The 57,671-nt window shown below is 72.5% G+C and carries 48 protein-coding genes (1 of these 48 cut by a window edge); 12 read left to right on the top strand and 36 right to left on the bottom strand.

Annotated features, from left to right (window positions below):
- On the bottom strand, positions 1-1,915 hold the 5' portion of the coding sequence (locus ACFWGN_RS11410) for a discoidin domain-containing protein (protein ID WP_377616938.1). Its footprint begins 758 nt before the window's first position; 1,915 of the gene's 2,673 nt are visible here — the first part of the coding sequence; it begins with the start codon at positions 1,913-1,915; the stop codon falls past the left edge of the window.
- Positions 1,916-2,225: 310 nt separating this feature from the next.
- Here ACFWGN_RS11410 and ACFWGN_RS11405 point away from each other — a divergent pair, with 310 nt between their 5' ends.
- Both ACFWGN_RS11405 and ACFWGN_RS11400 read left to right on the top strand, forming a co-directional pair.
- The gene (locus tag ACFWGN_RS11405) at positions 2,226-2,771 is read left to right on the top strand and encodes a YbhB/YbcL family Raf kinase inhibitor-like protein (protein WP_377616937.1); all 546 of its coding nucleotides are present in this window, start codon (positions 2,226-2,228) and stop codon (positions 2,769-2,771) included.
- Positions 2,768-3,361, top strand: a complete 594-nt coding sequence (locus ACFWGN_RS11400; protein WP_377616936.1) for a YbaK/EbsC family protein — start codon at positions 2,768-2,770, stop codon at positions 3,359-3,361. The genes ACFWGN_RS11405 and ACFWGN_RS11400 overlap by 4 nt, the downstream gene beginning before the upstream one ends.
- Before the next feature lie 44 nt (positions 3,362-3,405).
- Here ACFWGN_RS11400 and ACFWGN_RS11395 read toward each other — a convergent pair whose 3' ends face one another.
- The 6 genes from ACFWGN_RS11395 to ACFWGN_RS11370 all read right to left on the bottom strand — a co-directional run bounded on the left by ACFWGN_RS11395 (position 3,406) and on the right by ACFWGN_RS11370 (position 10,929).
- Entirely contained in the window at positions 3,406-4,356 is a 951-nt protein-coding gene (locus ACFWGN_RS11395) for a siderophore-interacting protein (protein ID WP_377617049.1), read from the bottom strand.
- Positions 4,357-4,473: 117 nt separating this feature from the next.
- Positions 4,474-6,636 carry an iron ABC transporter permease gene (locus tag ACFWGN_RS11390; RefSeq protein ID WP_377616935.1) on the bottom strand — a complete coding sequence of 721 codons (2,163 nt, stop codon included), beginning with the start codon at positions 6,634-6,636 and terminating at the stop codon, positions 4,474-4,476.
- The gene (locus tag ACFWGN_RS11385) at positions 6,633-7,622 is read right to left on the bottom strand and encodes an ABC transporter substrate-binding protein (RefSeq protein ID WP_377616934.1); all 990 of its coding nucleotides are present in this window, start codon (positions 7,620-7,622) and stop codon (positions 6,633-6,635) included. Before ACFWGN_RS11385 ends, ACFWGN_RS11390 begins: the two co-directional genes overlap by 4 nt.
- A 104-nt stretch (positions 7,623-7,726) precedes the next feature.
- On the bottom strand, positions 7,727-8,593 hold the full coding sequence (locus ACFWGN_RS11380) for an ABC transporter ATP-binding protein (protein ID WP_191804719.1): 867 nt from the start codon (positions 8,591-8,593) through the stop codon (positions 7,727-7,729).
- A gap of 87 nt (positions 8,594-8,680) precedes the next feature.
- The gene (locus ACFWGN_RS11375; protein WP_377616933.1) at positions 8,681-9,550 is read right to left on the bottom strand and encodes a universal stress protein; all 870 of its coding nucleotides are present in this window, start codon (positions 9,548-9,550) and stop codon (positions 8,681-8,683) included.
- Positions 9,551-9,651: 101 nt separating this feature from the next.
- Positions 9,652-10,929: an APC family permease gene (locus ACFWGN_RS11370; RefSeq protein WP_377616932.1), complete on the bottom strand. Its 1,278-nt coding sequence runs from the start codon at positions 10,927-10,929 to the stop codon at positions 9,652-9,654.
- Between the two features lie 329 nt (positions 10,930-11,258).
- On the opposite strand from ACFWGN_RS11370, the gene aspS reads away from it, so the two are divergent.
- Entirely contained in the window at positions 11,259-12,572 is a 1,314-nt protein-coding gene (gene aspS / locus ACFWGN_RS11365; RefSeq protein ID WP_377616931.1) for an aspartate--tRNA(Asn) ligase, read from the top strand.
- A 106-nt stretch (positions 12,573-12,678) separates the two neighbouring features.
- Here aspS and ACFWGN_RS11360 read toward each other — a convergent pair whose 3' ends face one another.
- The 8 genes from ACFWGN_RS11360 to ACFWGN_RS11325 all read right to left on the bottom strand — a co-directional run bounded on the left by ACFWGN_RS11360 (position 12,679) and on the right by ACFWGN_RS11325 (position 23,270).
- Positions 12,679-14,517, bottom strand: coding sequence for an ABC transporter ATP-binding protein (locus ACFWGN_RS11360; protein WP_377616930.1), 1,839 nt, complete (start codon positions 14,515-14,517; stop codon positions 12,679-12,681).
- Entirely contained in the window at positions 14,514-16,313 is a 1,800-nt protein-coding gene (locus ACFWGN_RS11355; RefSeq protein WP_377617047.1) for an ABC transporter ATP-binding protein, read from the bottom strand. Before ACFWGN_RS11355 ends, ACFWGN_RS11360 begins: the two co-directional genes overlap by 4 nt.
- A gap of 377 nt (positions 16,314-16,690) precedes the next feature.
- Complete coding sequence (locus ACFWGN_RS11350; protein ID WP_377617045.1) at positions 16,691-18,127, bottom strand: cation acetate symporter; 1,437 nt, start codon at positions 18,125-18,127, stop codon at positions 16,691-16,693.
- Between the two features lie 29 nt (positions 18,128-18,156).
- Positions 18,157-18,582 (bottom strand): heavy metal transporter, encoded by a 426-nt coding sequence (locus ACFWGN_RS11345; RefSeq protein ID WP_377616929.1) that lies wholly within the window; start codon positions 18,580-18,582, stop codon positions 18,157-18,159.
- On the bottom strand, positions 18,579-19,328 hold the full coding sequence (locus tag ACFWGN_RS11340) for a LytR/AlgR family response regulator transcription factor (RefSeq protein ID WP_377617043.1): 750 nt from the start codon (positions 19,326-19,328) through the stop codon (positions 18,579-18,581). Before ACFWGN_RS11340 ends, ACFWGN_RS11345 begins: the two co-directional genes overlap by 4 nt.
- An 83-nt stretch (positions 19,329-19,411) precedes the next feature.
- A complete protein-coding gene (locus ACFWGN_RS11335; RefSeq protein WP_377616928.1) occupies positions 19,412-20,620 on the bottom strand; it encodes a sensor histidine kinase in 1,209 nt (402 codons plus the stop codon).
- Between the two features lie 156 nt (positions 20,621-20,776).
- Positions 20,777-20,974 carry a YbdD/YjiX family protein gene (locus ACFWGN_RS11330; protein ID WP_377616927.1) on the bottom strand — a complete coding sequence of 66 codons (198 nt, stop codon included), beginning with the start codon at positions 20,972-20,974 and terminating at the stop codon, positions 20,777-20,779.
- 10 nt (positions 20,975-20,984) lie between these two features.
- The gene (locus tag ACFWGN_RS11325; RefSeq protein WP_377616926.1) at positions 20,985-23,270 is read right to left on the bottom strand and encodes a carbon starvation CstA family protein; all 2,286 of its coding nucleotides are present in this window, start codon (positions 23,268-23,270) and stop codon (positions 20,985-20,987) included.
- 227 nt (positions 23,271-23,497) lie between these two features.
- Between ACFWGN_RS11325 and ACFWGN_RS11320 the strand changes: the two genes are divergently transcribed.
- The gene (locus ACFWGN_RS11320; protein ID WP_377616925.1) at positions 23,498-25,102 is read left to right on the top strand and encodes an ABC-F family ATP-binding cassette domain-containing protein; all 1,605 of its coding nucleotides are present in this window, start codon (positions 23,498-23,500) and stop codon (positions 25,100-25,102) included.
- Between the two features lies 1 nt (position 25,103).
- Here the strand turns inward: ACFWGN_RS11320 and ACFWGN_RS11315 are convergent, their stop codons facing one another.
- Positions 25,104-26,000 carry a glycosyltransferase family 2 protein gene (locus ACFWGN_RS11315; RefSeq protein WP_377616924.1) on the bottom strand — a complete coding sequence of 299 codons (897 nt, stop codon included), beginning with the start codon at positions 25,998-26,000 and terminating at the stop codon, positions 25,104-25,106.
- A gap of 93 nt (positions 26,001-26,093) precedes the next feature.
- Here ACFWGN_RS11315 and ACFWGN_RS11310 point away from each other — a divergent pair, with 93 nt between their 5' ends.
- Positions 26,094-26,687 (top strand): DUF4240 domain-containing protein, encoded by a 594-nt coding sequence (locus tag ACFWGN_RS11310; RefSeq protein ID WP_377616923.1) that lies wholly within the window; start codon positions 26,094-26,096, stop codon positions 26,685-26,687.
- Between the two features lie 117 nt (positions 26,688-26,804).
- Here the strand turns inward: ACFWGN_RS11310 and ACFWGN_RS11305 are convergent, their stop codons facing one another.
- Positions 26,805-27,395, bottom strand: coding sequence for a hypothetical protein (locus ACFWGN_RS11305; protein ID WP_377616922.1), 591 nt, complete (start codon positions 27,393-27,395; stop codon positions 26,805-26,807).
- Between the two features lie 301 nt (positions 27,396-27,696).
- Here ACFWGN_RS11305 and ACFWGN_RS11300 point away from each other — a divergent pair, with 301 nt between their 5' ends.
- A complete protein-coding gene (locus ACFWGN_RS11300) occupies positions 27,697-28,623 on the top strand; it encodes a ketopantoate reductase family protein (RefSeq protein ID WP_377616921.1) in 927 nt (308 codons plus the stop codon).
- A 65-nt stretch (positions 28,624-28,688) separates the two neighbouring features.
- Here the strand turns inward: ACFWGN_RS11300 and ACFWGN_RS11295 are convergent, their stop codons facing one another.
- The 8 genes from ACFWGN_RS11295 to ACFWGN_RS11260 form a co-directional block, all read right to left on the bottom strand.
- On the bottom strand, positions 28,689-29,114 hold the full coding sequence (locus ACFWGN_RS11295; protein ID WP_377616920.1) for a hypothetical protein: 426 nt from the start codon (positions 29,112-29,114) through the stop codon (positions 28,689-28,691).
- A 6-nt stretch (positions 29,115-29,120) separates the two neighbouring features.
- Positions 29,121-29,375, bottom strand: coding sequence for a MoaD/ThiS family protein (locus ACFWGN_RS11290; RefSeq protein WP_377616919.1), 255 nt, complete (start codon positions 29,373-29,375; stop codon positions 29,121-29,123).
- A 41-nt stretch (positions 29,376-29,416) separates the two neighbouring features.
- On the bottom strand, positions 29,417-30,445 hold the full coding sequence (gene moaA / locus ACFWGN_RS11285; protein ID WP_377617041.1) for a GTP 3',8-cyclase MoaA: 1,029 nt from the start codon (positions 30,443-30,445) through the stop codon (positions 29,417-29,419).
- An 86-nt stretch (positions 30,446-30,531) separates the two neighbouring features.
- Positions 30,532-31,002 carry a molybdenum cofactor biosynthesis protein MoaE gene (locus ACFWGN_RS11280; protein WP_377616918.1) on the bottom strand — a complete coding sequence of 157 codons (471 nt, stop codon included), beginning with the start codon at positions 31,000-31,002 and terminating at the stop codon, positions 30,532-30,534.
- Positions 30,999-31,706 (bottom strand): respiratory nitrate reductase subunit gamma, encoded by a 708-nt coding sequence (gene narI, locus ACFWGN_RS11275; RefSeq protein WP_377616917.1) that lies wholly within the window; start codon positions 31,704-31,706, stop codon positions 30,999-31,001. The genes ACFWGN_RS11280 and narI overlap by 4 nt, the downstream gene beginning before the upstream one ends.
- A 3-nt stretch (positions 31,707-31,709) precedes the next feature.
- Entirely contained in the window at positions 31,710-32,468 is a 759-nt protein-coding gene (gene narJ, locus ACFWGN_RS11270; protein ID WP_377616916.1) for a nitrate reductase molybdenum cofactor assembly chaperone, read from the bottom strand.
- Positions 32,465-33,991 carry a nitrate reductase subunit beta gene (gene narH, locus ACFWGN_RS11265; protein WP_377616915.1) on the bottom strand — a complete coding sequence of 509 codons (1,527 nt, stop codon included), beginning with the start codon at positions 33,989-33,991 and terminating at the stop codon, positions 32,465-32,467. The genes narJ and narH overlap by 4 nt, the downstream gene beginning before the upstream one ends.
- A 1-nt stretch (position 33,992) precedes the next feature.
- Entirely contained in the window at positions 33,993-37,757 is a 3,765-nt protein-coding gene (locus ACFWGN_RS11260) for a nitrate reductase subunit alpha (protein ID WP_225220473.1), read from the bottom strand.
- Between the two features lie 185 nt (positions 37,758-37,942).
- Here ACFWGN_RS11260 and ACFWGN_RS11255 point away from each other — a divergent pair, with 185 nt between their 5' ends.
- On the top strand, positions 37,943-38,731 hold the full coding sequence (locus ACFWGN_RS11255; RefSeq protein WP_191804678.1) for a metalloregulator ArsR/SmtB family transcription factor: 789 nt from the start codon (positions 37,943-37,945) through the stop codon (positions 38,729-38,731).
- A 113-nt stretch (positions 38,732-38,844) separates the two neighbouring features.
- Here the strand turns inward: ACFWGN_RS11255 and ACFWGN_RS11250 are convergent, their stop codons facing one another.
- The 4 genes from ACFWGN_RS11250 to ACFWGN_RS11235 form a co-directional block, all read right to left on the bottom strand.
- Complete coding sequence (locus ACFWGN_RS11250) at positions 38,845-40,149, bottom strand: MFS transporter (protein WP_377616914.1); 1,305 nt, start codon at positions 40,147-40,149, stop codon at positions 38,845-38,847.
- 781 nt (positions 40,150-40,930) lie between these two features.
- Complete coding sequence (locus tag ACFWGN_RS11245) at positions 40,931-41,782, bottom strand: TrmH family RNA methyltransferase (RefSeq protein WP_377616913.1); 852 nt, start codon at positions 41,780-41,782, stop codon at positions 40,931-40,933.
- Between the two features lie 516 nt (positions 41,783-42,298).
- Complete coding sequence (locus ACFWGN_RS11240) at positions 42,299-43,528, bottom strand: glycosyltransferase family 2 protein (RefSeq protein ID WP_377616912.1); 1,230 nt, start codon at positions 43,526-43,528, stop codon at positions 42,299-42,301.
- Positions 43,529-43,534: 6 nt separating this feature from the next.
- Entirely contained in the window at positions 43,535-44,542 is a 1,008-nt protein-coding gene (locus tag ACFWGN_RS11235) for a phosphodiester glycosidase family protein (protein ID WP_377616911.1), read from the bottom strand.
- A 203-nt stretch (positions 44,543-44,745) separates the two neighbouring features.
- Between ACFWGN_RS11235 and ACFWGN_RS11230 the strand changes: the two genes are divergently transcribed.
- Positions 44,746-45,189, top strand: coding sequence for a hypothetical protein (locus tag ACFWGN_RS11230; protein WP_157257392.1), 444 nt, complete (start codon positions 44,746-44,748; stop codon positions 45,187-45,189).
- A 244-nt stretch (positions 45,190-45,433) separates the two neighbouring features.
- Here ACFWGN_RS11230 and ACFWGN_RS11225 read toward each other — a convergent pair whose 3' ends face one another.
- From ACFWGN_RS11225 to ACFWGN_RS11200, 6 genes are all read right to left on the bottom strand, one after another.
- A complete protein-coding gene (locus ACFWGN_RS11225; RefSeq protein WP_377617039.1) occupies positions 45,434-47,368 on the bottom strand; it encodes an ABC transporter ATP-binding protein in 1,935 nt (644 codons plus the stop codon).
- Between the two features lie 188 nt (positions 47,369-47,556).
- Positions 47,557-49,296: an ABC transporter ATP-binding protein gene (locus ACFWGN_RS11220; RefSeq protein ID WP_377616910.1), complete on the bottom strand. Its 1,740-nt coding sequence runs from the start codon at positions 49,294-49,296 to the stop codon at positions 47,557-47,559.
- 146 nt (positions 49,297-49,442) lie between these two features.
- Positions 49,443-50,216 (bottom strand): TetR/AcrR family transcriptional regulator, encoded by a 774-nt coding sequence (locus tag ACFWGN_RS11215; protein ID WP_377616909.1) that lies wholly within the window; start codon positions 50,214-50,216, stop codon positions 49,443-49,445.
- 129 nt (positions 50,217-50,345) lie between these two features.
- A complete protein-coding gene (locus ACFWGN_RS11210) occupies positions 50,346-51,578 on the bottom strand; it encodes an SPFH domain-containing protein (RefSeq protein ID WP_377616908.1) in 1,233 nt (410 codons plus the stop codon).
- A gap of 61 nt (positions 51,579-51,639) precedes the next feature.
- Positions 51,640-52,089 carry an NfeD family protein gene (locus ACFWGN_RS11205; RefSeq protein ID WP_056647117.1) on the bottom strand — a complete coding sequence of 150 codons (450 nt, stop codon included), beginning with the start codon at positions 52,087-52,089 and terminating at the stop codon, positions 51,640-51,642.
- Between the two features lie 156 nt (positions 52,090-52,245).
- Positions 52,246-53,031, bottom strand: coding sequence for an ABC transporter ATP-binding protein (locus tag ACFWGN_RS11200; RefSeq protein WP_191804664.1), 786 nt, complete (start codon positions 53,029-53,031; stop codon positions 52,246-52,248).
- A 27-nt stretch (positions 53,032-53,058) separates the two neighbouring features.
- On the opposite strand from ACFWGN_RS11200, the gene ACFWGN_RS11195 reads away from it, so the two are divergent.
- Positions 53,059-53,898, top strand: a complete 840-nt coding sequence (locus tag ACFWGN_RS11195) for a hypothetical protein (protein ID WP_377616907.1) — start codon at positions 53,059-53,061, stop codon at positions 53,896-53,898.
- On the opposite strand, the gene glgA is transcribed toward ACFWGN_RS11195, so the two are convergent.
- The gene (glgA, locus tag ACFWGN_RS11190; protein WP_377616906.1) at positions 53,862-55,082 is read right to left on the bottom strand and encodes a glycogen synthase; all 1,221 of its coding nucleotides are present in this window, start codon (positions 55,080-55,082) and stop codon (positions 53,862-53,864) included. The two genes, ACFWGN_RS11195 and glgA, sit on opposite strands and share 37 nt — an antisense overlap.
- A gap of 136 nt (positions 55,083-55,218) precedes the next feature.
- On the opposite strand from glgA, the gene ACFWGN_RS11185 reads away from it, so the two are divergent.
- The 3 genes from ACFWGN_RS11185 to ACFWGN_RS11175 are packed head-to-tail and all read left to right on the top strand — an operon-like array spanning position 55,219 to position 57,648.
- Entirely contained in the window at positions 55,219-56,457 is a 1,239-nt protein-coding gene (locus ACFWGN_RS11185; protein WP_056647129.1) for a glucose-1-phosphate adenylyltransferase, read from the top strand.
- A complete protein-coding gene (gene serB / locus ACFWGN_RS11180) occupies positions 56,450-57,127 on the top strand; it encodes a phosphoserine phosphatase SerB (RefSeq protein WP_377616905.1) in 678 nt (225 codons plus the stop codon). The genes ACFWGN_RS11185 and serB overlap by 8 nt, the downstream gene beginning before the upstream one ends.
- A 14-nt stretch (positions 57,128-57,141) precedes the next feature.
- Positions 57,142-57,648: an HAD domain-containing protein gene (locus ACFWGN_RS11175; protein WP_377616904.1), complete on the top strand. Its 507-nt coding sequence runs from the start codon at positions 57,142-57,144 to the stop codon at positions 57,646-57,648.
- Positions 57,649-57,671 lie beyond the last annotated feature (23 nt).

Here is a 57,671-nt window from a genome sequence, read left to right as displayed (position 1 = left end):
GGACGTACCGGGCCTCGTGGGCGCCGAACGTGGCGCGGTCGATCCCCGGCCCGGTCGTGTTGCGATGCCGGGACGCCCTCGTCCAGGTGGACCCGTCGGCCGAGACCTCGACCGTGTAGCTCGTGGCTGCTGCCGCGGTCCAGTCGACCTCCACGGCGCCGACCGTCTGCACCGACCCCAGGTCCACGGTGAGCGTGGCGGGCGCCGTCGACCGCGTGCTCCAGCGCGTCGTCGTCTGGCCGTCGGTGAGGTGCTCGGGACCGTTGCCCTCGTCAGCGGACGAGGCCGTCACGGTCGCGCCGTGGCTCAGCTCGCCCGCGAGCTGGCCGCCTCGCGTGAAGTCGACCACCTCGATGCCGGGGCCCAGGCCCAGGGTGCGCGTGAGCGCCGAGAACTGCGCGAACGTGAGCTCGGGCGTCGCGCCGTCCCAGGTCTTCTGCGCGATCGTCGGGAAGGACAGCTCGACCAGGCCGTGCACGTCCTGCTGCGTGTAGTCGGCGTGCACGAGGTCGTTCCAGACCGCGAACATGGCTCCCTCTGCGGCCCCCTCGGGCACGGTCTTGTTCCCGGTCCGGTTGGGCGCCCAGGACGAGTACAGCCACTGGTTGTTGAGCCCGTTGCCGTGGTAGTAGCTCGCGAACGGGACGACGTACAGCGTCGAGTCGTCGGTGTTGAGGAACCGGTAGCCGTCGGCGTACGCCGACTCGATCGAGTACCAGCCGCCGTTCCACGAGTTGATCGTCACGTCACGGTCGTAGCCGTTCGCGTTGCCGTGCATCTGGGTGAAGCTCCCCCAGGCGCGCGGGTGCTTGCCGAGGCTGCGGACGTGGGCAGCCATGGTGTTGAAGTAGTCCCGGAAGAGCGCGGGCGACGCGTAGTACTCGTCGACCCCCATGTGGACGTCGGGGCCCTCGAACCACGGCGCGAACTCGGTGAAGATCGACTTCATGACCGCCGTCGCCTCGGGCTTGCTCAGGTCCAGGTGGTCGGAGTTGCCGCCGTTCGTGCCGAGCTCGGGCTTCCAGCGGACGACCGAGCGCGCATGGGCGGGCCCCTCGATCTCCGGGATGATCGTCACGGCGTGGGCTGCGGCGGTGTCCTCGAAGGACTGCCAGTCCGCCCGGTCGTAGGCTCCGTCGGTCGACGCGAGACCCGCGAACGCGGGGTTGTCGGACTGGAGCCGGAAGCCGGCCTGAGCGTCGGCCCAGTTGCCGCCCGCGGGGCTGATCTCGTTGTCCATGAGGTGGATCTGGAACTCGTTGAGCTTGAACCAGCTCATCATCGAGATGTAGTCGCGGACGAACTCGGGCGTGAAGAAGCGCCGCCCCACGTCGAGCATGAAGCCGCGCGAGGCGTAGTCGGGCCAGTCGACCGACTCCCCGACGGGCACGCTTCCGCGGCCCGGGCTCTGGACCAGCACCTGCAGGAGGCTCCGGGTCCCGTAGAAGGCCCCCTGCTCGGTCGGTGCGGCCACGGTCACGCGTCCCGGGTCGACGTCGAGGACGTAGCCTTCCTCGTCGAAGCGCTCGCCGCCCGCGGCGTGGACGAGCGTCGGGTCGACGACCAGCACGATGTCGCCCTCGTCCGGTGCCGCGTCCACGGCGACGGGGACCGTGCGGGCCGTGAGGTCGGCGATGTCCGCCGCGACCTGCGCGCCCATCTCCTCGAGCGCGGCAGGGACGACGATCCGGGTCGAGGAGTCGAGATCGAACGACCCGCTGCCTCCCGTCCACTCCTTGAGCGTCGGGACGACCGCGGGCTTGGCGTTGGTGGCGTCGGCGGCCGCGGGAGCCGTCAGGGCGACGCTCCCGGCGGCCGTGCCGAGCGCGAGGGCGAGGGCGGTGGCCGAGGCGACCGCCCGTCGTCGGGCACCGGACGACCTGCGTCCGGACAGGGGCCCTCTGGTGGGGCTCACGGGTGGTGGGACTGCGTGCATGGCGACCTGCTCTCTGGTCGGCGATGCGCCCGGGGGTCTGCCGGGACCGGTGGCGATCGACGCTCGTGACATGGCATCTGTGGCACTCACTGCGTGGCCCGAGGATCGCCCGGGCAGTCACCAGATTTGCGGTGGTGACGGAGTTTGTCAATAGCGAGGCCTAAACAAGCACAATCCTGCAAAGTGTGGTTCGCTGGGCGGGCAAGGGGGGACAATTCACCGCGCGCTTCCGACGCCACCGACGACCCCGCACCTGGCCCCTCCCCCGCCCACCGGGCACGATGGGACGATGAACCTCGCCGACCGGCCCCTCGCTCCCGACCCCTACTCGCTCCTGCCCCAGGTCCCACGCTTCAGCGTCACGAGCGACGACGTCGCGCACGGCGAACCCATGGCACGCACGCACGCGGCCGGCGGCGCCAACCGGTCGCCCGAGCTGTCCTGGAACCACTTCCCCGCGGCCACACGCTCGTTCCTCGTGAGCTGCTTCGACATGGACGCGCCGACCCCGGCGGGCTACTGGCACTGGACCGTCGTCAACGTGCCCGCGTCCACCGTGACGCTCGCGCAGGGCGCAGGGTCGCCCGGAGGCGGTTACCTCCCGCCGGGAGCGGTGCAGACCCGGCACGACGGCGGTGGGCCGGGCTACCTGGGCGCCGCACCCCCGCCCGGCGACAGACCGCACCGGTACGTGTTCGCGGTGCACGCGCTCGACGTCGAGACGCTCGACGTCACCCCCTCGACGACCGCGACCGCGGTCGCCATGGCCGCCGTGTTCCACACGATCGGGCGAGCGACCATCACACCGACCTACCAGGTCCTGGTCGCCGCATGAGCCACGACAGGATCGACCGCCTCACCCTTCCGACCCTCGGCGACCTCGACTGGGTCCCCGCGACGACCCGGCCCGACCTGCTCGCACCGGCGGTCGCCGAGGCCCTCGCCCGGTGGACCGCTCAGGACCCCCGCGTCGCCGAGCAGGTCGCCGTCGTCGAGATCGACCCGGACCTCGCCGACACCGCGACGCTCAACGCGGCCCACGACCTGCCGCCCGCGGTCTCCGCGAACTGCGTCCTGGTCGCTGGGCGGCGCGGCGGCGACGAGCGGACCGCCGCGGCCGTCGTGCGGGCCACGACCCGGGCCGACGTGAACACGCGCGTGCGGTCGCTGCTCGACGTGCGCAAGGCCTCGTTCCTGCCCATGGACCGCGCGGTCGCCGAGTCCGGCATGGAGTACGGCGGGATCACCCCGATCGGGCTCCCCGAGGGATGGCGCGTGCTGCTCGACGCCGCCGTCGCCACGGACGGCGAGGCCGCGCTGATCGGGAGCGGGCTGCGCCGCTCCAAGCTGCTGCTGCCGGGGGCCCTGCTCGCGCGGCTGCCCGGGGTCGAGCTGGTCGAGGGGCTGGGCGTGCCGGTGGGGTGAGCAGCCCTCACGACCGTCAACCCTCGGCGCGGCCCTCACGACCGTCAACCCTCGGCGCGGCCCTCACGCCAGTAGCCCATGAACGCGACCGACCGACGGTCCACACCGCGCTCGGACACGAGGTAGCGCCGCAGCGTCTTGATGACCGAGGCCTCCCCGGCGAGCCACGCGTAGAGCTCGGCGCACGCGACCAGGGGTGCGCCGTCGTCGTCCACGGGAACATCCCAGAGGATGTCCGTGTCGACGTCGACGTCCTCGAGCTCGGCCACCTCGCCGGCCGTGCCGGGGCGCGCCGCGAGCCCGCGCGCGGCGCAGGTCAGCGAGTGGGTCGCACCGCACACGTTGCGCTCGAGCAGGCGGTCCGCGGCCTCGCGGACGGCGGGCACGAGCAGGTCGCCGTGCATCCGGCCCTCGCGGGCGAGCCAGGTGACGTTCACGCCGGCGGGCGCCGTGACGGGCAGGACGTCACCGGCGTGCGGGACCTCGAGGAAGACCTCGCCAACCTCGTCGGCCGGGAGGGACTCGAGGATCGAGGCGATGGCCGGGACCGCGGTCTCGTCCCCGGCGAGCAGCAGCGCGTGGCTACGGACCGGGCGCGAGAACTCGACGCCGCCGTGAGCACCGTGCCACAGCCCGTTGGGGCCCAGCAGGACGACCTCGGTACCGGGGCGCGCAGCGAGCGCCCACCGGGACGCGGGGCCCGCGTCGCCGTGCAGGACGAGGTCGACGTCCACCTCGGAGACCTCAGGACGCACCGCGCGCACGGTGTAGGTGCGCAGCGGGTTGCGGCGCTCCTCGGGCTGGGCGCGCCACGCGGCGTACCACTCGCCCGTGCGGTCGAGGTGCTCGTAGCCGCCGTCGGTCGCGGGCAGGACGAGCTTGATGCGCTGGTCCAGGCCGTTGTCGGCGAACTCGTGCAGGTCGTGGCCCGTGAAGGTCACGCGCAGGAAGCTGGGGGCCAGGCGCTCGACCCGTCGCACCTGCACGTCGAACATGCGGAACGGGGAGATCTCCTGCTCGGTCACGACACTGGTCTGGCTCACGTAGGCGAGCCTAACCAAACATCGGGCTCGGGTGAACCCCCGGACCCGTCCCTGTGGTCGGGATCACTCTCACGCCTCGCGGCCGCGGCTGCGCCACAGGAGCCACACGAAGTACGGCGCACCGATGAGCGCCGTCGTCAGGCCCGCGGGGATCTGGGCGGGTGCGATGACCGTGCGGCCCACGGTGTCGGCGACGCTCACGAGGACGGCCCCGAGCAGCATCGAGACCGGGATGACGCGACCGTTGCGGGACCCGACGAGGGCCCGCGCGGCGTGCGGGGCGACGAGACCCACGAAGCCCACGACGCCGACCGCGCACACCGCCGCGGCCGTCAGCACCGCGCTCGCGCCCAGGAGCAGCAGGCGCGTGCGGTCGAGGCGCAGACCCAGGACCCGCGGGGTGTCCTCGTCGAGCGCCAGGACGTCCATCTCGCGCCGGTGGAGCACCGCGACGGGCACGACCACGAGCAGCGCGAGCACGACGGGGACCACGTGCTCGAGCGTGCGCCCGTACGTGGACCCGGACAGCCAGGTGAGCGCGAGGTTGAGGTTCCACGGGGCCACGACGACGATCACGAGCGTGGTCAGGGCCGTGGCCCCCGCACTCATGCCGATGCCGATGAGCACGAGGCGGTCCGAGCTCAGCCCGCCCCGGTACGCCAGGCGGTAGACGATCGCGAACGTCCCGAGCGCGCCGACGACGGCCGCCACGGACATCCCCACGATGCCGACGCCGGGCACGAGCAGGACGACCGCGACGGCCCCCAGGCCCGCGCCCGCGGTCACGCCGAGCAGCCCCGGCTCGGCCAGCGGGTTGCGGCACACGGCCTGCACCACGGTTCCCGCCAGGCCCAGCGCGGCGCCCGCGAGGATCGCGGCGAGCGCGCGCGGGAAGCGCTGGTCGAGCACGAAGCTCACCTGCTTGCCCGCCCGGTCGGCGGCCCAGTTGAGGACGTCGCCCGTGAGCAGGAGCCGGTCGCCCAGCAGGAGCGCCGCGATCGTGGCCGCGACCAGGAGCGCGACCAGGACAGCCGTGACCACCAGCGCGCGGCGCGAGGTGCGCGGCCGGACGTGCGCGGCCCGGGTCCCCGCAGCAGGTCCCGAGTCCTTGAGGCGGCGCGCGAGCCACACGAGCGTCGCGGCGCCGAACACGGTCGTGATGACGCCCGTCGGGACGGCGACGCCGTAGGTGCCGGGCAGCACGAGGCGCAGCAGGACGTCGGCGCCCAGGATGACGATCACGCCCGCGATCCCCGAGAGCGGGATGAGCACACGGTGCCGGTTGAGGCCCGGCACCTTGCGCGCCACGAGGCGCACGATCACTGGAGCGCACAGTCCGACGAACCCGACCGGGCCCGCGACCGTGACGGCCGTCGCGGACAGCAGGACCGCGAGCAGGATGGTCACGACGCGCGTGGCGCGCACGTCGATCCCGAGCACGGTCGCGGTGTCGTCGCCCAGTGCCAAGAGGTCCAGCCGGTGGGCCACGAGGACCAGCCCGCCGAGTCCCACGGCGACGAGCGGGGCCGCGAGCGCGACCTGCGACGTGCCGGACTGGACGATCGAGCCGCTCCCCCACGCGAAGAGCCCCATGGTCTCCTGCTGGAACAGCACGAGCAGCACGGTCGTCAACGAGTGCAGGGCCAGGGTGATCGCGGAGCCCGCGAGGATCAGCCGGGTGGGCCCGGCCGCGCCGCCGCGCGCCAGGACGAGCACCAGGCCCGAGGCCGCGAGGCCACCGATCAGCGCCAGGGTCCCCGAGAGGTAGAACGGGAGCGTCACGCCGACCACGGCCGCGCCCACGACCGCGACGTAGGCGCCCGCGTTGACCGCGAGCGTGTCGGGCGAGGCCAGCGGGTTGCGCGCCACCGACTGGAGCGCGGCTCCGGCCGCGCCGAGCGAGACGCCCACGAGGAGGCCCGCGAGCAGGCGGGGCAGGCGCGAGGCGACCAGGACGGCGGCCACGGTCCGGTCCGCGTCGGCATCGCCGCCGGTCCCGCCCACGACGAGCCTCAGCAGGTCGCCGAGGCCGACGTCGGCCGTCCCCTGCGTGAGGTGGATCGCGGCCAGCACCAGGACGACGAGGATCGCGACGACGAACGCCGAGGCGACCGTCAGGCGGAACCGGACGCGCGAGCGCCCCAGGGGAACCGGCGGGGCCAGGAGCCCCGAGGAGTCGTCCGGGACCTCGCTCTGGGCCGTCGAGAGTCCCCCCGGGGCGCTCGTGCTCACTGGGTCAGTGCCGCGACGAGCGCGTCGACGTAGGCGTTGGCCGAGGCCGGGCCGCCGAACATCCAGATGCCGTCGGGGATGCGGTGCACGTCACCGGCGACGACGAACGGGAGCTGCTGCCAGATCGCGTTGTCCTTGAGCCCGTCCGCGAACGGGTCGGCCTCGGAGTCGCTCGCGGCGTAGACGAACTGGACGTCGCTCAGCGCCGTGAGGCCCTCGACGTCGGTCTGCGCGAGGCCGTAGTCGGGGTCGCCCTCGCCGGTCCAGGCGTTCTCGAGGCCCAGCTCGGCGCCGACCGCCCCCAGGAACGAACCGGGCGTGTACATGCGCACCGAGACGGTGCCGTTGTTGACCCAGCCGTCGGCCATGACGTACGAGGCGCCCGCGACGCCGGCCTCGTCGAGGGCCTTCTTGCCCTCGGCGACCTTGGTGTCGAAGCCCGCGAGCAGCTCGGCACCCTTGTCCTCGGTACCCGTCGCGGTCGCGAGGGTCTCGACGGTCTGACGCATGTACCCGATCGGGTCGGTGCCGTCCGAGCCGCGCAGGGTGACGACGGGCGCGATGTCCTCGAGCTGGTCGATCACGTTGTCGGCCGTGTCCGTGGTGACGGCGATGAGGTCGGGCTCGAGCGCGGAGATCGCGTCGAGGCTCGCCTCGCCGCGCGTGCCGACGTCCGGGGTGGAGGCGTCGAGGGGCACCGAGGTGTCCCAGGTGTTGTAGCCCTCGACGTCGGCCTGGCCGACGATGTCGACGCCGAGCGCGAGCAGGTTCTCGGTCAGGCCCCACTCGAGCGAGACGACCTCGGTCGCAGGAGCGTCGAGCGTCTGCTCGCCGCGCTCGTCGGCGAAGGTGACGGGGCCCGCGTCGGAGGCGGCGGTCGCGTCGGCCGTGCCGGCGTCGGCCTCCTCCGTGATGCCGCACGCGGTGAGGGTGAGCGCTGTCACGAGCAGGACGGCGGGCAGGCCGGTCCGGAGGGTCGTTCGCATGGGGGTCCTGTGTCCTTGAGGTGCGGCCCGCGCCGGGACGGCGTCGGGCTCGGTGGGCCACCGCGCGGGGGTGCGCGGCGGCACGGGGTGCGTCGGCCCGGCCGTCAGGGGACGGCGACGAGCCTGCGGGTCGTGTGCCGCCCGACGGGCGCGGTCTGCACCGTGCCGGTCAGCGGGTCGTGCGTGACCTCGATCCGGATGCCGTAGGTCTCGCTCAGGGCGTCGGCCGTCAGGACGTCCGCGGCCTCGCCCGCGGCGCGGACGACGCCGCGCTGGAGCAGGACCACGTGGTCGGCGACCGCGGCCGCCTGGTTGAGGTCGTGCAGCACGACGCCCACGGCCACGCCGTGGTCGTCCGCGAGGTCGCGCACGAGGTCGAGGATCTCGACCTGGTAGCGCAGGTCCAGGTAGGTCGTGGGCTCGTCGAGGAGCAGCACGCCCGTGTCCTGCGCGAGGCACGTCGCGAGCCACACGCGCTGGAGCTCGCCTCCCGACAGCTCGTCGACGCCGCGCCCGGCCATGGCCGCGACGCCCGTGACGTCCATGGCCCACGCGATCGCGCGGGCGCCGTCGGGGTCCGTGGAGCGGAAGCGCGCCCGGTGCGGGTGCCGTCCGTACCCGACGACGTCGCGCACGCTCACGCCGTTGGGCGTGGGCCTGCTCTGCGAGAGCAGCGTGACGCGGCGCGCGAAGTCCTTGGGGTGCAGCGCGAGCGCGTCGGGTACGTCGGGCAGGCTCACGGTCCCGTCGAGCGGCTTGTGCAGCCGGGCGAGCGAGCGCAGGAGCGTCGACTTGCCGCTCCCGTTGGGCCCGATCAGCGCGGTGACCTGTCCGGGGAGCAGACGCAGCGAGGCGTCGTGCACGACGGCGTTCCCGTCGTACCCGAGGCTCAGCCCGGTCCCGGCGAGGGCCGGGAGGGCGGGGTCCTGGGCTGCCGTGGTGTCGTCGGCTCCCGATAAGGTCTGGCTCACAGAGGTGAGCCTAACCAAACATTGCCGCCGGGTGAAAGTCCCAGGACCGAACCTGTGGCGGGGATCACGCTGCCGTGGACGCAGGGATCAGCGCACGATCGTCACGGGGCAGTGCGCCTCGCGCACCAGCGCGTGGCTCACCGAACCCAGGACGAGCGCCGCGAAACCACCCCGGCCGCGCGAGCCCACGACGAGCCGCTCAGCCCCCTCCGAGGCCCTGACCAGCGCGGGAGCCGGGTAGGCCTCGACCGTCTCGCCCTCGACGTCGATCCCGTCGAACGCCTCGCGCACCTGGGCGAGCGCCGCGGCGAGCTGCCGCTCGGCACCCTGCTCGGCGCGCTCGCGCGGGAACTCCGCGGCGACATAGCTCTCGAGGTGGGCCGAGGCCCGCGTCCACCAGGCCACCACGACACGCAGGGACGCCTGGCGCGAGACGGCCACCTCGGCCGCGTGCAGCAGCGCGTCGGTCGAGGCCGCCGACCCGTCGACCCCCACGACGACGGGCAGGTTCACGTCGCGCAGCGCCTCGACGTCGCCGTGCACCACGACGACCGGACAGTGCGCGTGCGCCGCGACCGCGAGCGCCACCGAACCGCCCAGCTCACCGCGCACCCGACCGTGGTCCCCCGATCCGACGACCACGACCGAGGCGTCGAGCGACGTCCCGACCAGGGCCGCGGCCGGCGTCGCGTACTCGAGCGACGCCTCGACCTCGACGTCCGGCTCGACCTCGAGCGCCTTGCCCCGACCCCGCTCGGCCAGGGCGCGGGCGCCGGCCTGCGCGTTCTCGCCACCGCCCGGCAGGGAGGGTTCGAGGTGGGTGTCGTGCGCGTCACGCGCGAAGACGACGTCGAGCCGCGTGCTGCGCCGTCGGGCCTCACGCGCAGCCCACCGCACCGCGGAGGTCGCCGAGGGCGACCCGTCATACCCGACAACGACCGGTCCGACGCTGGACATACGTCCATGGTCACCCCGCGGACGCCCCGGCGCCAGGCGCGACGACCTCGCGCACCGGCGGCCGGTCCCGGCGGACGACGCCCCGGGCGGGCTGCCGCCGGTCACGCACCCGGCTCTCGGTGGACCGCCGCCCGGGCGACGGCACGTCCGACCAGTCCCACGACGAGCACCGCCGACCCCGCGAGCACGGACGCAAGCGGGAGCGAGGCCGCGAGCGTCAGGCAGCCGACGAGCCCCAGGACCTGGAGGCCGCGAGGCCACCGACGGTCGTCGGGCCCCTGCGTGAGGGCCGCCAGGTTGGCGACCGCGTAGTACGTCAGCACCGCGAAGGACGAGAACCCGACGGCCGTGCGGACGTCTGCCACCAGGACGAGGACGACGAGGACGGCCCCCAGCACGGCCTCGGCCCGCGCCGGAACGCGATGGACCGGGTGCACCGCCGCGAGAGGGCGGGGCAGGTCCCCCTCGCGAGCCATCGCGAGGGTCGTCCGTCCCACCCCGGCGACCAGCCCCAGGAGCGCTCCTCCGCAGGCCGCGGCGGCACCGACCCGCACGACCACGTCCCCTCCGGGCCACCCGGCCGCGCCGACGACGTCGGCGAGCGGCGCCGTCGACCCCGCGAGGCCGTCCGCGCCGAGCGCCCGCAGCGCGCCGAACCCGACCACCGCGTAGACGACCACCACGATCCCGAGCGCGAGCTGGATCGCGCGCGGGATCGTGACCCGCGGGTTCCGCACCTCCTCGCCCAGCGTCGCGACCCGCGCGTACCCGGCGAACGCGAAGAACAGCAGCCCCGCGCTCTGGAGCACGCCGTGCACCCCGTGGGGTGCGCCCCCGCCAGGCTGGGCCTCGGCGGCGGGGACCTGCCAGGCCGCCACGACCACGAGCACCAGGACGAGCGCGGTCGCGGCGACCAGGACGCGCGTGACCTGGGCCGTACGGGTCACGCCCCGGGCGTTGACGGCGACCAGCGCCACGACGACGAGCGCGGCCACGGGTCGCTGCGCGCCGGGCGCGGCGTAGGCCGCGAAGGTCAGGGCCATGGCCGCGCACGAGGCCGTCTTCCCGACGACGAAGGACCACCCCGCGGCGAACCCCCACCACGGTCCGAGGCGTTCGCGCCCGTACGCGTAGGCCCCGCCCGACGTCGGGTACCGGGCCGCGAGCTGCGCCGTGGACGTCGCGTTGGCGTACGCGACCAGGGCCGCGAGCCCCAGTCCCCCGAGCAGCCACCACCCTGCAGCGGCGGCCGCCGGGGCGAAGACCGCGAACACCCCGGCGCCGAGCATCGAACCGACGCCGATCACGACGCCGTCCGCGAGGCCCAGGCGCCGGGCGAGCGGGGCGGGCTGGGGGGACTCTGCGGGCTGTGCGGTCACGGTGCGACCGTAGCGAGGCCGGGTGAACGGGAGGTGCCGCGCACCGCTGGGTGCATGGTTCCGCTGCTGCTCGCCGAGCGTGTCGCAGCCGAACCACGCGCTCGACGTCCGCCCGGAGAATTCCCGCGACGAACGGATGCACCGTGGGTAGGGTCGGAACCGGTGGACGTGAGGCGTGACGACCCTCGGCCCGGCTCTCGCAGCACGGGCGGACGTCCCCCGCGCGTGCGGCGTACCGACGAGAGGCCGGGACCTCCCGGCGAAGGAGTGGTGGCACAGCGACCTAGCCCCCGCCCGCTCCTCCAGGGCCTTCGCCTGCTGGAGGAACCATGAGACCACCCACCCCACCCGTCGCGCTTCCCGGATCCCGCACCCTCGCCGCCGACCTGTCCTCCGTGCCCCCTGGCACGTCCGTGACGCTCAACGGCTGGGTGCACCGGCGCCGGGAGCTCTCCGCGGTCACCTTCCTGGTGCTGCGCGACCGCTCGGGCCTGGCCCAGATCGTCGTGCGGGCGGACTCCGAGCAGGACGCGCCGCCCGAGGAGACCGTGGTCGAGGTCACGGGCACCGCCACGGCGAACGCCCAGGCGCCCGGCGGGATCGAGGTGACCTCACCGACCCTCGTCCTCCTCACCGACCCCGCGGCGACCCCACCCGTCGAGCTCTGGCGCCCCACGCTCGACGTGGCGCTGCCGACGATGCTCGACCACGCGGCCGTCGCATGGCGCCACCCCGCCCAGCGTGCGCGGTGGGAGGTCGCGGCCGCGTCGTTGCGAGGCTTCCGCGAGGTGCTCGACGCGCAGGGGTTCACCGAGGTGCACTCGCCCAAGATCGTCGCGTCGGCGACCGAGTCGGGGGCGAACGTGTTCGCGGTCGACTACTTCGGCGGTCCCGCCTTCCTGGCGCAGAGCCCCCAGCTCTACAAGCAGCAGCTCGTCGGGGTGTTCGAGCGCGTGTACGAGGTGGGACCGGTCTTCCGCGCCGAGCCGCACGACACGGTCCGCCACCTCGCCGAGTACGTCTCGCTCGACGTCGAGCTCGGGTTCGTGCACGACCACCGCGATGTGCTACGGGTCCTGCGCGACGTCCTGGCGGGCATGGTCGCGGGGGTGCGCGAGCTCGCGCACGGGGCGGTCGCGGCCCAGGGCTTCGCCGTCCCGGTCGTGCCCGACGAGATCCCCGTGATCCACTTCGCCGAGGCGCTGGCCCTGGTCGGCGCGCCCTCGGACGAGCCCGACCTGGCCCCCGAGCACGAACGCGCCCTGGGGAGGTGGGCGCTCGCCGAGCACGGCAGCGACTTCCTCGCCGTCGAGGGCTATCCGATGGCCAAGCGCCCCTTCTACACGCACCCTCAGGCCGACGACCCGAGGTGGAGCAACAGCTTCGACCTGCTCTTCCGCGGTCTCGAGCTCGTCACGGGCGGGCAGCGGCTGCACCGGTACGCGGACTACGTCACGGCGATCACGGCCCGCGGCGAGGACCCGGCCACCTACGCGACCTACCTCGAGGCGTTCGAGCACGGCATGCCGCCGCACGGCGGTTTCGCGATCGGCCTCGAGCGCTGGACGGCTCGCCTGACCGGGGCGACGAACGTCCGGGAGGTCACGCTGTTCCCGCGTGACCTGCACCGGCTCGTGCCCTAGCCCGCCGCCCCACGCCCGCCGCCGTCGAGTGCGTGGTTCGGCTGCGACTCGCCGGGCGTGTCGCAGCCGAACCACGCACTCGAGGAACGCGACGGACCGCCGGGCCTCAGGCCATCGAGTCCCGCCACGCCTCGTGCAGGGTCGCGTAGCGGCCGCTCCCCGCCGCGAGGTCGCTGGGCGAGCCGTCCTCGACGATGCGCCCGAGCTCCATGACGAGCACGCGGTCCGCGATGGCCACCGTGGACAGCCGGTGGGCGATGATGATCGCCGTCCGGTCCGCGAGCAGGGTCTGCAGGCCGTGCTGCACCAGCCGCTCGCCCGGGACGTCGAGCGAGCTGGTCGCCTCGTCGAGCACGAGCACCGCGGGGTCCGCGAGGAACGCGCGCGCGAAGCTCAGGAGCTGGCGCTGCCCGGAGGATACCCGCCCGCCCCGCTTGTTCACCTCGGTGTCGTAGCCCTCGGGCATCGCCATGACGAACTCGTGCGCACCGACGGCACGGGCGGCGTCCTCGATCTCGGCCTGCGTCGCGTCGGGCCGTCCGAGCGCGATGTTCTCGCGGACGGACCCGCTGAACAGGTAGGCCTCCTGCGTCACCATGACCACCGCGCGACGGAGGTCCGTCGTGGACAGGTCACGCAGGTCCACCCCGTCGAGCTGGACGCTGCCCTGCGTGGCGTCGTAGAACCGGGTGACGAGCTTGGCCAGCGTCGACTTGCCGGCCCCCGTGGTGCCCACCAGCGCGACCGTCTGGCCCGCGGGGATCGTGAGGTCGAGGTCCGGCAGGATGACCGGCCCGTCGCCGTACCGGAACGTCACGTCGTCGAGGCGCAGCGCGCCGCGCGCGTGCGGCAGGGGCGTGGGCCTCGTGGGCTCGACGACGGTCGGCTCCTCGGCCAGGAGACCGGACACCTTCTCCAGGGCCGCCGTCGCGGACTGGAAGGAGTTGTAGAACATGCCAAGCTGCTGGATCGGCTGGAAGAACCGCTTGACGTAGAGCAGCGCCGCGACCAGCACCCCGACGTCCAGGGACCCCTGGTAGACCCGCCACCCGCCGACGGCGAGCGCCGCCGCGACGGCGACGTTGCCGATCAGCACGAGGCCGGGCTGATACCGCCCGTTGACGCTGAAGATCCGCAGGTTGGCGTCGCGGTACTCCTCGCCGAGCCGTTCGTACTCCGCCTCGGTCGTGGCCTCGCGACGGAACGCCTGCACGGCGCGCATGCCCGTCATCGTCTCGACGAACTTCACGATGAGCCGGGCCGAGGTGGTGCGCTGCTGGCGGTAGTACAGCTGCGAGTGCTTCTGGAACCACCGGGTGAGCAGCCACGCGGGCACGAGCGCCACGACGAGCACGAGGCCCGAGACCGGGTCGAGCAGCCACAGGCCCAGGCCGGTGAACAGCATGAGCATGAGGGAGGACACGACGCCTGTGAGGCCGCCGTCGAGCAGCTCGCGGAGGGCCTCGAGGTCGGAGGTCTGGCGGCTGATGATGCGGCCCGACGTGTACGACTCGTGGAAGTCCAGCGACAGCAGCTGCGTGTGCCGGAACACGCGGCGGCGCAGGGCGAGCAGCACGCCCTGGGCGATGCGCGCGGCCGCGCGCACGTAGGCCCCCGCGCACAGCCCGCCCACGACGGCGGCCACGAGGTACGCGGACCCGACGAGCACGAGCGGCGCGGCCCGGCCGTCAGCGAGCGCGGGCACGGCGACGTCGATCGCGAGAGACACGAGCCACGGCCCGGCGACCTGGCCGAGCGTGGAGAGCACGACGAGGACTCCGGCCCATGCGAGAGCGCGCCTGCGGGGCCGCAGCAGCTCTCCGAGCAGCCGCATCGAGCGGGCGCGGACGGCCGCGGAGGTCTCGCGGTCGAGCCGCGTGGCGTCGTCGGCCGCGGCGTCGGTGGGCCGACGGGGCGGCTCGGTCGGGGTGGTCGGTCCGCTCACGGCTGGGCCTCCGTCGTGTCGTCGTCCACGTGGTCCTCGGGCCCGTCAACGGAGGCCCCCTGGGTCGCGGCCTGCTCCCAGTCCTCCTCGAGGCTCGAGATCACGTACCGGTAGTGCGGGTCGGTGGCCAGGAGGTCGGCGTGCGTGCCGACCGCGGTGACCCGACCGTCCTGCAGGACGGCGACGCGGTCGGCGAGCGCGACGGTCGAGGGCCGGTGCGCGATCACGAGGGTCGTGGTCCCGTCGAGCACCTCGCGCAGCCGGCCGGTCACGGCCTCCTCGGTCGTGACGTCGAGCGCCGAGAGCGGGTCGTCGAGCACGAGCACCGCGGGGCGCACGGCGATGGCCCGGGCGAGGGCCAGGCGCTGCCGCTGGCCGCCCGACAGGGACAGCCCCTCCTCGCCGATCCGCGTCTCGACGCCCTGCGGGAGGTCGGCGACGAATCCTGCCTGCGCCACCTCGAGCGCCTCGTGCAGCCGGCGCTCGCGCTCTGCGGCGGGCACCGCGTCGGGGCCCGTCTCCGGGACGCCGAGCAGCACGTTGTCCCGCACCGAGGCGGAGAACAGCGTGGGGTCCTCGAACGCGACGGCCACCGCGCGACGCACGTCGGTGCGGCGCATCGCGCGCACGTCGACGCCGTCGAGCAGCACCTGGCCGCCGGTGACGTCCGCGATGCGGGGAACCAGCATCGCCAGGGTCGACTTGCCCGCACCCGTGAGCCCGACGAGCGCCGTCGTCGTCCCCACGGGCAGCTCCAGGTCGAGGTGGGAGAGCAGGGGCTCGCTCGCGTCGCCGAACCGGAAGGAGACGTCGCGCAGCTCCACGTGCCCGCGGGCAGGACCCACCTCGACCGGGTCCTGCGGGTCCGTGAGGTCGTTCGGCGTCTCCATGACCTCGAAGAAGCGGTCGACCGCGGTCCGTGCGTTGAGCGTCATCGACAGCGTCATGCCGAGGTCGACGACCGGGCCGTTGATCACGGCGGCGGTGAGGAAGAACGCGACGAGGCTGCCCAGCGTGATGTCACCGCGGACCGCGAGGACCGACCCCAGCACCAGGCACACCGCCAGCGTGATCTCCGGGATCATCTGCAGCGACGTCGTCACCGTGGCCTGGTTGCCGGCCTTGCGGATCTCGGTGCGTCGCAGCTCCTCCGCCTGACCGGTGAAGGACTGCAGGGCGCTGCCACCCCGCCCGAAGGCCTTGAGGACCCGGATGCCGTGCACCGACTCCTCGACCGTCGTGGCCAGGTCGCCCGACTGGTCCTGCGAGAGGCGCGCGATGACCCGGTAGCGGCGCGAGAACCGGAACGCGATCACCGTGACCGGTACCGCACCGGCGAGGTAGACGAGCCCGAGCCAGCCGACCGTGGAGAGCAGGATCGCGACGCCCACGACGATCGTCACCGCGCTCACGACGAGCTGCAGCAGGCCGAAGATCAGCCATCGGCGCAGCAGCCCGAGGTCGCCCATGATCCGGCTGAGGAGCTGGCCTCCGGGCCACCGGTCGTGGAACGCCGCGGGCAGGTCCTGCAGGTGCCGGAACAACGCGACCCGCATGTCGGCCTCGATGCGCGTGCCCGGGTACATCACGAGGTTGCGGCGCAGCAGCACGAACCCTGCCTCCGCCACTCCGAGCAGGAGCACCAGGACGACGGGCACCACGAGCGCACGGAGGTCGCGGGTCGAGGCGCCGGCGGCGAGCGGTCCCTCCACGAGCGACTGGAGCACCTGCGGGATCGCGAGCGCGGCGAGGCTCGCGCCGAGAGCCGAGAGCAGCCCGCCGACGAGGCGAGGCATCGCAGGGCGCACGTACGGGTAGAGCCGGCGCAGCGACGCCCAGGTGGACAGCCGGGACCCGACCGGCACCGGCTGCCCGCCGACGGGCGTCGGTCCACCGACCGCGGGCGGCCCGGTGGGCGGGCCGCCGTCCGTGCCCCGGGCGCGGCGGCCAGGGCCGCGCACCGGAGCGTCGCCGTCGGGACCGCCGGGCGTGTCAGCCGAGGACGTGCTCGGTCTGGAGGTGGTGGAGGGCATCGGTCGCATTGTTGCACCGGTCTCCCACATGATTGCCCGGGTCACACGATGTGGGACGGGCGGACCGCGTTAGAGCACCCGGCCGACGAGTGCGTGGTTCGGCGGCGACTCGCCGGGCGCGTCGCAGCCGAACCACGCACTCAACGCTCGGGCGCCCGCTCCGGCACGTGCAACCGTCGCAGGAACCGGTCGGTGCGGGGCTGCGGCCCGCGCCGGTCCCGCACGGACACGACGACGGTCGTGGCGGTCGCGAGCGGGATCGTCCAGGCCGCGGGCTGGGCCAGGAGGCTGCGCGCGAGGCCGTCACCCGGACCGAGCGCCGAGGTCACGAGCAGCGCACCGGCGCACAGCGCGCTCCCGACGACCATGCCCGCGATCGCGCCGCGCGCGGTGAGCCGACGCCACCACACGCCCAGCAGGATGGTCGGGGACAGCGCCGAGGCCGCGAACACGAACACCGTCCCGACGCTCGTCACGAGCCCCTGCGGGATCGTCACGAGCGCGAACGCGAGCGGCACGAGCGTGCACGCGACCGCGGACCACCGGAACGAGCGGACCGTGCCGCCGAACAGGTCTTGGCTCACGACGCCCGCGAGCGAGACCACGAGCCCGGACGAGGTCCCGAGGAACGCGGCGAACGCCCCCGCGATCACGAGAGCGGAGAGCAGCTCACCGCCCAGGCCGGGCACCAGGCGCGCGGGCAGCACGAGCGCCACCGTGTCGGCGACACCGGGCGCGGCGAGGTCGGGCGCGACGACGCGGGCGACGAGCCCCATGGTGCTCGAGACCATGTAGAAGACGCTGATCATGCCGATCACCACGACCGTGGTCCACCGCGCCGAGACCCCGTCGGGGCTCGTGTAGAAGCGCACGAGGACGTGCGGCAGGCCGATCGTGCCGAGCAGGAGAGCGAGCAGCAGCGAGGCCGTCGTGTAGGTGTCGTAGGAGCGCGGCCCGGCCTCGGGCGGGAAGACCTGGGCCGGGTCGAGCGCCAGGTCCTGCCCGCCGAGGACGACCAGCAGGAAGACCACGGGGATCGCGAGGGCCGTGAGCTTGACCCAGAACTGGAAGGCCTGGACGAACGTGACCGAGCGCATGCCGCCCGCGGCGACCACGGCGCTCACGACCGCGGCGACCCCGACCGACCCGACCCACGGCGGCACGGGGGCCACGGTCGTGATGACGAGCGCGGCCCCGTGGAGCTGCGGGACGACGTACAGCCACCCGATGACGAGCACCAGGACGCTCGTGACGCGCCGGGCAGCGAGCGAGTCGAGCCGCGCCTGGACGAAGTCGGGGATCGTGTAGGCCCCGCTGCGACGCAACGGCCCGGCGACGAACAGCAGCACGAGCAGGTAGCCCGCGGCGTACCCGACGGGGAACCAGAAGGCCTCGGCCCCCGAGAGCAGCACGAGCCCGGACAGGCCCAGGAACGTCCCGGCCGACAGGTACTCACCGCTGATGGCCGAGGCGTTCCACACGGGTTGCACGGTGCGCGAGGCGACGAAGAAGTCGCTCGTGGTCCGCGAGATCCGCAACCCGTAGAACCCGATGAGCCCGGTCGCGAGCAGGAGCATCCCGACGGCGACGAGCGGCAGCGCCGAGGTCACTCGTCCTCCACGAGGGCGCGGAAGCGTCGTTCGTTGCGCGCCGCGGCGAGCGCGAACACGAGCGCGAACGCCGCGATGACGGGGTAGAACCCGTAGGCGTGCAGGAGCCACGGGAGCGGCACGCCCAGCACGTGCACGTCGCCCAGCGTGGGCACGGCGCTCATGGTGACCGTGAGCAGCGTGACCACCGCCAGGAACGACACGACGCACGCGAGCGCGAGCCGCAGCTGCGCCCGCGCGAGGCTGCGGGCGTACACGGCCGCGGGTTCGCTCGCGTCGTCGGGCCCGGAGGCCTGCGCGCCCCGGGGAATCCCGCTGCCCGACGGCGCCCCCTCCCCCGGTCCCGTCGCGGCGGCCGGGTCGCCGTCCGGGTCGTCCGTCGAGCGGACGACGACCCGCGGCGGCGCCTCGTCGCTGCTCACGGACGTCCCCCGGGGCGGCCCAGGAACGCGTCGCGCACGGCCGGTGCCATGCGCCGGCTCACGGGGACCTCGTGCCCCGCGACGACCACGACGGGGTGCGCGCCGCCCAGGCGGACCGCGGTCACGGCCGAGCGGTCGACGAGGTACGAGCGGTGCACGCGCAGGAACCCCGCGGGCGCCCAGCGTTCCTCGAGGTCGGAGAGGGGCTCGCGCACGAGATAGCTGTCCGTGCCGGTCACGAGGCGCGAGTAGTCCCCCTGCGCCTGGACCCACCGCACGGCCGAGCGCAGCACGACGCGGGTCGTGCTGCCGACCGTCACGGCGATGGTCTCGTCGGCCGGGGCGCGGTCGTCGGGCGCCGCGCGGCCCACGTCGCCCCGCGAGGAGGTGCCCGCTGCGGCGTGCCCCGCGACCGCACGCTCGACCGCCCGTGCCAGGCGCTCGCGCCGCACGGGCTTGAGCACGTAGTCGACGGCCTCGACCTCGAAGGCCTCGATGGCCCTGGCCTCGTCGGCCGTCACGAACACCACGGCGGGCCGGACCGAGAACCGTGACAGCGCGCGGGCGAGGTCGAGCCCCGTGAGGCCGGGCATGTGGATGTCGAGGAACGCGACGTGCACGGGGTGCTCGGACAGCCAGCGCAGGGCCTCGGACCCCGACGCGACGGCGTGCACCGAGCGCACGTGCGGGTCGCGGCGCAGGAGCTGGACCAGCTCGTCGAGCACCGGCCGTTCGTCGTCGGCCACGAGGACGTCGACGCCGTCGGGCCGGACCTCGCCCGGGCTCTCGCCCGGCGCACCGGACCCGGTGGCCCGGGGACCGTCGTCGTTCACGGCCTGCTCACCTCGGTCTCGTGCTGGGGCTGGGACTTGGGGACGCGCATCCGCACGAGGGTACCCGCGCCCTCGTTCGTCTCGATCTCGAGCGCGTGCTGGTCGCCGTAGAGCTGGCGCACGCGTGTGTCGACGTTGCGCAGCCCGACGTTGGTCGCGCGCGAGCCCGAGGCGAGCAGGGCCCGCAGCCTCTCGGGCGACATCCCGACGCCGTCGTCCTCGACCGTGATCTCCGTCTGGGTGCCCTCGTCACGCGCGCTGATGACGATCGTGCCCCCGGCCTCGCGGGGCTCGAGGCCGTGCCGGACGGCGTTCTCGACGAGCGGCTGCACGCTGAGGAACGGGATGACGGTCGAGAGCGACTCGGGCGCGATCTGGAGCGTCACGGTGAGCCGGTCGCCGAACCGGGCTCGCTCGAGCTCGACGTAGGAGTGGATGCTGTGCAGCTCGTCGGCGAGCGTCGTGAAGTCGCCGCGACCCCGGAACGAGTACCTCGTGAAGTCCGCGAAGTCGAGCACCAGGTCCCGCGCCCGCTCGGGGTCGGTGCTGATGAACGAGGCGATCGCGCCGAGCGAGTTGTAGATGAAGTGCGGGCTGATCTGGGCGCGCAGGGCGCGCAGCTCGGCCTGGGCCAGCGCGGTGCGCGAGGCCTCGAGCTCGCCGAGCTCGAGCTGGGCCGCGCACCACTGCGCGACCTCGCCCGTGGCGCGCACGAGCGGCGGGCGCACGCGTGTCGCGAACGCGACCACGGCGCCGGCCACGGCTCCCCCGGCGAGCACGGGGGCCCCGACGGCCTCGAGCGGTGCGTCCTGCACGGACGTGCCCGACGACGGCTCGCGGCTCCCGTAGACCTGTCGCCTGCCCGTCTCGACGGTCCGCGCCCCCACCCGCTCGGCCTCGGCCCGGAGGGTGGCCGGGCCGTCGAGCGCCACGACGCCGTCGGCCGTCACGACCGCGAGCGCGTCGCAGCCGAGCAGCGCGCGCAGGTGGCGCGCCGCTCGGCCGACGTCGTCGCCCTCGAGGCCGTCCCGCAGGTGCGTGGCCGCGCGCGACGCGAGGTGCAGGGTGCGGAACGTCGCCCGCTCCGAGTCGCTGCCGAGCTCGCGGGTGCCGCGGGCCAGCCGCCAGGCGAGGACCAGCGCACCCGTGAGGAGGACGCCGACGACCAGGCCGACCACGGCACCGGTGAACGCGGGTCCGGACATGTCGAGATCCTCTTCCGGGAGGTCGCAGGGCGAGCGGGCTCGGCGACGACGCCGGGCTCGGGAGGACCCGCCACCTTCGGTGGCGGGTCCTCCCGACGATATCGCCGTCGCGCCTCTCGTCGGGGCGGGACGGTGGCCGTTGCCGCCCGCTCCGGTTCAGCAGCAGCGCGCGCCGGGGTTGCGGTCCTGGTCGTCCATGCGCTGGCGCCAGAACTGGCGCTCGGTCACGACGGCGACGTCGGGCCCGTGCGCGGCACGGTGGTGCTCCACGTAGACCCGGTAGGCGTCGTCGCCCATGAGCTGGCGGACGTACCAGGCCGTGCCCCTCGCCGCGCGGGCGAGCGCGTCGCGCACGGGCCCCACGTCAGTGCCCCGCGCCCGAGGACACGGGCTGCTTCTCGGGCGGGAGCTGGGCCCACTCGGCCTCGATCTCCTTCTCGGTCGCCGTGGTCAGGAGCCCCGCGGGGGCGAAGCGGCGTGAGGCCACGGGCTCGTCCTCGTGGTTCTCCCCGCCGCCCGCACGCAGCGCCTTGACGGTCGTCACGAGGGCCGCGATCATCACGACGATCGCGAGGACCACGAAGATGATCGACAGCGTGCCCTGGACGAACGTGTTGCGCACGACGGCCTCCATGGCCTCGACCGACTTCGCGGTGCCGAACGACGTCTCGCCCGCGGCGAGCGCCTCCTTGAACGCGTTGTGGTTGGCCCAGTACCCGACCGCCGGGACGGGCGAGAAGATCTTCTCGAACGACGCGGTGATGGTCACGACCGCGGTGAACGCGAGCGGCACCGCGACGATCCAGAGCCAGCGGAAGTACGACCGGCCACGCTTGGCCACGATCGCCAGGACGACCGCGAGCGCGATAGCCGCGAGGAGCTGGTTGGCGATGCCGAACAGCGGGAAGAACGTGTTGATCCCGCCGAGGGGGTCGGTCACGCCGAGGTAGAGGATGCTCCCCCACCCCGCGACCATGACCAGGGTGCAGAACCACACGCCGGGGCGCCACGTGACGTCCCGGAACCTCGGGACGACGTTGCCGAGCGAGTCCTGGAGCATGAAGCGCGCGACGCGCGTGCCCGCGTCGACCGCCGTGAGGATGAACAGCGCCTCGAACATGATCGCGAAGTGGTACCAGAAGCCCATCATCGAGGCGCCGCCGAACAGCTGCTGCATGATGTGCGCGAGGCCCAGGGCCAGGGTCGGGGCGCCACCCGTGCGGGACACGATGGACTCCTCCCCGACGGCCGCGGCGGTCGAGGACAGCATGTCGGGCGTGAGGTTCACCCCTGCCAGGCCGAGCGAGTTGACGAACGCGACCGCCCCCTCGATGGTCCCGCCGGTCGCGGCGGCCGAGGCGTTCATGGCGAAGTAGATGCCGCGGTCGAGCGAGATCGCCGCGACGAGAGCCATGATCGCGACGAACGACTCCATGAGCATGCCGCCGTACCCGATGAAGCGCGTCTGCCGCTCCTTCTCGAGCAGCTTGGGCGTCGTACCCGAGGCGATGAGCGCGTGGAAGCCCGAGAGCGCGCCGCACGCGATCGTCACGAACAGGAACGGGAAGAGCGACCCGGAGAACACCGGACCGGTCTCGCCGCTCGCGAACTCGCTGACCGCGGGGACCGAGATCTCGGGGCGCACGATCACGATCGCACCCGCGAGCATCACGATCACGCCGACCTTCATGAAGGTCGACAGGTAGTCGCGCGGCGCCAGGAGCAGCCACACGGGCAGGACCGCGGCGATGAAGCCGTAGACGATGATGCCGATCGCGATGGTCGTGCGGTCGAGGTGGAACAGGTCAGCGCCCCACGGGGTGTTCGCGACCCAGCCGCCGCCCACGATCGCGGCCATGAGGAGCACGAAGCCGATGATCGAGACCTCGGTGATGCGCCCGGGGCGCAGGTAGCGCAGGTAGACGCCCATGAACAGGGCGATCGGGATGGTCATCGCGACGCTGAAGACGCCCCAGGGGCTCTCGCCCAGGGAGTTCACGACGACGAGCGCGAGGATCGCGACGATGATCAGCATGATGAGCAGCGACGCGACGATCGCGGCCGTGCCCCCGATGCGACCGAGCTCCTGGCGTGCCATCTGACCGATCGTGCGGCCGCCGCGGCGCATCGAGAAGAACAGGACGACGTAGTCCTGCACGGCTCCGGCGAAGATGACGCCGACGATGATCCAGACAGTGCCGGGCAGGTAGCCCATCTGCGCGGCCAGGACCGGGCCGACGAGCGGGCCGGCGCCCGCGATCGCGGCGAAGTGGTGCCCGAACAGCACGCGGCGGTCGGTCGGGACGTAGTCCTTGCCGTCCGAGCGCACCTCGGCCGGCGTCGCACGCCGGTCGTCGGGGCGCGTGATGTACCGCTCGATGACCTTCGAGTAGAAGCGGTAGCCGATGAGGTAGCTGCACACCGCGGCGAACACGAACCAGATCGCGTTGACGGTCTCGCCGCGCACGAGCGCGAGCATGACCCAGGCCACGCCGCCGAGCAGCGCGATCCCCGTCCACAGCGCGATCTTCTGCCAGGTCCAGCGGGGCTTGAGCGCGGACTCCGGAACCGCGGTCGGCGGGAGCGTCGGGTCGGGCGAGAGCCCGTCGTCCGGGACGGCCTCCGCGGTCGATCGGATGTCTGTGGTCATCGGTTCTCTCTCCCTCAGGTCGCGTCGTTGCGTCCGACCGGGAAAGGCTAGGGACAGCGGAGGTCCGTGATCCACGTCACGTCGACGGGCGGTCGAGGTGTGCGACGAGCGGTAGTCGGCCTGCGACGAACGGTCGCCGTCCGGCAGCCCGCAAGGGTGCGGACAGCCCGCCCGCGTAGTGTTCTCCCGTCGTGCCGACGTCCGGCCCGGTACCCGAGAGGACCCCTGTGAGCCTGATCCGCCTGAACGCCGTGAGCATGCAGTTCGACGACAAGGTCGTGCTGCGCGACGCCTACCTCAAGCTCCGCGAGGGCGAGCGCGTCGGGCTCGTGGGTCGCAACGGCACGGGCAAGACGACGTTCCTCGAGCTGATCCTGGGGCGCAAGGAACCCACGTCCGGGACGGTCGACGTCAACCTCGGGGTCACGATCGGGTACTTCTCGCAGTTCTCGGAGCTCGCGGGCCACCGCAGCGCGGCCGAGGAGCTCAGCGCGCTGTTCGCCGACGTCCACGCGACGCAGGAACGCCTGGACGCGATCGGCGAGCGTCTCGCCGAGCCCGACCTGATGGACGACGGCGGCGACGAGATGACCCGCCTCCTGACCGAGCAGGCCGACCTGTTCGAGCGCATGGACGCGATCGACGGGTGGTCGTACGAGAACACGATCGACACGGTCCTCACGCGCCTCGGGTTCGACGCCGAGCGGCGCGTGCTGCCCGTCGACCAGCTCTCGGGCGGCTGGCGCAACCGCGCGGCGCTCGCACGGATCCTCGTGCAGCGCCCCGACGTGCTGCTGCTCGACGAGCCCACCAACTTCCTCGACCTCGACGGCGTGCGCTGGATCGAGAACTGGCTCCAGACCTACCCGGGCGCGGTGCTCGTGGTCTCTCACGACCGTCAGTTCCTCGACGGGGCCGTCAACCGGATCGTCGAGATCGAGAACCGCCGCCTGCACGAGTACGAGGGCGGGTACTCCGACTACGTGCACGCCAAGCAGTCGCGCCTCAAGACCATCGAGCGGCAGTTCGCGCACGAGGAGGAGCTGCTCGCGTACGAGGTCGAGGCCAGCGACGCCCGCAAGCAGGCCGCGAAGGACAAGAGCCGCGGTCTCAAGCGCAAGCTCGCCGACATCAAGAAGCGCCAGGCCCCGCGCCCGGTCGACCAGATCATCACCACGATCTACGCGGACCTCCACGTGAGCGACCGCCTGGTCGAGGTCGAAGGACTGACCAAGGGGTTCGGGGGCGCTCCGCTGTTCAGCGACCTGACCTTCTCGCTGCACCGCGGGGACCGCGTGGCCGTCGTCGGCGCGAACGGGTCCGGCAAGTCGACGCTCCTCGACGTGCTCACCGAGGTCACCCCGCCCGACGCCGGGCAGATCACCTGGAAGAAGAACTCGACATTCGTCTCCTACAACCAGGTCGTGGCGGACCTCGACCTGGACGACACGGTCGCCCACGCCGTCAGCGCGGCGCCCGGCACGCTCGCCTACTCGGCGACCAAGAAGAACGTCAACCGTTTCCTGACCATGCTGCAGTTCTCCGAGATGGAGCTCAAGCAGAAGATCGGCACGCTCTCGGGCGGCCAGCGCGCCCGCGTCGCGATCGCGCAGTGTCTGCTGTCGGGCGCCTCGGTGATCGTGCTCGACGAGCCGACCAACCACCTCGACCTCACGAGCGCCCAGGTCATGGAGCGGGCGCTCGCGCACTTCCCCGGCGCCGTGGTCGTCGTGAGCCACGACCGCTACTTCATCGACAAGGTCGCCGACCGCCTCCTGACGTTCGACGGTGCGGGCAGCGTCGTCGAGACGGCCGCGAGCGGCGCGCTCTGACTCAAGGCTCCGGGAGGACGGCGGTGCGGGCCGTCTGCGCACCGGCGTTCCCGGCCCGGGCCGTCGCGATCCGCACGACCGCAGCCATGCCGCCGTCGCCGTACGTGGCGTCGTCGACCGGGACCTCAGGGTGGTCGAGGACCAGACGCTCCCAGGCGTCGAGCCGCGCGATCGACGCCGCTTCCTGGGCCAGGAGCACCGCACGCAGGTGCTGCTCGAACAGGGGGCGGTGCCGGTCGACCAGGTGACCGTAGAGCGCGACCCGCTTGTCCATGCTGCGCACGTTGGCCGAGGTCGGGGACGTGCGGTACTCGACGAGCGGCTCGGGCACGATCTCGATCCGGCCGCCCGCCGCGAGCAGCGCGAGGAAGAAGTCCCAGTCCTCGAAGCCGTCCCGCATGCGCTCGTCGTAGCCTCCGGCCGCGCGCCAGCGGTCACGGCGCAGCATCACGGTGGCCGGCGAGGCGTTGCGGTGGAGGAAGTCGACCGCCGCTCCCCCGGCGGGGCGGGCGATCGCGTGGGCGACGCCGTGCATGCGCAGCCAGGACGAGGCGCCGACGACGTCGGCGTCCTCCTCGAGGAGGGCCGCGGTCCGCTCGACGAAGGTCTCGGCGAGGCGGTCGTCGCCGTCCAGCACGACCGCGAGCTCGGTGGTCAGCAGGGACAGCCCGGCGTTGCGGGCCGCGCTCACACCCAGGTTCTCCTGGCGCAGGACCTGCACCAGGCCGTCGGCGCGGAGCGCGTCGAGGACCGCGAGCGACCGTGCGTCCGTCGAGCCGTCGTCGACCACGACGACCTGGTCGGGTGCTCGCGACTGCCGCAGCACCGACTCGACGGCCTCTCGCACCAGGTCTCCCTGGTCGAACCCGGTCACGACCACGCCCACGGAAGCTCGCACGCCACGATGCTAGCGACCTCCCGGCGTGCCGATCACCGTGCCCCTGCACAGCCATGATCGTGCTTGTCAGTGGCGGTCCCTACATTTCCCGCCATGGACCACGACACCTTCTGGCAGCTCGTCGACGACGCCCGGACCCGTGCGGGGCAGGGGGCCGACGACCGCGACGCGCAGGACGACCCCCTTCCCGGGGCGCTGACCGGCCTGCTCGTCGAACGGCTGACGCCCGACGAGATCCTCGCGTTCGCGGCCGTGGCCGACGCGGTGAGCGCTGCCGCCTACGCCTGGCCCGTGTGGGGAGCGGCCTACCTGATCGAGGGCGGGTGCAGCGACGACGGCTTCATGGACTTCCGCGACGGGCTCGTCCTCGCGGGGCGCGAGGTGTTCACCCGGACCGTCGCGGACCCGGACTCGCTCGCGGGGCACCCGGTCGTCCTCGGCATGGGCGGAGAGGGCTCCGGCTGGTTCGGGTACGAGTCGCTCGACTCGCTCGTGGGCGAAGCCTGGACGCAGGCGACCGGCCGCGACGACGAGGAGTACTACGCGGCGCGGGCGGCGGGGGCGTCGTCCTCCGGGCACAGCAACGAGGAGGTCTCCTCGGCCGACCCGCGCGGCGAGGTCTGGGACTTCGACGACGAGGACGAGAACCGCCGTCGGCTCCCGCGCCTCGCGGCGCTCTTCGACTGACCAGCGCTCAAGGCGTCGGCCCGCCACCGGGCCGGTCACGTCAGGCGGCCCGGCAGGGGGCGGGTCGGTGGTCGGTCCGGAGCAGCACAGGTCGGACCGACCGGGACCCGGCCCGGCCTAGGCGACCGAGAGGTCCTCTTCCGCCTCGGACGCCGGCGCCAGCCCGCCCAGGACCGCTGCTGCCGCGCCGAGGACCAGCCCCACGCGCGCGTGCGGCGCCCGCACCCCGCGAGCGCGCAGGCGCTCACCCCACCGGTAGGCCACCTTCTCCCCCACCACGGCGAGCGCCGTCGTGACCCCGAGGACCACGACCGCTCCGGTGGCGACCGCGGCCTTGCCGGCGGGCGTGATCTCGACGGGCGTCAGCCCGTGCAGCGTGTTGTCCGGGACGTCACCCGAGTCGGCCTCGCCCGGGGCGGTCGCGCCGGCCGCGGACGCGGAGGTGCCGGCGAGCGCGCCGTCGTGCCCGGGCTCGCGCATGGCGTCACGCAGCCGCCGGACGCCCTCGAGCGCGTCCCGACCGTCCTCGGTCCGCAGGAGCAGGGCGATCCCGGACACCCCGCACACGGTCTTGAGCAGGGCTCTGGTGCTGCGCCGCTCGACGAGATCGGGCACGGTGTACCACGCGGCCGTCACGAGCCCGTAGACCGCGGCCGAGCGCGCGTCGAAGGTCCATGGGTGGGTGGTCTCGGTCTGGTTCACCGGCATCGCTGCGTCCCTGCTGTGCGTCGTCCGCACGTCGTCCGTCCCGGACGCGCGCCGGCACCTGCGTACCGGAACTCGCCCACGGGCTGTCGTGCAGACACCAACGAGGCACCCCCACGGATCGTTCCACCGACACGCCGACGCGCACGCCCGGGGTCTGCCCGCCCGCGCAGCCCGGGCGCGCACGCCCACGCCAGCGCCGGGCCGTGACGACCCTCACCCCCACCGGGGCCGCGCCTCGGGCCGGGTCGACGCCCCGGCGTGGTCTCCTGGGACCTCGATCGTCGGGACGAGGGAGACCGTGGTGGGACAGGACGTGGCAGGGATCGTGGACGAGGCGGAGAACGTGGACCGGACGAGCGTCGCGGTCCTGGGTGCCGGCGGTGTCGGGGGGCTCGTCGGTGCTCTCCTGAGCCGGGCGGGCTCGGACGTGCGGTTCGTGGCTCGCGACGCCACGGTCGAGTCGCTGCGCGCGCACGGCCTGCGGGTCCGGAGCGGTCTGCTCGGGGACTTCGACGTCCCCGCCCGGGCGACGACGCACCTCGACTCCCCCGTCGACGTGCTGCTCGTCGCGGTCAAGCAGACCGGCCTGGCGGCTGCTCTCGACCTCGTCCCTCGGGAGACCCTCGGCGACGGGGTCGTCGTGCCGCTCCTCAACGGCCTCGAGCACCTGGACGTGCTGCGAGCCCGGTATGGCTCAGAACGCGTCGTGCCCGCGACGATCCGGGTCGAGTCGACCCGCGTCGCGCCGGGAGAGATCGTGCACGGCAGCCCGTTCGTCGAGGTCGACCTCGCGGCGGGAGACGCGCCCCTCGAGACGGTCGAGGCGGTGCGCGCCCTGCTCACGGACGCGGGCATCACGACGACCGTGCGCGCCGACGAGGCGGCGCTCGTGTGGGCCAAGCTCTCGTTCCTGGCCCCGCTCGCCCTGCTCACCACGCGGCACGGCGCGACCATCGGCGAGGTGCGCACGACCCACCGGTCCGAGCTCGAGACGCTCGTCGCCGAGGTCGCCGCGGTGGCGGCGGCCTCGGGTGCTCCCGCGGACCCCGCCGCCTCGCTGGCGCTCTACGACAGGTTCTCTCCGGGCGCCCGGTCCTCGATGGAGCGCGACGCCCAGGCGGGGCGCCCCCTCGAGGTCGACGCGATCGGCGGCGCGGTCGTGCGCGCGGCCGAGCGCCTCGGGGTCGCGGTCCCGCTCACCTCGCGGCTCGTCGCCGAGGTCGGCTGACCGCCGAGCGGTGCCCGTCGACCGCCCGGCGACTGACCGCCGAGCACCAGTCGGGTACCGGACGACTACCAGTCGGCGGGCACGACCCAGTGCCGCGGCGCCGCCTCGTGCTCGAGGAGCCGGGCCCGGACCTGCCTGCCGTGCAGCACCCTCTGCTCGGCCGTGAGCCCGTCGAGCCAGGCGACGTAGCGCCGCTCGAGGTGCCGGAACCGCGCTCTCCCGAGCGCGAGGACGACGACCGACACGAGCCACAGCGCCACGGCCAGGACTCCGGCGATGCTCAGGGCGGCGGGGACCGTCAGGACCGGGTGGGCTCGGAGCCCGCACCACACGATCGCGACGGCCACGGTGAGCTGGCTCACGCTCGCCGCGAGCAGCCACCCGCTCGTGACCGGGCCGTGCAGACCCGCGCGCCGGTGGCCGCACGGCACGAACGTCGCGGCCGTCGCGTCGAGCGGCGGGAAACCCTCGGTCGCCGGAGGGTTCTGCACGGCGGGTCACCCACCCGCGAACGGCGGGAGCACGTCGATCGTCACGGGCTCGTCGACGGGGAGGGCTGCGGCCTCGGGGCGCAGCGCGCGTCCGTCCTGGAGGTAGGACGAGACGACCTGCACCCGGCGCATGGCCTCGCCGTGGCGTCGCGCGCTCACGCGGAGGGCGGCGGCCGGGCTCTCGGTCTCGATCACCTCCTCGTCCAGTCCGTTCGCCGCGGCGCGGGCCGCGGCGTAGTAGCGCAGGGTGATGGCGGGCATCTCGGTGCTCCTTCTCGGGGGCGGGTCGGGGGAAGGGTGGGTCAACCGCCGATCGCGGACATGCCGCGGGCGGGCTGCTCGAAGCCGGCGCTGCCGATGGTGTGGCCGGCGGCCTTGGTGCGGACCGCGAGGCCGAGCGCCGCCGCGATCCGGTCGTCGTCGGCTCCTGCGCGCAGGAGCGCCCGCAGGTCGGTCTCCTCGCGCGCGAACAGGCAGCTGCGGAGCTGACCGTCGGCCGTGAGCCGGATCCGGTCGCACGCCCCGCAGAAGGGCCGCGTCACTGACGCCACGATCCCGACGACGGCGTCGGTCCCGTCGACCCTCCAGCGCTCGGCGGGCGCGGCACCGCGCGTCGGTACGGGTTCCAGGTCGAACTCCCCGGTGAGCGAGGCGAGCACCTCGTCGGCCGTGACCATGCACTCGCGGGTCCAGGTCCGGCCCGCGTCGAGCGGCATCTGCTCGATGAAGCGCAGCTCGTAGCCGCGGTCGACCGCGAACCGCAGGAGGTCGACCGTCTCGTCGTCGTTGACCCCGCGCACGAGCACGGCGTTGAGCTTGGTGCCCGTGAAGCCCGCCCGGTCGGCCGCCGCGAGCCCGTCGAGGGCCTGGCCGAGCCGGTCACGTCGGGTCAGCCGCTCGTACCGGTCGCGGCGCAGGGTGTCGAGGGACACGTTGAGGCGGGCCAGCCCCGCGGCGCGGAGCGGGTCCGCGAGCGCCGCGAGGCGCAGCCCGTTGGTGGTCATCGACACCTCGGGGGCACCGGGGAGCGCGGCCAGCCCGGCCACGATCTCGACGATGTCGGGCCGCAGCAGCGGTTCGCCACCCGTGAGGCGGATCTCCTCGATCCCGTGGCGCACCGCCACGGCGGCGACCCGCGTCATCTCGGCGACCGTGAGGAGCTCCTCGGAGGGCAGCCACGGCATGCCCTCGGCGGGCATGCAGTAGGTGCACCGGAGCGAGCAGCGGTCGGTGAGCGAGATCCGCAGGTCGCGATGACGCCGCCCGAACCCGTCGACGAGCCCGGGGGCGTCCCGTCGGTCCGTGCCCGACGGCGTCGCGCGCCCGGGCACCGCACGACCGGACGCGACGTACCCGGCGGGCGCGGCGCCGTCGGGCACCTCGCTGCCGACCGGACGCTCGACCGTGACGACCGCGCTCACAGCGCCCCGACCCACTCGTGCGTGCCGTCGACGAAGACCTGTCGCTTCCACACGGGCAGCGAGGCCTTGACCTCCTCGACCAGCTCGCCGCACACCGCGAAGGCCTGGGCACGGTGCGCGGCGGACACGCTCGCGACGAGCGCGACGTCACCGATCGCCAGGTCGCCCACGCGGTGCGACACCGCGACCCGGACCGCACCCGAACGCGTCGCGACCCGCGCCGCGATCTCGCCGACGAGCCGGTCGGCGTCGGGGTGCGCCTCGTAGGTGAGCGCGGCAACCGCGCGGCCGTCGTCGTGGTCGCGCACCACGCCCGCGAACGTCACGACCGCCCCGGCGCGGTCCGAGGCCACCGCGCGCTCGTGCTCGGCCACGTCGAGCACGGACTCCCCCACGCCCGCGAGCACCACGAGCGCGTCGGCCAGCACCTCTGTCACGGCGTCCGCCGGGGCGCCGCCCGCGCTCACGCCCGCACCTTGCCGCGCCCCGGCGCCGCGGAGCGCTGGCGGTAGACCACGTACGGCCGGGCGAGGTACGCCACGGGCACCGACCACACGTGCACGAGCCGCGTGAAGGGCCAGATCGCGAGGAGCAGGCACGCGAGCACCGCGTGCCAGCCGTAGACCGCGGGCGCCGCGGTGATGAGCGACGGGTCGGGCTGGAGGACGAAGAGCTGTCGGAACCAGACGGAGACCGTGCCGCGGTACTCGTAGCCCGAGCCGAACACGTTGATCGCGACGGTCTGCCACATGCCGACCCCGATCTCGACCGTGAGCAGGGCGTACAGGACCCGGTCCATGGGCGTCGTGACCACGCGGATGCGGTCCGAGACGTAGAACCGGCGCAGCAGCAGGATCACGAGGCCCGCGCACAGCACGACCCCCGCGACCGTCCCGGCCGCGACCGCGACGACGTGGTAGACGTGGTCGGAGATCCCGAGGGCCCGGGTCCACGACGTCGGGATCAGGAGCCCCGCGGCGTGGCCGAGGATCGCGAACAGGGCCCCGAAGTGGAACAGGGGCGACCCCCAGGCGAGCCAGCGCTTCTCGAGCACCTGGCTCGTGCGGGTCGTCCAGCCGAACTGGTCGTTGCGGTACCTCCAGACGTGCCCCACGACGAAGATCGCGAGGCAGACGTACGGCAGCACCACGAAGAGGAGGGTGTCCCACATGAGTCAGCGTCCTTCCGGGGCGCAGGTGAATTCCGGGGGGCCGAACGGCGCGCCGGGCGTGTCGGTCCAGCTCGCACCCCCGTAGGGCATCGAGGCGATCTCGAGCCCCGCGTCGTCGGTGGGCGGTCCGCTGAGCGCGAGCTGGTCGACCTCGGTGCGCTGACGGTCGGAGACCGGGCCCAGGAGGTCGCTCACCGCCTCGAGGATCTCGCGGTAGTGCGAGCCGCGGTCGGCGAGCGAGCGACGGATGAGCTCGATCCCGCCGCGGTGGGTCCGCAGCGGCGCCTCGCCCGCCCCGGTCCCGGCGCGCGACGCGAACTCGAGCACCATGGGCAGGTAGTCGGGCAGCTCACCGTCGTCGGGGGCGAACCCGCACGCGCGGTAGCGCTGCTTGAGCGCGAGGAGCGCCATGCCGCGCTGGCGCGTGTCGCCGTGCAGGTAGTAGCTGAGGAACAGCGACGACTTGCGGCGCAGGTCGAACGTCTCGACGTAGTGAGCCCGCGCGGCGCGCGACTCCAGCCGCGCGTGCTGGTCCCAGAACGTCTGCAGGTGCGCCGCGGGGGCCGAGGCGGGCAGGGCCGCGACGGCCGCGCCGATCTCCTCGGCGTCGGCGTACCAGGCGTCGTCGGGGTAGGCCAGCAGGATGCTGGCGAGCGCGAGGACGTCGGACCGGGCGGGGACCTCGACGAGGTCCTTGCGCCGCGAGCGCCGCAGGAGCGGGATGAACGCGCGCCTGCCCGACGGCGGAGCCTGGGTCGTCATGACGGCCTCCGGACCTGCAGGGGTACGGACACGGGGCCGCCGCGTGTCGCGGCCGCGCTCATGCCGGGTCCGCCCGGGTTGTCGAGCGAGCAGCCCGAGGCCCACGAGGCCATCTCGGCCGCGTCCTCCTTGTGCGCCGCGGGGATCACGTAGCGGTCCTCCATCTTGGCGATCGCCAGGAGGCGGTACAGCTCCTCGACGTCCTCGGCCGTGTACCCGACCTGGTCGAGCAGGTCCTGGTCGACGTCGCCGTCGAGCGTGCGCCGACGCATGTGGCTGCGCATCGCGGCGAGCTTCATGAGGACCCCCGCGACGACGTCGACGTCCCCGGCCGAGAAGAGGCTCGCGAGGTACTCGAGCGGGATGCGCAGCGACGCGATGGTGTGGAACACGTCGTCGGCGTCGGCGTCGTCCTTGCCGAGCTCGGTCGTGACGTCCAGGACGGGCGAGAGCGGCGGCACGTACCAGACCATGGGCATGGTGCGGTACTCGGGGTGCAGCGGCAGCGCGACCTTGAACTTCTGGATGAGCTTCCAGATGGGCGAGCGCTGCGCCGCGCCGATCCAGTCCTCGGCGATGCCGGCCGCCCGTGCCGCAGCGATCACCTCGGGGTCCGTGGGGTCGAGGAAGACGTCGCGCTGGGCGTCGAGCAGGTCCTTCGGGTCCTCGACGGACGCCGCGGCCTCGACCGCGTCGGCGTCGTAGAGCACGAGGCCGATGTACCGCAGGCGGCCCACGCACGTCTCGGCGCACACGGTCGGCTGCCCCGCCTCGATGCGCGGGAAGCAGAACGTGCACTTCTCGGCCTTGCCCGTCTGGTGGTTGACGTAGACCTTCTTGTAAGGGCACGCCGAGACGCACATGCGCCACCCGCGGCACTTGTCCTGGTCGACCAGCACGATCCCGTCCTCGACACGCTTGTACATGGCCGACGACGGGCAGGCCGAAACGCACGCGGGGTTGAGGCAGTGCTCGCAGATCCGGGGCAGGTGGAACATGAACGTCTGCTCGAACGAGAGCTTGACCTTGTCGACCATCGACGCGAGGTTGGGGTCCTTCGAGGCGATCTGCGGGGAGCCGCCCAGGTCGTCGTCCCAGTTGGGCCCCCACGTGATCTTCATGTCCTTGCCCGTGATCGCGCTCTTGGGGCGTGCGACCGGGATCTGCGGCGAGTTCGCCGGCGCGGAGATCAGCTGGTCGAAGTCGTACGTCGCGGGTTCGTAGTAGTCGTCGAGCCCCGGGAGGTCGGGGTTCGCGAAGATCGACGCGAGACGGCGCAGCCGGCCTCCCGAGCGGAGCCGGAGCCGCCCCTTGCGGTCGAGCTCCCACCCGCCGTGCCACCGGTCCTGGTCCTCGTACCCGCGCGGGTACCCCGTCCCGGGCTTGGTCTCCACGTTGTTGAACCACACGTACTCGACGCCGTCGCGGTTCGTCCACGTCTGCTTGCACGTGACCGAGCACGTGTGGCACCCGATGCACTTGTCGAGGTTCATGACCATCGCTACCTGCGACATGACCCGCATCTCAGTACTCCACTTCCTGGTTGCGCCGACGGATGACCGTGTACTCGTCGCGCTGGTTGCCGGTCGGCCCGTAGTAGTTGAAGGCGTACGTGAGCTGCCCGTACCCGCCCAGGAGGTGCGTGGGCTTCATCATGATCATCGTCAGCGCGTTGTGGATGCCCCCTCGCTTGCCCGACGCCTCGGCCTTGGGCACGTCGATGTTGCGGTCCTTCGAGTGGTACATGTAGACCGTGCCCGTGGGCATGCGGTGCGAGACCACGGCGCGGGCCACGACCACGCCGTTGCGGTTGACCGCCTCGATCCAGTCGTTGTCCGCGATCCCCGCGGTCCGTGCGTCCTCCTCCGAGATCCAGATCGTGGGGCCCCCGCGCGAGAGCGCGAGCATGTACGGGTTGTCCTGGAACTGCGAGTGCATCGACCACTTGGAGTGCGGCGTCAGGTAGCGCACGGTGACCTCGGTCGAGCCGGGCTCGCTGAAGCCCTGGTGACCGAAGTGGCGCGCCATGTCGAGCGGCGGCCGGTAGACCGGGAGCTGCTCGCCGAGCTCGGTCATCCAGTCGTGGTCGACGAAGAAGTGCTGGCGCCCCGTGAGCGTGTGCCACGGCTTGAGCCGCTCGACGTTGACCACGAACGGCGAGTAGCGCCGCCCGCCCTGCTCGGAGCCCGACCACTCGTAGCTCGTGAACACGTTCTGCGGGCCCGTGAGGGTCTGGGCGAACGTGACCTGGCGGTCGTGGTTCTCCTCGGCCAGGTCCGCGAGCGGCTTGCCGACCCGCTTCTCGAGGGCCTTGAAGCCCGCGACCGAGACCGCTCCGTTGGTCGTGCCCGACAGCGCGAGGATCGCCTCGCAGAAGTGCGCGGCGGTCTCGAGCGAGGGACGACCCTTCGCGACGCCGTCCTTGCGCACGCCGTTGGCCTTCGCGAGGAACTCGACGGCCTGCTCGGGGACCACCGTGACGCCCTTGGTCGTGGTGCCGACCTTCGAGATCAGCGGCCCGACGGCGCGCATCTTCTCCGCGATCTGGGTGTAGTCACGCTCGACCACCACGAGGCGCGGCATCGTCACGCCCGGCACGGGCTCGCACTCGCCCTTGCGCCAGTCGAGCACGACGCCGCCCGGCTGGGCCATCTCGTCGGGGGTGTCGTGCGTGAGCGGCGCCGCGATGACGTCGGTGCGGGTGCCCAGGTGGGTCTTGGCGAGCTCGGAGACCTTGTCGGCGAGCCCGAGGAACGCGTCGTAGTCGGTCCGGGCCTGCCACGGGGGGGCGATCGCGGCGTTGAGCGCGTGCACGAACGGGTGCATGTCCGTGGTCGAGATGTCCTGCTTCTCATACCAGGTGGCCGCCGGCAGCACGACGTCCGCGAAGAGCGACGTCGAGGTCATGCGGAAGTCGATGTTGGTCAGCAGGTCGAGCTTGCCCTCGGGGGCCTCGTCCCGCCAGACGACCTCCTCCGGACGACGCTCGGGCGGGGTCTCGTGCGCGCGCAGCGACGAGTCGGCGCCCAGCAGGTGCTTGAGGAAGTACTCGTTGCCCTTGGCCGAGTTGCCGATGAGGTTCGCGCGCCAGACGGTCAGGACACGCGGGAAGTTCTGCGGGTCGTCGGGGTCCTCGACCGCGAACTTGAGGTTCCCGCTGCGCAGCTCGGAGACCACGTGGTCGGCGACCGGTACGCCCGCGGCCGCGGCCTCGTCGCACAGGTCGAGCGGGTTGCGGTCGAACCCGGGGTGCGAGGGCGTCCAGCCCATGCGGGCCGCCTGGGTCAGGCAGTCCATCATGCTGCGGTCCTTGAGGGTGCCGGGCCCCGTCGGGGACGCGAGCTCGTCCGCCCCGAAGCCCTCGTAGCGCCACTGGTCGGTCGCGGTGTACCAGAACGCCGTGCCGGCCATGTGGCGGGTCGGTCGCTGCCAGTCGAGCGCGAAGCCCATGTGCTGCTGCCCCGTCACGGGTCGCGCCTTCTCCTGGCCCACGTAGTGTGCCCAGCCGCCACCGTTGACGCCCTGGCACCCCGTGAGCGTCAGGAGCGCGATGAACGTCCGGTAGATGGTGTCCGCGTGGTACCAGTGGTTGGTCCCCGCGCCCATGATGATCATCGACCTGCCCTTGCTCACCTCGGCGTTGCGCGTGAACTCGCGCGCGATCCGGGTGCACTGCTCGGCCGGGACCCCGGTCAGGGACTCCTGCCACGCAGGGGTCCCGGGCGACGTCGGGTCGTCGTAGCCCGTGGGCCACGCACCGGGCAGACCGTCGCGGCCCACCCCGTACTGGGCCATGAGCAGGTCGAACACGGTCGTCACGAGACGTCCGCCCACGCGGATCGCGGGGACACCGCGCAGGACCGAGGTCCCGCCCTCGGTCTCCCCCACGTCGAACCGTGGCAGCTCGACGACGACGCCGCGGGCCTCGGCGCCCGCGTGCGTCAGGCCCAGGAGGCTCAGCGCCGGGTCGTGGTCCTCGAGGTCGAGGTTCCAGCGACCCACGCCGTCCTCGGTCCACCGGTCGGCCAGCGTGCCGTTCGGCACCGTGAGCGCGTCGGCGGCCGTGTCGAGGAAGACCGGGCGGAACTCGGGGCGCTCGCCCGTCGCCCCCGCGACGGGCAGCCCGTCCAGGTCGGCCGCCGTGAGGAACTTGGCGGGCCGGAAGACCGGGGCGGGGGCGCCGTCGGGCCCTGTGGCGTCCGGGGATGCCGAGGGCGGCGCCTCGTCGAGCGTGACCAGGAAGGGCGCGTCCGTGTACGTGCGCGAGTACGCCTCGAAGTAGGGGACCTGACGGTCACGGTAGAACTCGGTGAGCAGCACGTGTCCCATGGCCTGCGCGAGCGCGCCGTCCGTGCCCGGGGCGGGCGCGAGCCAGTCGTCCGCGAACTTCACGTTGTCCGCGTAGTCGGGGCTGATCGCGACGACCTTGGTCCCCTTGTAGCGGGCCTCGGCCAGGAAGTGCGCGTCGGGCGTGCGCGTCACGGGGACGTTCGAGCCCCACATCATGATGTAGCTCGAGTTCCACCAGTCGCCCGACTCGGGGACGTCGGTCTGATCCCCCCAGATCTGCGGGCTCGCGGGCGGCAGGTCCGCGTACCAGTCGTAGAAGCTCAGCAGCGTCCCGCCGATCATCGACAGGAAGCGGGTCCCGACGCCGAAGCTCGCCATCGACATGGCCGGGATCGGGGTGAAGCCGACGCAGCGGTCCGGCCCGTACGCCTTGATCGTGTAGACGTGGGCCGCGGCCATGATCTCGGTCGCGAGCTCCCAGTCCGCACGGACCAGGCCGCCCTTGCCGCGGGCCTTCTTGTAGAGCGTCGCCTTGAGCGGGCTCTCGACGACCTCGGCCCACGCGAGCACGGGGTCGCCCAGGCGGCAGCGCGCGTCGAGGTACATGTCGAGCAGGACGCCGCGCACGTACGGGTAGCGCACGCGCGACGGCGAGTACGTGTACCAGGAGAACGAGGCCCCGCGCGGGCAGCCGCGCGGCTCGTACTCGGGGCTGTCGAGCCCCGTCGTCGGGTAGTCGGTGCCCTGGTGCTCCCAGGTGATGAGTCCGTCCTTGACGTACACGTCCCACGCGCACGACCCCGTGCAGTTGACGCCGTGGGTCGAGCGCACCACCTTGTCGTGGGCCCAGCGGTCCCGGTAGAACCGGTCCCACTCCGAGGGGTTCGTCTCGATCATGGCGTGCGCCGAGTCGAACACCTCCGTCTGGGGGAAGTGGCTGCGCGTCGTGAGCAGCTTCCTCATCAGGGGCGACATGGCCGCCTGGTCGTCGATGGTCATGGCGAGAGCTCCTCGGGGACTGCGTGGGGGGCGTTCGACGCACGGGCTACGGAGTCGCCCGGGAGGGTGCTCCGTGCGGCGGACCGGCCGCGCGTGCGAGAGTTGTCGTGTCGAGCGCAGCGGGCGGGGGCACCCCTGCGGCTCGGGACCAGAGATCCAGGAACGGGAAGAAGTGGGGCGAGCACGTGCCCAGACAGCACGTCAACGGTGGGTTCGACGGCACGACGGGTCGCAGCAACCACGGCGGACGGCGGACGCACGTCATCCAGCTGCTGCGCGACTCCAAGGCGCCGGTGTCCGTCCAGGACATCGCGGAACAGGTGGGCGTCCACCAGAACACCGCGCGGTTCCACCTCGAGTCGCTCGTCGACGCGGGCCTGGCCGAGCGCACCCAGCAGACCCGCACGACGCCCGGACGTCCCAAGGTCCTGTACCGCGGCACGCTGCCCAACCAGACGCACGAGCGCGCTCAGGCCTACCGTCTCCTGGCCGAGGCGCTGACGACCGCGGTCGCGGACAACGTGCCCGAGGCGGGAGCCGTGACGTACGCCGTGGGCCGCACGTGGGGCCGCAACCTCACCGAGGCGCCCGAGCCCGACGAGGTCGTCGACGAGCGCGAGGTCTCGGCCCGGCTCGTGTCCAAGCTCGACGCGCTCTGGTTCGCCCCCACGCTCGGCGACGAGCCGGCTGCGCAGGTCGCGTCGCCGGGAGGCGCGGGCATGGACGCGCTCGTCCTCAACAACTGCCCGTTCGTCGCGACGGCCCGCTGCACCCCGCAGGTCGTGTGCTCGCTGCACGCGGGGTTCATCAACGGCGCGCTCGCCGAGCTCGGGTCGAGCCGGCGCGCGACCGCCCTGGTCCCCCAGTTCGGGGAGCACCACTGCGTCGCCCGGCTCGAGACGGTGGACGTGGGGCGCCACGACGAGGCCGCGCAGATCCCGATCCTCGTGGCGGGCCGGGTAGCGCCCGCCTGACCGGGGCGCACCCGACCGGGGCGCTCCCGGCGTGGCCGCACCCGGCCGGGCCGCACCCGAGGGGGCGAGGCCGAGCGCGGGGCGTGCAGGACGCACTGCTGACGGGCGCACGGTCAGCTCTTGGCCTCGGCGCCGGGGCGTGCGTAGAAGTGCCAGGCGATGCCCGCGCACAGGAGCGCGTAGGCGATGATCCCGCCGAACACGGCCGTCCTCGGCAGGTAGTTGAACAGCATCGAGAACAGGAACGGTCCGAACGCGGCGATCGCGGCCGTCCAGCCGATCACGCCACCCGCCTGGCGGGCCGGGAAGATCATGGGCATCTGCTTGAACGTCGCGGCGTTGCCGACCCCGCAGAAGAAGAAGATCAGGACCATCCCGGTCATGAAGATCGGGAGGCTGGGCGTCTGGCCGTCCGCGACCGTGACCTGCCCGAACAGCACGAGCCCGGCCGAGGCCGCGACGCCGATCCCGGACACCACGGTCCACACGCCACCGCCGAAGCGGTCGCAGAGCGGCCCCCAGCACATGCGGGCGAGCGAACCGACGAGCGCGCCGAGGAAGACCCACGTCAGGTACTCGGGGCCGAACTGCTGCTTGAGCAGCATGCCGAACGTGCCGGCGAGCCCGGAGAAGATCCCGAACGTCAGGACGTACTCCATGGTCATGAGCCAGGTGTGCTTGTTCTGGAAGATGTCGAACTGCTGCTTGAGGTTGGCCTTGACGGGCACCGACTTGAGCAGGGTCCACGCGAGCACGACGCCGACGACCGCGAACGGGATGAAGATGAGTCCGGGGTTCTGCAGCCACACCTGGCGCGGCTCGGCGTTCTGCGGGTGCGCGAGCTGTCCGGCGAGGCCGAACATCCCGAACCCGATGGCCCACGGCACGACGAACTGGACGACCGAGACGCCGAAGTTCCCGATCCCGGCCTGCAGGCCCAGCGCCGTGCCCTGCTTGCTCTTGGGGAAGAAGTACGACGTCGAGGGCATGTAGCCCGAGAACACGCCACCACCGAGCCCGGCGGCGAGGGCGAGCGCGACGAGCAGCGCGTAGGAGGGCTGCGTCGGGAGCATCACGACCCAGGTCCACCCGACGAACGGGATGATCATGAGGAGCGAGGACAGCGTCAGCATCTTGCGGGTGCCCATCATGGGCGGGAGCATCATCCAGACGATGCGGAGCATGCCGCCGGTGAGGCCGGGCATGGCGAGCAGCCAGTAGGACTGGCTCTCGGTCAGGTCCCACCCGGTGACCGTGCCGAGGGTGGGGATGAGCGCCCCGGGCAGGTACCAGATGATGAACGCGAGCATGAGGTTGAACGTCGTGACCCAGAGCGTGCGCCAGGCGACCTTCGAGTCCCAGCGCTGGGGGTCGTTGGGGTCCCAGTCGACGAGGTCGCGGCGCGCGTCGGTGCTCACCTGGTGTGCTGGTCTGGGGGCTACGTCGGCTGTGACCACCGGGTGTCTCCGTCCGAGAAGTGGGGCTGGGGGCACCCACAACATATGGACGAGTTCACTCGTGCGTACCGGGACCTAGGTCCCGTCGCGGCGCCCTTGGTCCCGAACCGGGACACGGACTCTTCCAGCCCTCTGACCTGCGTACTTGGCCTTCCGAGGGGTTGTTGCGGATCAACTCGGGCAGGCCGGTGCCCGGGGCGCCCGTGGTGCCCGACGGCGGGCCGGGCCAGGCCCGCGGGCGGCGGGCCGAGGAGGGCGTTTCGCCCGAAGAACGGCTGCTGACCGAGGGGCTCGGCGAGGAGGCCGCCACTTTGTGCCTTCCGTCACAATCGACGTCCTGCGAGGTCAGGCGGCGTGATGGGGCTCTGTATCGGGGCCGGTTCCCGGGTGCCCGACGGCGTCGCTCACGCCAGGCGAGAGCCTCGCCTGCGCGGGAGCGCATCGCGGGCTGCGCCGGTTGCGCTGGTCGAGGCGAGCCCGTCGAGTGGGCCCGGCGAGCGAACCCCGATACAGAGGTTCGCGACCGGCCGTTCAGTCGGCCAGGGGGAGTGCCTTCTGCGGGGGCCACCTCGTCGTGGCGGCTCGCTCGACATCAGCGGCACGAGCGGTGCTCAGCGACGGTCACCCTGCCAACGATGGGTGTGCTTTCTGCGGAGCCACCACCATTGTTGCGGCTCCGTGAAAATCCCTCCCGCCCTCACGACCCGACGCGACCCACGGGACGGCGCCAGTCAGGCGACCACTACGTGCGCGTCGCCCAGAACACGACCGCGGCACTCGCCGCGACGTTGAGCGAGTCCACTCCCCCGCTCATCGGGATCTTCACGACGTGATCGACGGCCGCGAGCGTCGAGCGGTGCAGGCCGTGCCCCTCGGTCCCGAACACGAACGCCGACCTCTCGTCTCCCCGCGCGACGTACTCGTCGAGCGTCAGCGAGTCGTCCGACAGCGCGAGGGCCGCGACCGTGAACCCGTGCTCGCGCAGCTCCTCGACACCGCCTGGCCAGGTCTCGAGCCGCGTCCACGGGACCTGGAACACCGTCCCCATCGAGACCCGCACGCTGCGCCGGTACAGCGGGTCCGAGCACCGCGGCGACACCAGGACGGCATCCACCCCGAGCCCCGCCGCTCCACGGAAGATCGCGCCGACGTTGGTGTGGTCGACGATGTCCTCCAGGATCGCGACCCGTCGTGCGCCCTGCCCGTCCCGGGCGGTCGTGAGCAGCTCGTGCACGCTCGGCAGCACGGGCCGGTGCATGGCCGCGAGCGCGCCGCGGTGCAGGTTGAAGCCGGTGATCGACTCCAGGACGGCGGGCTCGGCGATGTACACGGGCACGGACTCGCCCGTGCCTCCGGGCCCGTCGTCCAGCCCGACGGCGGAGATCGCCTCCTCGAGACCCGGGAGCCACTTCTCGGCCATGAGGAACGACCGCGGCCGGTGGCCGGCACGGAGCGCACGGTGGATCACCGTGGTGCTCTCGGCGATGTACATGCCCTTCTCCGGCTCGTTCTTCGAGCGGAGCTCGACGTCCGTGAGGTTCGTGTAGTCGGCGAGGCGCGGGTCGGCCGGGTCGGTCACGTGGATGATCTGCACGCTCAGATTCTCCCGCACCCGGCTGGCCCGGCGCGCGTGGCGGCGGCCGGCCCGTCGAGCGTGCACTTCGAGCGGTCACCCGCGCTCCGAGACGACCCGAACTGCACACTCGGCGGGAGCCCTCACTGCACCCCGCGCCCTGCTCCGCCCTCAGGGCACCTCTCCGCCTCCGACCGGCCGGTGCCGAGCACGAGGTTGCGGTCGTTCTGACGACGTTCGCGACCTCAACCTCGTGGTCGAGCGCGCGGAACCTCGTGGTCGAGCGCGCGGAACCTCGTGGTCGAGCGCGCGGAACCCCGTGCTCGACGGTGAGCCTCGTGGAGTCCCGGATCTCGACCCGCTGCCGAACATGCGGTTGGCGTCGATGTTCGGGCCGATCACGACGACAACCGCATGGTCGGCCGACGCCGACCGCATGCTCGGCGCCGAGTCAGCTCCTCGCCCCACGGCGACCTTGCCACGGTCCGCCCCTGTGCCGAGCACGAGGTTGCGGTCGTTCTGACGACCTTCGCGACCTCAACCTCGTGGTCGAGCGCGCGGAACCTCGTGCTCGACGACCGACCGCCCAGAGGCCGCGACCGACCCGACCGGTGCAGGCATCCCGGTCGGCACCGTCGACGCACGGGCCGTCGGCCCTTCTCCGTCGCCTGGCACCGGGGCACCACCCAGCACCCCCGGGCGGAACACCACGCGCCTCTGCACCTGATAGCTCGTCGCGAACAGCAGCACCTCGGTCACGACCTTGGCCGGCAGCAGCGCGAGCCCGAACCCGGTCAGACCCCAGAGCATCCCGTACCCCGCGACCAGCAGCCCGACCGCGAGCGCCGCGTACCGCAGCGCGGCCCGCCGCCCGTGACCGGGCCCCTGCCCACGCCCCCGGCCGCCCGCCGCACCAGCACCAGCACCAGCACCAGCACCAGCACCAGCACCAGCGAACACCCGCCGGTTCACCATGAAGTTCACGGCGCCGCTGACCCCCCGCGCGCCCACCACGGACACGAGCAGCGACCCGGTCACGGCGTCGAGCACCAGGAGCGCCGCGGTGTCGATCCCGAACGCGAGCAGCGACGACAGCGAGAACGCGAGCAGCGGCGCGTAGATGCGGGCGGAGTCGGCGAGCGGCCGGAAGTGGGACGAGGCGTTGTCGTCGAGGTAGATGGTCTCGATCTCGACCTCGACCACGGGGCGTCCCTCGCGCGCTGCGGACAGCAGCACGTTGAGCTCGTACTCGTACCGGTCGCCGTGCACGTCGAGCAGCCACCCGATCATCGAGGCGGGGTACCCGCGCAGGCCGGTCTGGGTGTCCTGGACGCGCAGCCCGGTCGCTGCCCGGAACAGCCACCGCGTCACGGTGTTGCCGAACCGGCTGCGCACGGGCACGTCGCCGGCGAACGCACGCGCCCCGAGGACCACGGCCCCCTCGCCGTCGGACACCCGCTCCCCGACCCGCAGGACATCAGCGACGCGGTGCTGCCCGTCGGCGTCGGCGCACACCACGTCCTCGCCGGGCCAGCGCCGCGCGACCTCGGCGAGACCGCGCCGCAGCGCCGCGCCCTTGCCGCGGTTGGCCGCGAACCCGACGACGACCGCTCCGAGGCGTGCGACGTCGTCGAACACGGGGCGGAACCTCGCCCGGCTGCCGTCGTCGACCACGACGATCCCCCGCACCGCGTCCGTGGCACGCAGGTCGGTGACCAGCTGCACGAGCTTCCCGTCCGGCTCGTAGGCCGGGACAAGCACGATCACGGCCGCTCACTCCCCGACGTACAGGATGTCGGAGGTGCCGCGCTCCTTGCCGCGACCCAGGGGGTCGTTGACGAGCTCGCCGTCGTAGTACATGGTCGACGACCCGCCGCCGTCGAGGTTGTACGCGGTCGTGGCGCCCAGGTCCTGCATGATCTCGGCGAGCTCGGTCATGGTCACGCCGCGGCTGTACCCGGTGCTGCGTCCGTCGACCACGACGAAGACGAGGTGGTTCTCGTCGATCACCCCCACGGCGGTCCGCGGCTGCTCGCCCTGGATCGAGTGGTTGCCGACGTTGGTGTCGACCTCGACCTCGTCGATCCCGTCGATCACGTCGCCGTCCTCGAGCAGCGCGGGCCCGAACGACAACGTGTTCCACACGCCCGCGTCCACGAGCTCCTGGGCGGTCGTGGTGGTCTCGTCGTAGACCTCGACGCTCCCGTCGCGGTAGAACGCGAGCCCCTCGCGAGCCCCTTCGTCGCGGTAGACGACGCCGTTGCGGATCACGATGCCAGTGGACCGGAAGCCGTAGTAGTCGCCGTTGATCGCGAAGAGCGCGTCGTTGTCGGCCGCGATGTCGGAGGTCTTCTCGGTGATGTTCTCGCCGTACGCGTCCTGGGCGAACGCCGAGCGCAGGTCGGTCGCGTCCCCCAGGACGACGTCCGCGACGTAGTACGTCACGGTGTCGTCGCCCGTGCCCTCGACGACCTGGCGCACGCTCACGCTCGTCCCGTCGGAGGACGAGGCCGCCCCCGCGTCCGAGGTGCCCGACGACGTCGCCGCCTCCGCGGAGCCGCTCGCCGAGGCCTGGCTCGCCTCGTAGGCCGAGACGTCGGCGATCTCTACGTGCTCGACCACGAACCGGTCGAGCGCCCACGCGGTCGTCCCGCCGAGGGCCAGGGTGAGGGCCAGCCCTCCGCCGAGCAGGAGCCGCCGTCGACGCCGCCGGGGTGGCGGCGCGACGACGGGCGGCTCGGGGGCGGACGAGGTGCTGGGCTGCGGGTCGTGGAAGGTCATGCCTCTGGTCTACGGACCTGGCGTGTGCCCTCCGCAGGTGCGGGCTGAGCGGTCGCTGTGAGGTCCGACCTGACAGCATCGCGTGATCCCGATCACGCGGAATCGCTCCCAGGGTGACCGCGGAATGAGACGTCGCTCACTCTTGGACATCCGTCCCCCTTATGCATACTTTCACCCGGGTTCCCGCGTGATTTCATGGATGCATGAGAAAGCAGATGCTGGCACTTGCGGCTGTGGGCGCTATCGCGCTCCTGAGCGCGTGCGCGACCGACACGGCAACCGACAGCGGTTCCTCGCCCGACGAGACCCCCACCGGCGCCACGAGCGCCGAGGTGTGCGCGAAGTACTTCGACGGCGGCGACCAGTCGCTCGCGCAGCGCGTCACCGACGAGCTCGAGTACGACATGACCGCCCTCACCGAGGACGAGTCGAACGCCATGCGCAGCACCAACATCCAGCTCGAGGCCGTCCTGCGCCTCGCTGGACCCGAGGACGCCAACGCCCTCATCAGCAGCATCAAGACCCCGTTCCAGATGGCCGACGACCTCTTCAAGGGCACCGGCGACAGCATCGACACGACGGGCGTCACCGAGGCCGTGGCCGAGCTCGAGTCGCTCTGCGCCGGCGCGGGCTACACCGCTTCCTGACCGCTCCACCCCAAGATCACGCCCGCGACCCGGGCGACACCTCGAACGCCGGTTCCGCCCAGAAGGCGGGGCCGGCGTTCGTCGTCCCCGGACAGACGCGCTCCGGCGACGTCCCGCGGCTCACGGCTCGGAGAAAGCCTGGTCAGGGGACGAGGTGGGGCCCCGGCGACGACGTCACCAGGGCCCCACGGTCACCGTCTCGGGCGGCCACCTTCGCAGGTCGACGCCTCACGCGCTCACGGGGTCACCGCGTCATCTCCCCCTCGACGGCTTCCTCGACGGCCGCTGCCGCGAACTGGCTCTCGTAGAGCCGCGCGTACGCGCCGCCCTTCTCGATGAGCACCTCGTGGTTGCCCATCTCGACGATCGCGCCGTCCTCCATGACGAGGATGACGTCCGCGTCGCGGATCGTGGACAGCCGGTGCGCGATCACGAACGACGTCCGTCCGGCGCGCAGCGCGTTCATGGCCTGCTGCACGAGGACCTCGGTGCGGGTGTCGACCGAGCTGGTCGCCTCGTCGAGGATGAGGATCGCCGGGTCGGCGAGGAACGCCCGTGCGATCGTCAGGAGCTGCTTCTCGCCCGCGCTCACGCCCGAGCCCTCGTCGTCGATCACGGTCGCGTAGCCGTCGGGCAGCGTGCGCACGAACGGGTCCACGTGCGTGGCCCGCGTGGCCTCGAGGAACTGCTCCTCGGTGACCTCGACGCCGTCGGGCACGCCGTAGCGCAGGTTCTCCTCGATGGTGCCCTTGAAGAGCCAGGTGTCCTGCAGGACCATGCCGATGTTGGACCGCAGCCCGTCGCGGGTCATGGTCCGGACGTCGACGCCGTCGAGCGTGATGCGCCCGCCGTCGACCTCGTAGAACCGCATGATGAGGTTCACGAGCGTCGTCTTGCCGGCGCCCGTGGGGCCGACGATCGCTACCGTCTGGCCGGGCTCGGCCACGATCGACAGGTCGTCGATGAGCGGGCGGTCGGGCACGTAGCGGAACGAGACGTCCTCGAACGCGACCCGGCCCTGCACGTCCGTGAGCACGGCCGCGGGCGAGGGGTCCGGGGACTGCTCCTCGGCGTCGAGCAGCTCGAACACGCGCTCCGCGGAGGCGACGCCCGACTGCAGGAGGTTCATCATCGACGCGATCTGCGTGATGGGCTGCGTGAACTGGCGCGAGTACTGGATGAACGCCTGGACGTCACCCAGCGACAGGGTTCCCGACGCGACGCGCAGGCCACCGACCACGGCCACGATCACGTAGTTGAGGTTCGCGACGAAGCCCATCGCGGGCTGGATGATCCCGGAGATGAACTGCGCCTTGAAGCTCGCCTCGTAGAGCTCGGCGTTCTCGGTCTCGAACGTGTCGACGGCCGTCTGCTGGTGGCCGTAGACCTTGACGAGCGCGTGGCCCGTGTACATCTCCTCGACGTGCGCGTTGAGGCGTCCGGTCGCGGCCCACTGCTTGATGAACTGGGGCTGCGAGCGCTTGGCGATCATGGCCGTGACCAGGACCGACAGGGGCACGGTCACGAGCGCGATGACCGCGAGCAGCGGCGAGATCCAGAACATCATGGCGAGCACGCCGACCACGGTCAGGACCGAGGTCACGAGCTGCGACAGCGTCTGCTGGAGCGTCTGCGCGACGTTGTCGATGTCGTTGGTGACGCGGCTGAGGACCTCGCCCTTCTTCTGCCGGTCGAAGTAGGACAGCGGCAGGCGGCCGAGCTTGGCCTCGACCTCGGCGCGCAGGCGGCGCACGGTGCGCTGGACCACGGACGTGGTCACGCGTCCCTGGATCCACCCGAACAGGAAGGACCCGACGTAGATCGCGAGGACCAGCAGCAGGATCGTGCGCAGGGCCGCGAAGTCGATGCCCTGCCCGGGCACGACGTCCATGGCCGCGAGCATGTCCGCCTGCGTCCCCTGGCCGTTGGCGCGCAGGTTCTCGACGGCCTGCTCCTTGGTGACGCCTGCGGGCATCTGCGAGCCGATCACGCCCGCGAAGATCACGTTGGTGCCGTTGCCGAGGAGCTTGGGCCCCAGCACGGCGAGCGTCACGGACAGGACCGACAGGACCGTGATGACCGCGACGGCGAGCCGCTCGACGCGCAGGTAGCCCGCGAAGCGCTTGAGCGAGCCCGTGAAGTCCATGGCCTTCTCGGTGGGCATGCCCATGCCGCCCATGGGGCCGTGGCCGCCGCCCTGCGGGCGTCCCTTGAGGCGCGTGGCGGACAGGTCGGGCTTGTCGCCCGCCGCGTCCGCGCCGTCCTGGGGTGCGGTGGCGTCGCGCGGCACGGGACCGCCCGACGGCGTCACGAGGGTCTCGGCGTTCTTGTCGCCCGGGTTGTCGCTCGGGCGGGGTGTCTGGGTGCTCATGCTGCCTCCTGCGCCGAGAGCTGCGAGTACACGATCTCCTGGTACGTCTCGCACGTCTCCAGGAGCTCGTCGTGGGTGCCGGTGCCGACGATGCGCCCGTGCTCGAGCACGACGATCTGCTCGGCGTGGCGGATGGTCGCGACGCGCTGGGCGACCAGGAGGACCGTGGCCTCGCGGGTGCGGGGCGCGAGCGCGAGCCGCAGGGCGGCGTCGGTCGCGTAGTCGAGGGCCGAGAACGAGTCGTCGAACAGGTACACGCTGGGCTTGCGCACGATCGCCCGGGCGATCGCGAGCCGCTGGCGCTGGCCGCCCGAGAAGTTGGTGCCGCCCTGGGCCACGGGAGCGTCGAGCTGCCCCTCGAGCTGTTCGACGAACTCGCGTGCCTGGGCGACCTCGAGCGCGTCCCACACCTCGGCGTCGGTCGCGTCCTCCTTGCCGTAGCAGACGTTGTCGCGCACGGTCCCGGAGAACAGGTAGGCCTTCTGGGGGACGTAGCCGATCATCGACCACAGGTCCTGGAGCGCGACGTCGCGGACGTCGGTGCCGTCGATGCGGACCGAGCCGTTGGTCGCGTCGAAGAGCCGCGGGACGAGCTGGAGCAGCGTCGTCTTGCCCGATCCCGTGGACCCGATGATCGCGGTCGTGCCGCCGGGGCGGGCCGTGAACGTGAGGTCGTGCAGCACGGGGTCCTCGGCGCCGGGGTACCGGAAGTCGACGTCCTCGAACGTGATGATCCCCGTACGGTCCTCGCGGGGCGCGAGGCGCACCGGTGCCGGGGACTCGACCACGGTGGTCTCGGTGTCGAGGACCTCGCCGATGCGCTCGGCGGAGACGGCCGCGCGCGGGACCATCATGAAGATCATGGTCGACATCATCACGGCCATGAGGATGTACATGATGTAGCTGAGGAACGCCGTGAGGGCCCCGATCTGCATCCCGTCCTCGACGCGGTACGCGCCGAACCACAGGACCGCGACGCTGGTCGCGTTCATCACGAGCATGACGGTCGGGAACATGAGCGCCATGAGCTTGCCGACGCGCAGCGACGTGTCGTAGAGCCGGTCGTTGGCGACCGCGAAGCGCTCCTCCTCGCGGCGCTCGCGCACGAACGCACGGATGACGCGGATGCCGGAGATCTGCTCGCGCAGGACCCCGTTGATCGCGTCGATGCGCTTCTGCATCTTGCGGAAGTACGGGACCATGCGCGAGATGATCAGCCCCACGACGATCCCGAGCACGGGCACCACGACCAGGAGCAGCGCCGAGAGCTCGACGTCCTCCTGGAGCGCCATGATGACGCCGCCCACGAGCATGATGGGCGCCATGACCATGATGGTGAAGCCCATGAGCACGACCATCTGGACCTGCTGCACGTCGTTCGTGGTGCGCGTGATGAGCGACGGGGCGCCGAGCACGCCCATCTCCTGCGCGGAGAACGACTGGACGCGCGTGAAGAGCCCGTTGCGCACGTCGCGCCCGAACGACATGGCGACCTTGGCGCCGAAGTACACCGCGACGATCGCGCAGATCACCTGACCGAGGCTGATCGCGAGCATGACGCCGCCCGTGCGCATGATGTAGGCGGTGTCGCCCTGCGTGACGCCCTTGTCGATGATGTCGGCGTTGAGGCTGGGCAGGTAGAGCGTCGCGATGGTCTGCACGAGCTGGAGCACGAGCAGGATCGATATGGGCGTCCAGTACGGGCGGAGGTAGGTCTTCAGGAGACGTTGGAGCATCTGGGGTGTCCTGTCGGAGGTGGGGGCGGGGCGAGCAGGTCTCAAGGTGCCCGACGGCGGGGCGCACGTCGAGCGATTTCGGTGACCTCGGCGAGAGGTCCAGCATGCGACGCCGCGGTGAGGTCCGCGACGGCTGGCCGAGCGCCTCAGGCGAGCGACGCCGTCGGGCCCGGGACCGCGGGGCTTGCGTCCGTCCGACGGACCGCGGCGTGCGGTGGTCCCACCGCGTGGGGCGGGCCCGCTCCCTGGCACGGCGCCTCGAGGACGCCGTGGAGGAAGACGTCGACGATCTGGGTCGCGTCGAGGGGGCCGTCCTGGACCAGCAACGGGCTCGCGTGACCGTGCACGAGGAAGAAGAAGACGCTCGCGGCCACGCGGGGCTCGGTCCGCAGCTCGGCCGCGAACGGGGACAGGCGCGCCTCGATCGCCTGGACGATGTCCTGGACGGCCGACATCCGGGCGTCGCGGTGCGAGCCCGGGCCCTGCGTGCCGTGGTTGCGGTGGACGTCGTCCCGGTGACGACGGTGGGCCTCGCCCCCCGGACCGCCGGGCGGGCCGCCCCGGTCCCCCATGACCTGGTGGGCGACCTGGACGATCCTGGCGGTCGCGCGCTGGCTGTCCTGGATCAGCTCGGCCAGGGCCGTGAGCGTCTCGGCGAGCGAGCCACGCTCGCCCGTCTCGCTGATCGCGCGCACGAGCGGGGCCGGGTCGAGCGCGGCCACGAGGGCGGCGTGGATCAGCTCGTCCTTGTCCTCGAACGCGCGGAAGAGCGTGCCCTCGGCGACGTCCGCCGCCTGGGCGATCTGCCGGGTCGTCACGGCCGAGCCGTAGCGCGCGAGCAGGGGGACGGTCGCGGCGGCGATCGCCGCACGGCGGTCGTCACGGCTCATGGGTCGGGCGCGGCCCGAGGGGGTGGTCACGCCCACGAGCGTAAATGAGTGAGCACTCACTCGTCAAGGTTGCCCGACGCAACCAGATGCTCGAACGCCCGAGGGGGCACCGCGAGCGCGGCACCCCCTCGGGCGTTCGAGCACTGCTGCCGTGATGCCCTACGGGCGGTCCTCCGGCGACTCCTCACCAGGCTCCGGCGCGTCGGCCGGCACGGCCGGCGGCCCGAGCGGGCGCGGGGACGCGGTGCCCGGCTCCGGGGCGGGAGCGAAGCGCTGACCGGGGCCACCGGGGCGCTGCCCGCTCTCCACCTGCGGGTCGAACGGCAGACCCGAGTGCGTGCCTGCGCTCGTCGCGTCGGCCGTCGCGGCCTCGGCCTGACGTCGCGCCTCGGCGAGCGCCTCGGCCGGGTCGACCAGGGCCGGGGTGCCGAACTTGACGCGGTCCCGGTCGCGCTCGCGACGAGCGGCCTCGGACGCCTCCGACCCGTCGCCGGACGGCGTGGGCAGCCCGCCGAACCCCTGGGCGATCGACCCCAGTGCCGCCGTGAACTCGGTGGGGATGACCCACAGCTTGCTCGCGGTGCCGTCGGCGATCTTGGGCAGCATCTGCAGGTACTGGTAGGCGAGCAGCTTGGGGTCCGCGTCGCCCTCGTGGATCGCGTCGAAGACCTGCAGGATGGCCCGCGCCTCGCCCTCGGCGTTCAGGATCGCCGCCTGGGCGTTGCCCTCTGCACGGAGGATCGCGGCCTGCTTCTCACCCTCGGCCGTCAGGACCTGGGACTGCTTGATGCCCTCGGCCGTGAGGATCGTGGCGCGGCGGTCACGCTCGGCGCGCATCTGCTGCTCCATGGAGCCCTGCACGCTCGCGGGCGGGTCGATCGACTTGAGCTCGACGCGGTTGACGCGCACGCCCCAGCGCCCCGTCGCCTCGTCGAGCACGCCGCGGAGCTGGCCGTTGATCTGGTCGCGGCTCGTCAGGGTCTGCTCGAGGTCCATGGAGCCGACGACGTTACGCAGCGTGGTGACCGTGAGCTGCTCGATGCCCTGGATGTAGTTGGCGATCTCGTAGACGGCCGACTTGGGCTCGGTGACCTGGAAGTAGATGACCGTGTCGATGCTGACCACGAGGTTGTCCGAGGTGATCACGGGCTGCGGGGGGAACGAGACCACCTGCTCGCGCAGGTCCACGCCCGCGCGCACCCGGTCCACGAAGGGGATCAGCAGGTGCAGGCCCGGCTCGAGCGTGCTCGAGTAGCGCCCCAGCCGCTCGATGATCAGCGCCGTGGCCTGCGGGACGATCCGCACCGCCTTGACGAGCGCGATGATCACGAACAGCAGGATCAGCCCGAGCACGATGTACACGGCGATCATTCCGGGTTCTGGTTCAGTCATCGATCTTCTCCTGAGGATGGTTCTCGGTGAGCGGGCGGTCGAGCGGACGGGCTGTGGCGGCTCAGACCGTGTGGCTGTCGGACGCGACCGACTGCACCACGGCCGTGGCGCCGTCGATGCGGACCACGCGGACCTCGGTACCGGTCGCCAGCTCGGGCGACCCGTCCACGGTCCGGGCGCTCCAGATCTCTCCCTGGAGCTTGACGCGGCCGCCCAGCTCGGTCACCCGGGACACGACGACGGCCGAGCGACCCACCTGGGCGGCGGCGCCGGTCTCGGTGAGCGGCATCCGGTGGCGCAGGTGGCGCAGCAGCCACGGGCGCAACGAGAACAGGAGGGCGGCCGAGACGACCGCGAACGTGATGATCTGCAGCCACAAGGGACCGCCTGCCGCGTTGACCCCCGCGGCCGCGAACGCTCCCCCCGCGAACATGATGAGCACGAGGTCCAGGGAGATGATCTCGATCAGGACGAAGAGGAGACCTGCTCCGACCCACCACAACCAGTCCATGACGGTTCCTTCCGTCGTGCGGCTCGTCCTGCGCGTCGTCGACGCGTCGACATCACCTGCGTTGACACCACCTGCGTTCTTTGCCCAGATTTTACCGGAAGAACGAGGTCCGTGCACCTATCGGGCGTGTCGGACGTCGGCGCGTCCGGGGGCGCTTCAGCGCGCCGCGCGCGCCATCCAGCGGCCGCCGCCGTGCGCGACGAACAGGGGCAGACCGAACGCCTCGCTCAGGTTCTCGGCCGTCAGGACCTCGTGCAACGGACCGGCACGGTGGACACCGCCGTCCTTGAGCAGCAGGACGTGCGTGAAGCCCGGCGGGATCTCCTCGACGTGGTGCGTCACGAGGACGAGCACGGGCGAGGCAGGGTCCGAGGCGAGCTCCGAGAGCGCCCCTACGAGCTCCTCGCGCCCGCCCAGGTCCAGGCCCGCGGCAGGCTCGTCGAGCAGCAGCAGCTCGGGGTCCGTCATGAGCGCGCGGGCGATCTGCACGCGCTTGCGCTCGCCCTCGCTCAGCGTGCCGAACAGCCGGTCCGCCAGCGACAGCACGTCGAACGCCGCGAGCAGGTCCTCGGCACGCTCGGTGTCGAAGTCCTCGTACGACTCGTTCCAGCGGCCCGTGACACCGTAGGCCGCGGTGACCACCACGTTGCGGACGGTCTCCGAGGCCGGGATCTGCTCCGCGAGCGCCGCGCTCGCCAGGCCGATGCGGGGCCGCAGCCCGAACACGTCGGTACGGCCCATCCGCTCGCCGAGCAGGTCCGCGGTGCCCGCGCTGGGGTGCATGCGTGCTGCGGCGATCTGCAGCAGGGTGGTCTTCCCCGCGCCGTTGCGGCCCAGGATCACCCACCGCTCGCCCTCGTTCACCTGCCAGTCCACGGAGTCGAGGATGGTCTTCGTGCCACGGCGCACCGTGACTGCCTGCAGGTCCAGAACCGAGCTCATGGGACACGACCCTATAGGTTGGCGGACGTGGAATCCCACTCTGCCCTCGCGCTCCCCCGTACCGTCGTCCTCGCCCTGTGGTCGCAGGCGCTCGGCCCGCAGGGCGGCGAGCCCGTCGATCCCGACGGTCCCGGCGCGGCGCTCGTGCGCCGCGCGGTCGCCGCGGTGCGCCTCGACGACGAACCTCACACGGTCGAGGGTGACGAGACCGCCTCGAACCTGGCCGACCTGGTCGCCCGCTGGACCCGTTCGCCGTTCGAGGTGTGCGCGGTGCTGCCGGCCCCCGGCGACCCGCTCGGCGTCCCCTCGGTCGTGAGCGCCGACGCGACCGACGCCGAGGAGTGCCTGCTCGTGCAGTCGCCCGAGGGGGCCTGGGCGCTCGTGCCCGAGGTCACGGCGTTCGGCAGCGTGTACGAGACGGGGCACCTGGTCACGTGGCACGTGACGACCGTGCCGACCTGGCGCACCCAGGTGCTCGCCGCCGTCGGGACCCTCGCGGACGCCGAACGAGACCTGCGCGTGGCCCTGCTCACCGCGACCGAGGCGCTGGCCTCGCTCGACGTCGCCCGTTGGCGCGAGGACGCCGCCGAGACGATCGCGGCGCTGCGGTCCACGACTCCCCCGGACTGGCCGCTGCCGGCCGCCCGCTCGGAGTCGGACGCGCGCCGCGTGCGCGTGCTCGCCCAGGCCGCACGGCTGCGGGCCATCGTGGACCTGGCCACGGCCGACGACGGCGGCGCGGTCAACCTCTGGCAGGCCGACCAGCGCTCGACCGCGCTGCGCGAGGTCGACCGGGCCGCACGGCGGGCCATGTCCGCCGCGACGGCCCGCTACGCGACGGGACCGGACCCGAGCACGCTGCGGTAGACCTCGAGCGTGCGGTCCGCGATCGCGTCCCACGCGAAGTGGTCCTCGACCCTGGTCCGGGCCGCGCGACCCATCTCGCGCGCCCGCTCCGGGTCCGAGACGACCGCGACGAGCGCCGCGGCGAGGTCGGCGACGAACCTGTCCGGGTCCACGGGCGTCCCCGTCCCGTCGTCGACCTGCTCGATGGGGACGAGGTGGCCCGTCACGCCGTCGTCGATGACCTCGGGGATGCCGCCGGTCGCAGAACCGACGACGGGCAGCCCCACGGCCATGGCCTCGAGGTTCACGATCCCCAGCGGCTCGTAGACCGAGGGGCACACGAACACGGTCGAGGCCGCCAGGACCGCGACGAGCTCCTCGCGCGGGAGCATCTGCTCGATCCACACGACCCCGGTGCGCTGCTCGGCGAGCCGCGCGACGGCCTCGCTCACCTCGGTCGCGATCTCGGGGGTGTCGGGCGCGCCCGCGCAGAGGACCAGCTGGACCTCGGGCGGGAGCTGTGCGGCCGCGCGCAGCAGGTACGGCAGGCCCTTCTGGCGCGTGATGCGTCCGACGAAGACCACGGCCGGGCGCTCGGGGTCGATCCCCAGGTCGCGGACCACGCGGTCCGCCGCGGCGACCTGCGCCTCGGACTCGGGGCGACGCCAGCCGTCGAGGTCGATCCCGTTGTGGACCACGTGCACCTTGGCCGGGTCGACGTCCGGGTAGCAGCGCAGGATGTCCGCGCGCATGCCCGCCGAGACGGCGATGATGCCCGCCGCGGCCTCGTAGGCCGTCTTCTCCGCCCAGCCGGACAGCGCGTAGCCGCCCCCGAGCTGCTCGGCCTTCCAGGGTCGCAGCGGCTCGAGCGAGTGAGCGCTGAGGACGTGCGGGATCCCGTGCAGGAGCGAGGCGAGGTGCCCGCCGAGGTTCGCGTACCAGGTGTGCGAGTGCACGAGGTCGGCTCCGGCCACGTCGTCGGCCATCGCCAGGTCCACGCCGAACGTCCCCAGCACGGGGTTCGCCGAGGACAGCGAGCCGGGCACCGAGTACCCCGTGACCCCCTCCTCGCTGCGGGGTCCGTCGAAGCTGCGCACGCGCACGTCGATGCGTTCGCGCAGCACACGGGACAGCTCGGCGACGTGGACGCCCGCGCCTCCGTAGACGTAGGGCGGGTACTCACGGGTCAGCAGGTCGACTCTCACGCGGCACACGCTAGCGCGCCCGGCGGGGCCCGTGCGCACGGCAGGCCGCCCGCGACGCTCTCGCACCGCGAATCACCCACGACCAACCCGTGGTTCGGTCCCCACGAACCTCGGCCGAGGCCATAAGGTTCTGCCCATGGCCGCCCCACGTGTCCTCGCAATCGTCCTCGCCGGTGGCGAGGGCAACCGGCTCATGCCGCTCACCGCCCACCGCGCCAAGCCGGCCGTACCGTTCGGCGGCATCTACCGCCTGGTCGACTTCGCGCTGTCGAACCTGGTGAACTCGCACTACCTGCACATCGTCGTGCTGACGCAGTACAAGTCCCACAGCCTCGACCGCCACATCACCAAGACGTGGCGCATGTCGTCGTTGCTCGGGAACTTCGTCGCGCCGGTCCCGGCACAGCAGCGGGTGGGCAAGCACTGGTACCTCGGCAGCGCCGACGCGATCTACCAGTGCCTCAACATCATCGAGGACGAGCGCCCCGACATCGTCGTGGTCGTCGGCGCGGACCACGTGTACCGCATGGACTTCTCCCAGATGGTCGACGCCCACATCGCGTCGGGCGCCGAGCTGACCGTCGCGGGCATCCGTCAGCCCATCTCGATGGCGGACCAGTTCGGGGTCATCGACACCGACCCCGAGGACCCCACCAAGATCCGTGCGTTCCTCGAGAAGCCGACCGACCCCGTCGGGCTCGCGGACTCGCCCCTCGAGGTCCTGGCGTCCATGGGCAACTACGTCATCAACGCCGACGCTCTGGTCGCGGCCGTCACGGCGGACGCGACCGACCCGGACTCGCGCCACGACATGGGCGGAGACATCGTCCCGGCCTTCGTCGCGCGCGGCACGGCCGGCGTCTACGACTTCATCCGCAACGACGTGCCCGGCTCCACGGACCGGGACCGCGACTACTGGCGGGACGTCGGGACCCTCGACGCGTACTACGACGCGAACAAGGACCTCATCTCGATCACGCCGGTCTTCAACCTCTACAACGACGAGTGGCCGCTGCACACCGGGTACGTGGGCCTGCCGCCCGCGAAGTTCGTCCACTCGGGGCAGGGCCGCCTGGGGCACGCCGCCGACTCGCTCGTCTCCCCCGGCGTGATCATCTCCGGAGCCACCGTGGTGGGCTCGGTCCTGTCCCCCGGCGTCTACCTGCACTCCTGGTCGTCCGTCTCCGACTCGGTCCTCATGGACGGGGTGCAGGTCGAGCGGCACGCCCAGGTCCACCGCGCGATCCTCGACAAGAACGTGATCGTCACCGAACGCGCCCGCATCGGGCTCGACCCGGCGCAGGACCGCGCCCGTGGGTTCACCGTCACCGAGTCGGGCATCACCGTCGTCCCCAAGGGAACCATCGTTGAATAGCACTGCCGCCCGTCCTGACGTCTCGACCCGCCGCCTGGTGGTCATGGACGTCGACTCGACCCTCATCACGCAGGAGGTCATCGAGCTCCTGGCGGACCACGCCGGGACCCGCGAGCTCGTCACCGAGGTCACCGAGCGCGCCATGCGCGGAGAGATCGACTTCGGCGAGTCCTTGCGCGAGCGGGTCGCGACGCTCGCCGGGGTCCCGGTCAGCGCGTTCGAGGACGTGCTCGAGCGGGTCACGCTCACGCCGGGCGCTCGCGAGCTGATCACCGAGCTCCAGGGCCGGGGCTGGACCGTGGCCCTGGTCTCGGGAGGCTTCGAGGAGATCGTCGCTCCCCTGGCCGAGCGCCTCGGGATCACGCACTTCCGGGCGAACCGGCTCGAGGTCGTCGACGGCCGGCTCACGGGACGGACGACCGGCCCCGTGATCGACCGCGCCACCAAGGAGCTCACGCTGCGCGAGCTCGCGGCCGCCCAGGGCGTGGACATGGCGCACACCGTCGCGATCGGCGACGGCGCCAACGACCTCGACATGATCGGCGCGGCCGGGATCGGGATCGCGTTCGCAGCCAAGCCCGTCGTGGTCGCCCAGGCCCCGCACTCGGTGCCGGGTCCCCGCCTCGACACGGTGCTGGAGATCATCGACGCGCCCGGCCGGACGGCCTGAGGGCTCGTCCGACCTTGTCGCGACCGATCCTGTTCCTCGACGTCGACGGGACCCTGCTGCCGTTCGGGGGCCCGGGGATGCCCGCGGTCCCGGACGCACCGGAGTCCTGGACGGCGGCGTCGAACCCCCACCTGGCGCGGGTCGACCGGCGGCTCGGGCCCCTGCTGGCCGGGCTGGGTTGCGAGCTGGTGTGGGCCACGGCGTGGATGCACGACGCGAACGAGGTGATCGCGCCCCTGCTGGGCTTGCCGCACCTGCCGGTCGCTGATCTCCCCGCCTACGACGGCGACCGCGGTGCCGACGACCTGCAGTGGAAGACGAGGGCGCTGGTCCGGATCGCGGACGGCCGTCCGTTCGTCTGGGTCGACGACGTGATCGGGCACGCCGACCGGTGGTGGGTCGAGATCGAGCATCCCGGTGCCGCCCTGCTCCACCAGGTCGAGCCCGCGGTCGGGGTGACCTCGACGGACATCGCCACGATCGCCGCCTGGCTGCGGGACGTGGAGCCTCCCGTCGGCTGACGGGCCGTGGGTGAGGATCCCGG

Source organism: Oerskovia sp. NPDC060338 (assembly GCF_042726295.1).
GTDB lineage: Bacteria > Actinomycetota > Actinomycetes > Actinomycetales > Cellulomonadaceae > Oerskovia > Oerskovia merdavium.
Note: the sequence above shows the minus strand (reverse complement) of the source record. Positions and strands in the feature narration are given on the sequence as shown.

Bases quoted from the DNA above. Each gene is read 5' to 3' on its own strand.
- ACFWGN_RS11185 (WP_056647129.1), top strand. From the start codon at position 55,219: ATGGCCGCCCCACGTGTCCTCGCAATCGTCCTCGCCGGTGGCGAGGGC.
- ACFWGN_RS11210 (WP_377616908.1), bottom strand. From the start codon at position 51,578: ATGACTGAACCAGAACCCGGAATGATCGCCGTGTACATCGTGCTCGGG.
- narI (WP_377616917.1), bottom strand. From the start codon at position 31,706: ATGTGGGACACCCTCCTCTTCGTGGTGCTGCCGTACGTCTGCCTCGCG.
- ACFWGN_RS11230 (WP_157257392.1), top strand. From the start codon at position 44,746: ATGAGAAAGCAGATGCTGGCACTTGCGGCTGTGGGCGCTATCGCGCTC.
- ACFWGN_RS11350 (WP_377617045.1), bottom strand. From the start codon at position 18,127: ATGCTCCTGCTCGCGACCGGGCTCATCGGGTTCTACGGGTTGCGGATC.
- ACFWGN_RS11235 (WP_377616911.1), bottom strand. From the start codon at position 44,542: ATGACCTTCCACGACCCGCAGCCCAGCACCTCGTCCGCCCCCGAGCCG.
- ACFWGN_RS11375 (WP_377616933.1), bottom strand. From the start codon at position 9,550: ATGTCCAGCGTCGGACCGGTCGTTGTCGGGTATGACGGGTCGCCCTCG.
- narJ (WP_377616916.1), bottom strand. From the start codon at position 32,468: ATGACGACCCAGGCTCCGCCGTCGGGCAGGCGCGCGTTCATCCCGCTC.
- ACFWGN_RS11305 (WP_377616922.1), bottom strand. From the start codon at position 27,395: ATGCCGGTGAACCAGACCGAGACCACCCACCCATGGACCTTCGACGCG.
- ACFWGN_RS11200 (WP_191804664.1), bottom strand. From the start codon at position 53,031: ATGAGCTCGGTTCTGGACCTGCAGGCAGTCACGGTGCGCCGTGGCACG.
- ACFWGN_RS11325 (WP_377616926.1), bottom strand. From the start codon at position 23,270: ATGACCACAGACATCCGATCGACCGCGGAGGCCGTCCCGGACGACGGG.
- ACFWGN_RS11400 (WP_377616936.1), top strand. From the start codon at position 2,768: ATGAGCCACGACAGGATCGACCGCCTCACCCTTCCGACCCTCGGCGAC.
- ACFWGN_RS11310 (WP_377616923.1), top strand. From the start codon at position 26,094: ATGGACCACGACACCTTCTGGCAGCTCGTCGACGACGCCCGGACCCGT.
- ACFWGN_RS11260 (WP_225220473.1), bottom strand. From the start codon at position 37,757: ATGACCATCGACGACCAGGCGGCCATGTCGCCCCTGATGAGGAAGCTG.
- ACFWGN_RS11405 (WP_377616937.1), top strand. From the start codon at position 2,226: ATGAACCTCGCCGACCGGCCCCTCGCTCCCGACCCCTACTCGCTCCTG.
- ACFWGN_RS11335 (WP_377616928.1), bottom strand. From the start codon at position 20,620: ATGTCCGGACCCGCGTTCACCGGTGCCGTGGTCGGCCTGGTCGTCGGC.
- ACFWGN_RS11220 (WP_377616910.1), bottom strand. From the start codon at position 49,296: ATGCTCCAACGTCTCCTGAAGACCTACCTCCGCCCGTACTGGACGCCC.
- ACFWGN_RS11225 (WP_377617039.1), bottom strand. From the start codon at position 47,368: ATGGGCGGCATGGGCATGCCCACCGAGAAGGCCATGGACTTCACGGGC.
- ACFWGN_RS11395 (WP_377617049.1), bottom strand. From the start codon at position 4,356: ATGTTCGACGTGCAGGTGCGACGGGTCGAGCGCCTGGCCCCCAGCTTC.
- ACFWGN_RS11205 (WP_056647117.1), bottom strand. From the start codon at position 52,089: ATGGACTGGTTGTGGTGGGTCGGAGCAGGTCTCCTCTTCGTCCTGATC.
- aspS (WP_377616931.1), top strand. From the start codon at position 11,259: ATGAGACCACCCACCCCACCCGTCGCGCTTCCCGGATCCCGCACCCTC.
- ACFWGN_RS11385 (WP_377616934.1), bottom strand. From the start codon at position 7,622: ATGCGAACGACCCTCCGGACCGGCCTGCCCGCCGTCCTGCTCGTGACA.
- narH (WP_377616915.1), bottom strand. From the start codon at position 33,991: ATGCGGGTCATGTCGCAGGTAGCGATGGTCATGAACCTCGACAAGTGC.
- ACFWGN_RS11355 (WP_377617047.1), bottom strand. From the start codon at position 16,313: ATGCCTCGCCTCGTCGGCGGGCTGCTCTCGGCTCTCGGCGCGAGCCTC.
- ACFWGN_RS11290 (WP_377616919.1), bottom strand. From the start codon at position 29,375: ATGCCCGCCATCACCCTGCGCTACTACGCCGCGGCCCGCGCCGCGGCG.